This is a genomic window from Pseudomonas sp. CCC3.1 (assembly GCF_034347405.1).
GTDB lineage: Bacteria > Pseudomonadota > Gammaproteobacteria > Pseudomonadales > Pseudomonadaceae > Aquipseudomonas.
Genome location: NZ_CP133778.1, coordinates 517,420 through 575,090, shown reverse-complemented (window position 1 = coordinate 575,090; position 57,671 = coordinate 517,420). Strand labels below are relative to the sequence as shown.

Below are 57,671 nucleotides of genomic sequence, written 5' to 3'. Positions count from 1 at the left end.
GACCACCGGCCAATTCAACCGAGGGCTCGTAGCTGTCATAGCACGGGTCGAACACGATGACTTCGTCACCGGCGTGAATCACCGCCTGGATTGCACAAAAAATAGCTTGAGTGGCACCGGGGGTGATGGTCACCTCGGTATCGGCATCCACGTGCACGCCGTAACTGCGGGCAATTTTGGCCGCCACTTGCGTACGCAAGGCGGGCAAGCCGGTCATCGGCGAGTATTGGTTGTGGCCACTGGCGATATGTTGGCCAACGGCATCACGCAGCGCTTGCGGGCCATCGAAATCAGGAAAACCCTGAGACAAGTTGAGCGCGCCGGTTTCAGCCGCGAGTTGCGACATGCGCGTGAAGATGGTGGTGCCGACATTCGGCAACTTACTGACAATCATAGCCGTTCCCTGTTGAGTTCCCGGCTCTGACTACGGCGCAGGACCTAGCGAGAATAGCCCAAACGCCAGACACGAAAAAGGGCTCCTAAAGGTGTGATGCCAGTCAGTGCAGACACCTGCAATCTGAACTGTAGGAGCGAGCTCGCCTCGCGATCTTTCAACGTTCAAAAGATCGCGAGACAAGCTCGCTCCTACACAAGCAGCATTCCCCCAAAGGAACCCTCTTCAGCGCGTTAGCGCTTGTCTCTACGCTTCTTGTCCGCTTTTTTGTGGTGCGACATCATGCGACGCTTCTTGTTGACCTGACGGTCGGTCAACGAGTTCTTGTTGGCTTCGTACGGGTTCTCGCCACCTTTGAACTCGATGCGGATCGGTGTACCGACCAATTTCAAGACACGACGGTAGGTGTTTTCGAGATAACGGACGTAAGACTTCGGAACCTTCTCAACCTGGTTACCGTGGATCACGATGATCGGCGGGTTAGCACCGCCCAAGTGGGCATAACGCAGCTTGATCCGGCGGCTGTTCACCATCGGCGGCGCGTGCTCGCTGACAGCGTCTTCCAGGATCTGGGTCAGACGGTTGGTTGGCCAGCGGGTAACCGCAGACTTGAAGGAGTTCTGCACCGATTGGTACAAGTTACCGACACCCGTGCCGTGCAAGGCCGAGATGAAGTGAATATCCGCGAAGTCGACGAAGAACAGGCGGCGGGTCAATTCGACCTTCACGAACTCGCGCTCGCTTGGGGTCATGCCGTCCCACTTGTTGATCGCGATAACCAGAGCACGACCGGCCTCCAGCGCAAAGCCCAACAGGTTGAGGTCGTGATCAACCACGCCTTCACGGGCGTCCATCACAAAGATCACCACGTTGGCGTCTTTGATCGCTTGCAGGGTTTTGACCACGGAGAATTTTTCGACTTCTTCGTGAATCTTGCCGCGCTTGCGCACACCGGCGGTGTCGATCAGCGTGTACTTCTCGTCGTTACGCTCGAACGGGATGTAGATACTGTCGCGCGTGGTGCCGGGCTGGTCATACACAATGACGCGGTCTTCACCGAGCATGCGGTTGACCAGCGTCGATTTACCGACGTTAGGGCGACCGATGATGGCGATCTTGATACCATCTTTTTCGCTTGGGCCAGGAATGCGCTTGGCTTCCTCACCCTCAAGAACGATTTCTTCTTCGCCGTCTTCTGGCTCTTCTTCGTCACGCGGGAAGTTGCTCAGGGCAATTTCCAGCAGTTGCGTGATACCGCGACCATGCGCACCAGCGATTGGAATCGCGTCGCCCATGCCCAACGGTGCGAACTCGGCGCGAGCCATGTCCGGGTCGATGTTATCGACCTTGTTAGCCACCACATAAGAACGCTTGTTACGCTTGCGAAGGTGCTCGCCGATCATCTGGTCAGCGGCTGTGAAACCTGCTTTTGCATCTACCAGGAACAGAACGACATCAGCTTCTTCGATGGCCAGCAGTGACTGCTCGGCCATTTTTTCGTCCATACCGTGCTCGTCACCGGAGATACCGCCGGTGTCGACCAGAATGTAGGAACGCCCTTGCCACTTGGCCTCACCGTATTGGCGATCACGGGTCAGACCGGACAAGTCGCCGACGATGGCGTCGCGAGTCCTGGTCAGGCGGTTGAACAAGGTGGACTTGCCGACGTTTGGTCGGCCCACCAGGGCGATTACGGGAACCATGCGGCTCTCCACTTCGTTATTTCAGAAAATACAAAAGCCGCTGCAAGGCAGCGGCCAGAGTTCGGAACAGCACAGATGTGCCGCAAACCTTGCCAGAGCAAGGCTGCCTGAGACTCTAGAGTCTCAAGCATAGACGCCTTAGCGAATGGTCAGGGCTTCCAGTTTGCCGCTGTTACCAAACACGTAAATCATGTCACCGACCACCAGCGGACGTGCCCGAAGACCATCACTGTCAATGCGAGTACGGCCTACGAAACGACCATCGACCTGGCTCAACAGGTGCAGATAGCCTTCCATGTCACCGACTGCCACATAGCTGGAGAAAACTTCTGGAGCCGACAATTGGCGGCGAGCCAGCGCTTCATTGTTCCACAGTACGGTGGTCGAACGTTCGTCAACGCCTTCTACAGTGCCCGACGCCAGGCTGATGTAGACGTTGCCAAAACCTTGGGCGACACCTGCATAGCTGGAAGCATCACGCTGCCAGAGCACGCGACCGCTTTCCAGCTCCAGTGCCGCCATGCGGCCCTGATAGCTGGCGACATACAGGGTGCCACCGGACAGAAGCAGACCGCCGTCGATATCGACGATACGCTCCAGTTCCGAGCGGCCTTGCGGGATAGCAACGCGTTGCTCCCACACGGGCACGCCGTTTTGAGTATCAAGGGCAACTACTTTACCGGTCGAAAGACCTGCAATTGCCAGATGATTGGTCACCAGCGGCGCGCTGGTACCCCGCAAGGTCAAAACACCTGGCGTGCTGTCGTAGATCCAGCGCTGGTCGCCGGTCGAGGCATCCAGGCCCACAAGATGGTCATCCTGGGTCTGAACCACAACGATGTCGCCGTTGGTGGCGGGTGGTGCAAGCACTTCGCTGTTAACGCGAGCGCGCCACTTTTGTTCGCCAGTGCTGGCGTCCAGGGCAATCACGTCACCTTGCAAGGTGCCGAGCATGACCAGACCGTAGCCAACGCCGATTGCACCGGAAACAGGCAGTTCGAGGTCTTTCTTCCACTGAACGTCGCCGTTCATACGGTCCAGAGACATCACGATACCGTTCACGTCAGCGGCGTAAATGGTATTACCTTCAACCGCTGGAGTCAGCATGTTGTAGGTTTTACCCTGACCGTCACCGATCGAACGATCCCACTGCTTTTGCAGAACGACTTCTTCTTTGAAGTCAGTCAGCTCAGCGGGTGGAAGTTCTTTTTTGCTGTTGCTGCTGCAACCCGCGGCCAAAACGACCAGAGCCAGCAATGCCGCATGTTTCCAACGCATCACTTCACGCATCCCCTTTGGCCAAGTCATCAAGCTTGATTTGTAAGCCACCGACCGCTGCTTCATCCGACAGTGCAGCCTTGGCTTTTTCGTAGGCTACACGTGCGTCATCAGCACGACCCTGCTGAACCAGCAGATCGCCTTTCAGTTCTTCACGGCCAGCCAGGAATGCTTTGTCCGAGTCACCTTCGAGCAGCTTCAAGGCGTCATCCACCTTGCCTTGTGCTGCCAGAACCTGGGCCAGACGCTGACGCGCCACTTCACCCAAGGTTGGGTTAGCCGGCTTGTCGACAATTGCCTTGAGCTCGGTGGCCGCATCATCCAGCTTGCCAGTGTCTACGGCCACTTTAGCCACAAACAGACCGCCAAATTGTGCGTAGGCCGAACCGCCGTATTCGCTTTTCAGCTTGTTGGCCAAGTCGGCCACACGGCCCGCATCTGGCTGCCCATTGGGCGTCAGCGCGGTTTCAAGCAATTGTTGGTAGAGAATCGACGCACCCTGCGACTGATTGCTCTGATATTTGTGCCAAGCCTGCCAGCCGAACACCACCACCAGCGCCAGCAAGCCGCCAGTGACCAGGGGTTTGCCGTTGCGCTGCCACCAGTCTTTCAACTCGCCCAGCTGATCATCTTCGTTACTCGACACCCCAACACTCCTTATTCGATAAATCGGCTGTTTTACAGCTTCAACCCTGCACGACGCAGGTGGCCAAGTGCTCGGAAAGAGCATCCCAGGCAATAGTTTGTTGTTCGCCCTGGCCACGCAGCGGTTTGACACCTACCACTTGCTGGGCCATTTCGTCGTCACCCAGAATCAGCGCATACAGCGCGCCGCTCTTGTCAGCCTTTTTGAACTGGCTTTTGAAGCTGCCAGCGCCCGCGTTGATTTGCAGACGCAGGTTCGGCAACTGATCGCGAACACGCTCGCTTAGCGTTAAAGCGGCCAGTTCAGCGGCCTCACCGAACGCACACAGGTAAACATCCACCTGACGCGCGATTTCTTCAGGCACTTGTTCCAGGGTTTCGAGCAGCAGAATCAGACGCTCGATGCCCATTGCAAAGCCAACACCCGCAGTCGGCTTGCCACCCATTTGTTCAACCAGACCGTCGTAGCGACCACCCGCACACACGGTGCCTTGAGCGCCGAGTTTGTCGGTGACCCACTCAAAGACGGTTTTGCTGTAGTAATCGAGCCCGCGAACCAGCTTGGGGTTGATGACGTAAGGAATACCGGCAGCATCGAGACGCGCCTTGAGGCCTTCGAAGTGCACGCGCGATTCTTCGTCGAGGTAATCGACCAGCTTCGGCGCATCAACCAGCACGGCTTGCGTGCCAGCATTTTTGGTGTCGAGAACCCGCAGCGGGTTGGATTTCAAACGACGCTGGCTGTCTTCGTCAAGCTCGCTCAAACGCGAGGACAGGTAGTCGACCAATGCTGCACGGTAGCGGGCACGGGCTTCGCTGGTCCCCAGGCTGTTGAGTTCGAGCTTGACCGCATCACGGATGCCCAACTCGCCCCACAGACGCCAGGTCAGCACGATCAGTTCGGCGTCGATGTCCGGCCCATCAAGGTTGAACACTTCAACCCCAATCTGATGGAACTGGCGATAACGGCCTTTCTGAGGGCGTTCGTGGCGGAACATCGGGCCGATGTACCACAATTTCTGCACCTGGCCTGCGCCGGTGATGCCGTGCTCAAGCACAGCACGCACGCACGCAGCAGTGCCCTCTGGACGCAACGTCAGCGAGTCACCGTTGCGGTCTTCGAAGGTGTACATCTCTTTTTCGACGATGTCGGTGACTTCACCAATCGAGCGTTTAAACAGCTCGGTGAACTCAACGATCGGCATGCGGATTTGCTTGTAACCGTAGTTATCCAGCAAACGCGAGACCTTACCCTCGAAGTAGCGCCACAGCGGCGTCTGCTCAGGCAGGATGTCGTTCATGCCACGAATGGCTTGCAAAGACTTGCTCACAAAAAATCCTTTATTCGTTTGGTTAGCCGCGCGCGATGACTGCTGCGTCAGCTTCGACCTTGTCGGCCGCCTTCTGCCGGATCAGCTTTTCAAGCTGGTCCACCAGGTTTTCATTCGTCAACTTTTGCGACGGCTTGCCGTCGATGTAAATCAGGTTAGGCGTACCACCGGTCAAGCCCACATGGGCCTCTTTGGCTTCGCCGGGTCCGTTGACCACGCAACCAATCACCGCCACATCCAGCGGCACCAGCAAGTCTTCAAGCCGCACTTCCAGCTCGTTCATGGTTTTCACCACGTCGAAGTTCTGCCGGGAGCAGCTTGGGCACGCAATAAAGTTGATGCCTCGCGAACGCAGGTGCAGGGACTTGAGGATGTCGTAACCGACTTTTACTTCCTCTACTGGGTCTGCCGCCAACGAGATGCGAATAGTATCGCCAATCCCTTCGGCAAGCAGCATACCTAGGCCCACGGCAGATTTCACTGTGCCCGAGCGCAAACCACCGGCTTCGGTGATGCCCAAATGCAGTGGCTGGACGATTTCCTTGGCCAGCAAGCGGTAGGCTTCAACGGCCATGAACACGTCAGAGGCCTTCACGCTGACCTTGAAGTCCTTGAAATTCAGGCGTTCCAGGTGCTCTACGTGGCGCAGTGCAGACTCAACCAGCGCGGCAGGTGTCGGCTCGCCATATTTTTTTTGCAGGTCTTTTTCAAGCGAACCGGCGTTCACACCGATCCGGATCGGAATACCGCGATCACGTGCAGCATCAACCACAGCACGAACACGGTCTTCACGACCAATGTTGCCCGGGTTGATCCGCAGGCAGTCGACACCCAACTCTGCAACGCGCAAGGCAATGCGGTAATCGAAGTGGATGTCAGCGACCAGTGGCACTTTAACCAGTTGTTTGATGCGACCAAAGGCTTCTGCCGCGTCCATGTCCGGGACGGAAACGCGAACGATGTCGACGCCAGCGGCTTCCAGACGATTGATTTGAGCCACAGTGGCAGCGACATCATTGGTGTCGCTGTTGGTCATGCTCTGTACTGCAATAGGGGCGTCGCCACCTACCGGCACGGAGCCAACCCAGATTTTGCGCGATTCGCGACGTTTAATTGGTGATTCGCCGTGCATGACTTATTGACCTAACTTCAGGCGAGCAGTCTCGCCACTGGTGAAAGGAGCCACATCCACAGCCTGACCGTTGTAGGTCACCTGTGCGCCACGGGCATAGCCCAGGCGCAGGCTGAGTGGAGCCTTGCCGCTCACATCAAGCGTTTCGCCCTTGCGCTTCAGACCACCAAACAGCACCTTGCCGGCGCCATCGGTGACTTGAGTCCAGCAATCGGCGGTGTAGTTGATATTGACCTTGCCTGCGCCCGCAACCGGTTCCGCGCTGGCAGCAGCCGGAGCAACAGGGGCTGCAACAGGGGCCGTTGACGTTGCGGCAGCCGGGACAACCGAACGGGGCACAACGGCTGGCGCTGGAACCAAGGCCGCAGGCGCAACTGATGGGGTTGCAGGGGCTGCCGGTAATGCCAGCGCGGTGCTGCCCGCTTGCTCCGGCTCAGGTTGCGCAGCCGCTTCGTCTTCTACCTTGGATTGCGCAACCGCCTGATCTTCCGGCTCGTCGAGCGGATGGATCTGAGTCTTGCCGTCAGCGCCTTCAACTTCAACGTGCTCCGGAGCCAAGCCGATCAGGTCCTTGGCGCGCATGGACGTTTGGTCCTGCCACCAGAAAAAACCGCCGCCAATCACGGCCAGCAGCAGCAACAAACTGACAACACGCAAAATGGTGTGCGATACGCGCACGGGCTCTTCAATACGACCAAGACTGTGTACGTTACTGCCGTGAGCATCGGTGCCGGTGATCAGGTCGAATTCGTGTACCAGGCTGGCTTGGTCCATGCCCAGCAATTTGGCATAGGCACGTATATAGCCGCGCGCAAAGGTATGACCTGGCAGTTTGTCGAACGCTCCCGCCTCAAGATTGCTCAAGGAACTGGCCGTGAGATTGAGTTTCAGGGCGACTTCAGCCAGGGTCCATCCATTGCTCTCACGGGCCTGACGCAGGGTCTCACCGGGATTGCCACGAGTCGCTGCTAGAACTTCGGGTTGCGCCGCTTTCATCATTGCTCCGACAGGTATTGCTGATATTCCGGCGTGCCGGGATAGAGTCGTTTTAGTTGCTGGCCATAGTTGGCTGTTGGGGTGCGCTCTTCGAAAACACTCGCCAGTCGCGCACCGAGCAATAGACTACGTGCATTTTGCCCGCTAAGCAGGCTAAAACGATCGTAAAAGTCGCGTGCGAGCACATAATGCCTGTCTTCGTAAGACAACTCAGCCATTTCGAGCAGTGCACGGGGCTGATGGCGATTCAGGCGCAAGGCTTTTTCAAGCTGCTGACGCCCTGCTTCGCGCTGCCCGAGCTTGAGCGAGGTCATGCCCAGGTTCTCGTAAACGCGAGAACGCTCGGGATACAGGTTGTCTGCCGAGGCTTTTTGGAATTGGCCGTAAGCCTCCTGATAGCGTTGTTGCTCAAACAGGAAGCTGCCGTAGTTATTCAGAATTCGCGTGTCAGTCGGTCGCCCGCTCAACGCCGTCTTGAACGCTTGCTCAGCCAGCTCTGGTTCCATTTCGGACTGAAACACCAAGGCCAATGCAGCGTTGGTGTCCGGGTCGATCTTGTTGAACTCCAGTGCCTTGCCAAGCGGAATTTTGGCCTGCTCGGTCATCCCTTGCTGAAGATAACCGAGGCCCAATTGGACATAGGCCTCGCGCGCCTCTTCACGCCCCTTGTCGTTGCTCAACGGGTTTGAACCACCCGATGAGACGCAACCAGCCAGCAGGCCGACCAATGCGACAGAGAGCGCAGCGCGCAAGATCATAGGTTTCCTCTCTCAGGGCTGAGTCGCAGCGTTTTGCGCCAGATCAGTCTCAGCATTGAGTTCACGCGCCGCGATAAGACGCGAGCTACGGCGAGTACGGTCATTGACCTGACCTACCAACTGCCCACACGCCGCGTCGATGTCTTCACCGCGAGTCGTACGGACGGTCACGTTATAACCCGCCTGCTGCAACAACTCCTGGAAACGGCGAATGGCGTTGTTGCTTGGACGCTCATAGCCCGAATGCGGGAACGGGTTAAACGGAATCAGGTTGATCTTGCACGGGGTGTCCTTGAGCAACTCGATCATTTCTACCGCGTGATCGACGTGATCATTGACGTCTTTGAGCAAGGTGTACTCAACGGTCAAGACGCGCTTCTCGCCCAGGGTCGACATGTAGCGACGGCAGGACTCAAGCAGCATTTTGAGCGGGTACTTTTTATTGATCGGCACCAATTGACTGCGCAGCTCGTCATTCGGTGCGTGCAGCGACAACGCCAGGGAGACGTCGATGTGCTTGGCCAGCTCATCAATCATCGGTACCACGCCCGAGGTCGACAAGGTGACCCGGCGCTTGGAGATGCCATAGCCCAGGTCATCCATCATCAGATGCATGGCAGCGATGACGTTGTCAAAGTTCAGCAGCGGCTCACCCATGCCCATCATCACCACGTTGGTGATGGCACGGTCGACGGTCGCCGGGACGCTGCCAAAGGATTTGTTGGCAATCCACACCTGGCCAATGACTTCGGCGGCGGTGAGGTTGCTATTGAAGCCTTGCTTGCCGGTGGAGCAGAAACTGCAATCCAGGGCACAGCCCGCCTGGGACGAAACGCACAAAGTGCCTCGTTTGCCCTGGGGAATATAAACGGTCTCGACGCAGCTGCCGGATTCAACGCGTACCACCCACTTACGGGTGCCATCGCTGGAGATGTCCTCGCTGACGACTTCAGGTCCACGAACCTCAGCAATAGCCTTGAGCTTGTCGCGCAAGGCTTTGCTGACGTTAGTCATGGCGTCGAAATCATCGACGCCAAAGTGGTGAATCCACTTCATGACCTGACCGGCACGGAAACGCTTCTCCCCGATTGAGTCGAAGAATTTCTCCATTTCCGGCTGAGTCAGACCCAACAGGTTAGTTTTGCCAGTCGTTGCAATCATGTCTTCACCCTCACTCACAAGCCAATGCTTAGCGAGTGGTTACTTCAGTAGCTGCGAAAAAGTAAGCGATTTCGCGAGCAGCAGCTGCTTCAGAGTCGGAACCGTGAACAGCGTTAGCGTCGATGGATTCTGCGAAGTCAGCACGGATGGTGCCAGCAGCAGCTTCTTTAGGGTTGGTAGCGCCCATCAGCTCGCGGTTCAGAGCGATAGCGTTTTCGCCTTCCAGAACCTGAACAACAACAGGACCGGAGATCATGAAAGCAACCAGGTCGCCGAAGAAGCCGCGCTCGCTGTGCTCAGCGTAGAAGCCTTCAGCTTCAGCTTTGGACAGTTGCTTCAGTTTGGAAGCTACAACCTTCAGGCCAGCGTCTTCGAAACGAGTAACGATCTTGCCGATAACGTTTTTAGCAACGGCGTCAGGCTTGATGATGGAGAAAGTACGTTGAACAGCCATGGTGTAACTCCAGAAACAGTGATTTAAGCGAAAAATTAAACCCGCGAATTATACGCGGGTTCTTGGGTATTGCATAATTACGTGCGTTGCAGGCTTAGTCAGCCTCTTCGATCCACAAACCCTGAATGGCTTCGAGGACTTTTTCCCCGCCGCGATCCGGTATGTCGTCGAACTCCGGCAAATCCATGACCAGGTTGCGCAGCGTGACGAAGTTCACCGAGAGCGGATTGACATCCGGGTGAGCTTCAGCCAGCTGTATTGCAATTTCTTGTACATCAACCCATTTGAGGCTCATGACAATTCCTTATAGGCGAATTCAGATGACACTTGAAACCTTGTGGTCACGGACGAGGCGTGAAGCTCGTGGAACCTGAGCCCTCGGTGCAATTGACAGGCCCGGGTGCTTGATTTGCGGGCTTAGCCCGATCGCGGCCTTCGTTCCTCGTCAGCGACTACAGCTGTTCAGCGCTATCAGTGCGGCGCTTCGGCAGCATGATTGAGCGAGTATTTCGGGATCTCGACGGTAATGTCTTCAGTCCCGACCTTGGCCTGACAACTCAAGCGCGAGTGAGCTTCAAGACCCCAGGCACGATCCAGGTAGTCTTCTTCCAGTTCATCCGCCTCTTCAAGCGTGTCGAAACCTTCACGAATGATGCAGTGGCAGGTGGTGCAAGCACAGACGCCACCACACGCACTTTCGATTTCGATGTGATTGTCGTGTGCCACTTCGAGAATCGACTTTCCAGTCTCAGCCTCAACAACCATACCGTCCGGGCAATGCTCGGCGTGCGGCAAAAAAATGACCTGCGGCATTGTTATTCCTCAATCTCATTCAGGTTGCGCCCCGCCAGAGCGGCTTTGACGGTCAAATCCATGCGGCGGGCAGCAAAAGCATCGGTCACTTGCGACAGACGCTTGGTCTGTTGCTCGATAGCATAGCCATCGGTGCCTTTTAATAATTCGGACAGCTCCTGCATTTGCAGCTCAATGACCATGCGCTCTTCGGCGTCCAGCAAGCGCTCGCCATCGACTTCAAGCGCAGCTTGCACGGCTTCGATCAGACGCTGGGCATCGACTTGCTGCTCACGCAGAACACGGGCGACCTTGTCGTCACCGGCGTACTGGAATGAGTCCTTGAGCATCTTGGCGATTTCACCGTCGGTCAGACCGTAGGACGGTTTGACCTGGATGTTGGCTTCAACACCTGAACCCAATTCACGCGCTGAAACGCTGAGCAAGCCATCCGCATCAACCTGGAAGGTCACACGGATTTTCGCAGCACCCGCCACCATCGGTGGAATGCCACGCAACTCAAAGCGTGCGAGCGAGCGGCAATCGCTGATCAGCTCGCGCTCGCCCTGCAGTACGTGAATCATCATGGCCGTCTGGCCATCTTTATACGTCGTAAAATCTTGAGCGCGAGCCACCGGGATGGTGGTGTTGCGCGGAATGACTTTTTCCATCAAGCCGCCCATGGTCTCAAGACCGAGCGACAACGGAATCACGTCAAGCAGCAGCAACTCGCCACCATCACGCTTGTTACCGGCCAGGGTATCGGCCTGAATCGCAGCACCAATGGCAACCACTTGATCTGGGTCGATGTCCGTCAGCGGCTGGCGATCGAACATTTCAGCAACGGCTTCGCGCACACGCGGCACACGGGTCGAACCACCAACCATCACCACAGCCTGAACGTCTTCAAGCTCAATGTTGGCGTCGCGCACAGCACGACGACAGGCCTTGAGGCTGCGCGCAACCATTGGCTCGATCAGCGCATCGAAGGCCTCGCGAGTCAGGTCTGCTTGCCAGTCGCCATAGATAACAGGGACAGACGATGCATCCGTCAGCGCTTCTTTGGCAGCACAGGCCGTTTGCAACAGCTGGCGCTGGGCTCCCGGATCAAGGTCAGCGGACAAGCCCGCCTGCTCGACGATCCAGTTGGCAATTGCATGGTCAAAATCGTCGCCGCCGAGGGCGCTATCGCCCCCCGTCGCCAAGACTTCAAACACACCGCCGGTCAGACGCAAGATCGAAATATCGAATGTACCGCCACCCAGGTCATAGATAGCCACAACGCCTTCAGCGTGCTGATCCAGACCGTAAGCAACCGCAGCCGCCGTAGGCTCGTTGAGCAGACGCAAGACGTTCAATCCGGCAAGCCGAGCAGCGTCCTTGGTGGCCTGACGCTGAGCATCATCGAAATAGGCCGGAACGGTAATGACCGCCCCCACCAATTCACCGCCCAAGGTCTTTTCGGCACGCTCACGCAATACTTTCAGGATGTCGGCCGACACTTCAACAGGGCTTTTAGGGCCCTGTACGGTGTCAATGAATGGCATATGCGACTCACCGCCAACAAAGCGGTAAGGCAGTTGCTCACCCAACTGCTTGACGTCGGACAGACCACGACCCATCAAGCGCTTGACCGACAATACGGTATTGAAAGGATCGCTGGAGGCCGCCAGGCGCGCAGACTCACCCACCTCGACGCGGTCTGCGTGGTAACGCACCGCAGAGGGCAGGATGACTCGACCTTCGGCATCAGCCAGCGGCTCGGAAAGACCACTGCGCAATGCAGCGACCAGCGAATTGGTAGTGCCCAAGTCGATTCCCACAGCCAGACGACGCTGGTGCGGTTGAGGACTTTGGCCGGGTTCGGCGATCTGCAGTAGGGCCATCGTTATCAGGACTTATCTGTATATCAGGCGTGCAACCGTGGCGGCACTGGGTTAATCGTCGAGGCGCTCTTCTAACTGGCGCACTTCGTAAGTGAGCTTGTCGAGGAACTGCATACGGCGCATCAGGCGTTCGGCCTGTTCGCGCTGCGCAGCATCATCCCAACAAGCAGCGAAGCTGTCGTTCAATTGCTCTTGAGCGATTTTTAACCGACGCTTGAATGCTGCAATACCGGCTATATCTGCGCTGTCCTGCAGATCTTCAAGTTCTTCGCGCCATTGCATCTGCTGCATCAGAAACTCGGGATCATGCACGGTGACTTCCAGCGGCATCTCACCCCCATTCATCGCGAGCAGATAACGCGCGCGCTTGGATGGGCTTTTGAGCGTCTGGTAAGCCTCGTTAAGGCTGGCGGATTGCTCTAGCGCCAGTCGCTGCTCCCGCTCGGAAGCGTCAGCAAAGCGGTCTGGGTGCACGCCACGCGCCAACTCACGGTAGCGCACAGCCAACTGATCGAGGTCTAGAGTGAAGCTCGGCTGCAGTTCAAACAAAGCAAAATGACAAGGAGTACCCACGACTAGCCTCAGATGTTGAAGCTCTCGCCGCAGCCACATTCGCCGCGCACGTTGGGGTTGTTGAACTTGAAGCCTTCGTTCAGGCCTTCCTTGACGAAATCAAGCTCGGTGCCGTCAAGATAGGTCAGGCTTTTAGGATCAATGATCACTTTTTCGCCATGAGTCTCGAAGACTTGGTCTTCGTCGCCCACTTCGTCGACAAACTCCAGCACATAGGCAAGACCGGAACAGCCTGTAGTGCGAACACCCAGACGAATCCCCTCACCTTTGCCGCGCCCATCAAGGGAGCGGCGAATATGCTTGGCCGCCGCCTCTGTCATGCTGATAGCCATCGTGACTCCTTACCTCTCGCCAGTATCATCACCGGTTCGTGCCGTTGCTGGCACGAACCAATCGGATCAGATCAAACCTTTCTTCTGCTTGTAATCGCGAACGGCCGCCTTGATGGCGTCTTCAGCGAGTACCGAGCAGTGAATTTTCACCGGTGGCAAGGCCAGCTCTTCAGCCAACTGAGTGTTCTTGATGGTCTCTGCTTCATCCAGAGTCTTGCCTTTCATCCACTCGGTTGCCAGGGAGCTGGAAGCAATTGCCGAACCGCAACCATAGGTCTTGAACTTGGCATCTTCAATGATGCCCTGCTCATTCACCTTGATCTGCAGACGCATCACGTCGCCGCACGCCGGCGCACCCACCATGCCGGTACCGACATCTGGATCTTCCGCGTCCATCTTGCCGACGTTGCGCGGGTTTTCGTAGTGGTCAATGACCTTTTCGCTGTAAGCCATGGTACTAATCCTCACTCATCAGAGTCGCTCTTGAGACGCTGTAAAGGCTGCAATTCGCTGCGTTCTACAGCGCCTGCCTCGGCGACTTAAATTATTAGTGCGCCGCCCATTCGATTTTCGAAATGTCGATGCCGTCTTTGTACATGTCCCACAGCGGCGAAAGAGCACGCAGCTTGGTAACAGCCTCGCAAACCTTCTGCGCGGCGTAATCGATTTCTTCTTCAGTGGTGAAACGACCGAAGGTGAAGCGAATCGAGCTGTGTGCCAATTCGTCATTGCGGCCCAGGGCGCGCAATACGTAGGAAGGCTCGAGGGAAGCAGAGGTGCAAGCCGAACCGGACGACACGGCCAGATCCTTGAGTGCCATGATCAGCGACTCGCCTTCAACGTAGTTGAAGCTCAGGTTCAGGTTGTGCGGAACGCGGGCGGTCATGCTGCCGTTGACGTACAGTTCTTCAAGGTGTTCAACCTGCTTGAAGAAACGATCGCTCAAGGCTTTGATTCGGATGTTTTCAGCCGCCATTTCTTCTTTAGCGATCTCGAACGCTTCGCCCATGCCCACGATCTGGTGGGTGGCCAAGGTGCCCGAACGCATGCCGCGTTCGTGACCGCCGCCGTGCATGGCAGCTTCGATACGCACACGAGGCTTACGGCTTACATACAGTGCGCCGATGCCTTTAGGGCCGTAGGTTTTGTGAGCAGAGAAAGACATCAGGTCGACTTTCAGCTTGGCCAGGTCGATCGCGACCTTACCGGTAGACTGCGCAGCATCGACATGAAACAACACACCGCGCGAACGCGTCAGCTCGCCAATGGCTGCGATGTCGTTGATGGTGCCGATTTCGTTGTTCACGTGCATGATCGACACCAGAATGGTGTCTTCACGCATGGCCGCTTCAACCATGGCCGGCGTCACCAGACCATCTTCACCCGGCTCGATGTAAGTCACTTCAAAGCCTTCACGCTCCAGCTGACGCATGGTGTCGAGAACGGCTTTGTGCTCAATTTTGTCGGTGATCAGGTGCTTGCCCTTGGAGGCATAAAAATGTGCAGCACCTTTAATTGCCAGGTTGTTGGCTTCGGTCGCACCGGAGGTCCAGACAATTTCACGCGGATCAGCGTTTACCAGATCAGCGACCTGGCGACGGCCGTTCTCTACCGCTTCTTCGGCTTTCCAGCCAAAGACGTGAGAACGCGAAGCCGGGTTACCGAAGTTCCCGTCAACCAGCAAGCAGTCGCTCATTTTTTGAGCAACACGCGGATCAACCGGGGTGGTGGCTGAGTAATCAAGGTAAATCGGCAATTTCATGAACTATCTCCTAAATCAGGCTGGCTGGCGCACCGTCGTTTCTATGCAATCACTCGACGGCGGACGCTTCGATCTTATCCAGGTGCGGCGCTTTGCTATTACAGCGGCGCTGATCCTGACGCTGGGCTACTTCTTGCACCTCACGGCGAGTGACAAGATCAGCCAAGCTGATACCACTGAGAAAATCGTGGATTTGCAGGCTCAAATCGCACCACAGGTGATGGGTCAGGCACGTGTCGCCGGCATGGCAATCGCCAAGACCCTGGCAACGCGTTGCGTCAACGGATTCGTTCACTGCATCGATAACTTGGGCAACCTGAATACCTTGCATGTCGCGCGACAGTTGATAGCCGCCGCCAGGGCCACGCACACTGGAAACCAGGCTGCTGCGGCGCAACTTGGCGAACAGTTGCTCAAGGTAGGAAAGAGAAATGCCTTGGCGCTCGGAAATATCAGCCAGGGACACCGGCCCGTGCTGTGCGTGCAACGCCAAATCGAGCATTGCAGTAACGGCGTAACGGCCTTTTGTAGTCAGTCTCATGGACAGGTACCACGGAATTCGGAATGAGGGCGAGTATGCTATTCCCGACTGTTTAAGTCAACTATTAGACCTAGTACTTTAGTCGGGATTACCCGCAAAAGAGCGGCGGCATTGTAGCAGGGTCTGCGACGCAATGGCACATGCCGACGAATCACCTACCAAGCTGCGATGAAGTCCGCGAAGACTTCAAAGGAACGGATTGCTCCGCAACCCTTCGCAGCCTTCGGCAGCGACTACAGGCCAATTACAGCGCTTTGCTTTCGTCCTTGCCCTGGACGCAGGCGAAGTCTTCTTCGCGCAGCTCTGGCAATTCTTTGGCGCAATAAGGGCTGCCCAAATCTTTCAAAGCGCCGCACATGCCGTCCAGCTTACCGTCGACAGCCTGCAAATGGTCCAGCAACTGGGCAATGGCGCGCGCCACCGGGTCCGGCATGTCTTCGCTCACGCCATAGGCATCAAAACCGATTTTTTCGGCCATGGCCTTACGCTTGGCTTCAGCCTCATCGTCACTTTTGACAATGATCCGACCCGGGATGCCGACCACGGTTGCGCCCGCAGGCACAGCTTTGGTGACCACTGCATTGGAACCCACCTTGGCGCCCGCACCAACGGTAAAAGGCCCAAGCACCTTGGCACCCGCACCGACCACCACACCATTCTCCAGTGTCGGGTGGCGCTTGCCTTTATTCCAACTGGTACCACCCAGCGTCACGCCCTGATACAGGGTCACGTCATCGCCAATTTCAGCAGTCTCACCGATCACGATCCCCATGCCATGGTCAATAAAGAAACGCCGACCCACCTTGGCACCCGGATGAATCTCGATCCCGGTCAACCACCGCCCAAAGTTCGACACCAAGCGAGCGAGCCACTTCCAACCCGCCCCCCAGAGCAATCCGGACAGGCGGTGAATCCAGATTGCATGCATGCCCGGGTAGCAGGTCAACACTTCGAACGCGTTACGCGCCGCCGGGTCACGATGGAAAACGCTTTGAATATCTTCACGCAGACGCTCGAACATCATTAATCCTTGCGCTTAAGCAACTCGCCACGGGCTGCTTTTTGGGTTTCGGTGAGAATGCCACGCAAAATATTCATTTCTGCGCGACTGACCGAGCTACGCCCGTAGAGCCGACGCAGACGCGCCATCAAGTGACGCGGCTTTTCCGGATCCAGAAACTCGATAGCCACCAATGTCTGCTCCAGGTGCTCATAAAAGCGCTCCAGCTCATCCATGGTCGCCAACTCTCCACTTTTAGTGGAGGCGACTTCCTCTTTTTCAACTTTGCTCGGCTGACCCTGCACAGCAAGCCAGGCCATGCGAATTTCATAACTCAGCACTTGCACGGCAGCCCCGAGGTTCAAGGAACTGAACTCAGGGTCTGACGGGATATGCACATGAAAGTGACAACGCTGCAGCTCTTCATTGGTCAGGCCGGAGTCTTCACGACCAAACACCAGGGCGATTTCAGCCCCCTGCGCCGCCTCTTCGACTACTTTTTGCCCGCATTCACGCGGATCCAGCAGCGGCCAGGGAATACGGCGATCACGCGCACTGGTACCCAGCACCAGATTGCAGCCCACCAACGCATCTTCCAGCGAAGCGACGACTTGCGCATTTTCAAGAATATCCCCCGCTCCTGACGCTCGCGCATCAGCCTCGTGGTGCGGAAACAATCTTGGCTCCACCAGGACCAGCCGCGACAATCCCATGTTTTTCATGGCACGCGCAGCACCGCCGATGTTACCGGGATGACTGGTATTGACCAGAACGACACGAATATTTGACAGCAATGGGAGCGCTCACAGACCGGTAAAAGGGAGCAAATCTTACCTAAGCCCATCACCTTAATCTACGAAAGCTAATGCAAACCTTCATCTGCCAAACTTTTCTGTTAGAATGTCCGGCTTTCTTTAACGACCTAGGTGAAACGTCCATGCAGCCCATGCTGAATATCGCGCTGCGCGCCGCCCGCAGCGCCAGTGAATTGATTTTCCGCTCCATCGAGCGCCTGGATACCATCAAGGTCGACGAAAAAGACGCCAAGGATTACGTCTCTGAAGTCGATCGTGCTGCTGAACAGAAAATCATCGATGCCCTGCGCAAGGCCTACCCAACGCACGGCATTCTCGGTGAAGAAACCGGCATGCATCCAGGCAGTGGTGAAGGTGAAGATTATCTGTGGATCATTGACCCACTGGATGGCACCACCAACTTCCTGCGCGGCGTTCCACACTTCGCCGTCAGCATCGCCTGCAAATACCGCGGCCGCCTTGAGCACGCCGTTGTTCTTGATCCAGTTCGCCAGGAAGAGTTCACCGCCAGCCGTGGCCGTGGCGCCCAACTGAACGGTCGCCGCCTGCGTGTCAGCGGTCGCACCAGCCTCGAAGGCGCCCTGCTGGGCACCGGCTTCCCGTTCCGCGACAACCAAATGGACAACCTGGATAACTACCTGGGCATGTTCCGCAGCCTGGTTGGCCAAACCGCTGGCATCCGCCGCGCAGGCGCAGCCAGCCTGGATCTGGCCTACGTTGCCGCAGGTCGTTTCGATGCATTCTGGGAGTCGGGCCTGTCCGAGTGGGACATGGCTGCAGGCGCACTGCTGATTCAAGAAGCAGGCGGCCTCGTCAGCGACTTCACCGGCAGCCACGATTTCCTTGAAAAGGGCCACATCGTTGCCGGTAACACCAAGTGCTTCAAAGCCGTTCTGACTGCAATTCAGCCACACCTGCCGGCCTCGCTGAAACGCTAAGCGAACCCCGCACATAAAAAAAGCACCTTTTGAGGTGCTTTTTTTGGCCCCGCATTAACTGTTGGGGCGAGCTTCCTCGCGATCTTTTAAACGATCAAAAGATCGCGAGGCAAGCTCGCTCCTACAGGCCGACTGCTTAATTCAGAATCAGCTGACCTTGCTTATCTACGGCAATCTGGCTGCCCGGCTCGTGATCCATCCGCACTTTGCCTTCCTTGCCATCTAGCGAGTAACGCACGTCATAACCGACTACCTTGTCGCTAATGTCATTAACGGTGCTACAGCGTGTCTGCGTCGTGGTGTACGTGTCGCGATCCTGCATGCCTTCCTGAACCTTGTTACCCGCGTAACCACCACCCAGCGCGCCTGCAACCGTGGCAATTTTCTTGCCGCTGCCGCCACCGACCTGATTACCCAACAAACCGCCCGCCACCGCACCGATGACGCTACCGACTATCTGATGCTCATCCTTGACCGGCGCACGACGCGTAACCGCCACGTCTTTACAGACCTCGCGGGGCGTTTTGATCTGCTGCGTGACCGGCTGAACAGCCAGCACCTGAGCAGACTCAGGGCTTTTCACCAAGCTGTAGGTGGCAAAAGCACCCCCGGCAGTCACACCGACAGCACCCAATACCGCACCTACCAGCAAAGACTTGTTCACTTGAACCTCCAGACCATCACAGGTGGGAAGATTCCCACATCAATCCTAGCCTTGGAGCATAAAAAAAGGCGCGAGTTCAATACTCGCGCCTTTTAGGTGACCGCCAGAGATGACTAACCGTTATGGACGGTCGTCGACCTCTTTCTCACTCGCTGCAGGAGGAATCAAATCCTCTGCACTGAGCTTCAGCCAGATCAGCACCACGTTCGCGATGTAGATCGACGAGTAAGTACCCGCCAATACACCCACAAACAGAGCAATCGAGAAGCCCCACAGGTTGTCACCACCAAAGATCAACAGTGCAGCAATCGCCAGCAATGTAGAAATCGATGTCGCCATGGTGCGCAGCAGGGTTTGCGTGGTTGAGATGTTGATGTTCTCAACCAGAGTTGCCTTGCGCAGCACCCGGAAGTTCTCACGAACCCGGTCAAATACCACAATGGTGTCGTTGAGCGAGTAACCAATGATCGCCAGCACTGCCGCCAACACTGTCAGGTCGAAAGTGATCTGGAAGAACGACAACACACCCATGGTCACGACTACGTCGTGAACCAGCGACACGATTGCGCCGACCGCAAACTTCCACTGAAAGCGGAAAGCCAGGTACAGCATGATGCCGCCCAGCGCCATCAGCATGCCCAGGCCGCCCTGATCGCGCAGCTCTTCACCGACTTGCGGACCCACGAACTCAACGCGCTTGATAACCGCAGGGTTGGCAGTATCTGCCTGCCCCAACGCAGCCGCTACCTTGTTGCCCAGCAGCGGGTCATCACCCGGCATGCGCACCAGCAGGTCGGTCGTCGCACCAAAGCTCTGCACCACAGCATCGTGGAAGCCAGCAGAAACCAGCTCTGTACGCACCTTGGTCAGATCAGCCGGCTTCTCGTAGGTCAGCTCAATGAGCGTACCGCCAGTGAAGTCCAGGCCATAGTTCATGCCCTTGTGGAACATGCTGAACAAAGCCAGCACGGTAAGCAGCACAGTGACGCCGAACGCAACGTTGCGGACGCCCATGAAGTTGATTGTACGTAACATGGCAGCCCCTTAAATCCACAACTTCTTGAAGTCCCGACCGCCATAGATCAGGTTGACCATTGCGCGGGTCACCATAATGGCCGTGAACATCGAGGTAAAGATACCGAGGGACATAGTGACCGCAAAGCCTTTAACCGGCCCGGTACCCATGGCAAACAGAATCCCGCCGACCAGCAAGGTAGTCAGGTTGGAGTCGACAATCGCAGTGAATGCACGACTGAAACCTTCATTGATTGCCCGCTGCACCGTCATGCCATTGGCGATCTCTTCACGAATACGCGAGAAGATCAGCACGTTGGCGTCAACCGCCATACCCATCGTCAGAACGATACCGGCAATACCCGGCAGCGTCAGGGTCGCACCCAACACCGACATCAAGGCCAGCAGCAAGACCATGTTGCCTGCCAGTGCCACCGTCGCGATCACACCGAAGAAACGGTAGATGGCGATGATGAAAATCGACACAAACAGCATGCCCCACAGCGAAGCATCAATACCCTTGGTGATGTTGTCTGCACCCAGGCTCGGGCCAATAGTGCGCTCTTCAGCGAAGTACATCGGTGCCGCCAGACCACCGGCACGCAACAGCAGAGCCAGTTCGGAAGCTTCACCCTGACCATTCAGACCGGTGATCCGGAACTGGCTGCCCAGCGGCGACTGAATAGTCGCCAGACTGATGATTTTTTTCTCTTCCTTGAACGTCTGAGTCGGCACGTCCTTCTCAACACCGTCAACCACTTGCTTGGTGTAAGTCGTCACCGGCTTCTGCTCGATGAAGATTACCGCCATGCTGCGGCCCACGTTGCTGCGCGTCGAACGACTCATCAGCTCACCACCATGACCATCGAGCTTGATGTTCACTTGTGGACGGCCGTGCTCGTCAAAGCCCGCCTGAGCGTCAGTGACCTGGTCACCTGTGATGATCAAGCCACGCTCGATCTGCGCGGTAGGACGATTGCCCTCGCGGAACTCGAAAGTCTCGGAAGTGGCTTTCGAAGCGCCCGGCTCGGCTGCCAGACGGAACTCAAGGTTGGCCGTCTTGCCCAGAATACGCTTGGCTTCGGCGGTGTCTTGCACGCCCGGCAGTTCAACCACGATGCGATTAGCACCCTGACGCTGAACCAGAGGCTCGGCAACACCCAACTCGTTGACCCGGTTGCGGACCGTTGTCAGGTTTTGCTTGATGGAATATTCACGGATTTCCGCCAGCTTGGCCGGGGTCATCGCCAGACGCAGAACCGGCTGACCATTGAGGTCTGCTGCCGTTATGTCAAAGTCATTGAAGTTCTTGCGGATCAGGCCACGCGCTTGCTCACGGGTTGCTTCATCAGTAAAGCCCAGCTGAATAGCCCCATTGAGTTGCGGCAGACTGCGATAACGTACTTTCTCTTTACGCAGCAGGCTTTTTACATCGCCTTCGTACACTTTCATGCGTGCATCAACGGCTTTGTCCATGTCCACTTCCAACAGGAAGTGCACGCCACCGGACAAGTCCAGACCCAATTTCATTGGGTGAGCACCCAGACTGCGCAACCATTGAGGCGTGGTCTGCGCGAGGTTAAGTGCTACGACATAGTCGTCACCCAACGCTTTGCGCACGATGTCCTTGGCTGGCAACTGGTCGTCTTTCTTGGCCAGACGCAGCAAGCCGCCTTTACCGTTCTGAGCCAAAGAAGCGCCCTTGACAACGATACCGGCATCAGTCAGTGCCTTGCTCGCGCGATCCAGATCAGCTTCGGTAACCTGCAATGCCGTGCTCGCACCCGACACCTGAATGGCCGGGTCATCCGGGTACAGATTGGGAGCGGAATAAATAAAACCGATCGCCAGCACCGCCAGGATCAGTATGTATTTCCACAAAGGGTATTTGTTCAGCATCAATCACGCCGCCCGCTTAAAACGCGGGGCGCCTTGCGCGCCCCGTCGATTGTTAAAAGTTGAAACTTAGATCGCTTTCAGCGTGCCTTTAGGCAGCGTGGCTGCAACAGAGCCCTTCTGAATTTTCAGCTCGACAGTGTCAGACACTTCGATCACAACAAACGCATCAGATACTTTGGTGATCTTGCCAGCGATGCCGCCAGTGGTAACAATTTCGTCACCTTTTTGCAGGTTACCCAACAGGGCTTTCTGCTCTTTGGCACGCTTGGCTTGTGGACGCCAGATCATCAGATAGAAGATAACCAGGAAGCCGACCAGGAAAATCCATTCAAAACCGCCACCCATAGGGCCAGCAGCGGCAGGTGCAGCAGCGTCCGCGAAAGCGGAAGAGATGAAAAAGCTCATTAAGCACTCCAGTTGCAATGTTGTTTCTTAAAGGTCCGAAACTCAGTCCAAAGGCGGCACAGGCAGCCCGCGCTTGGCATAGAAGGCGTCGACAAAGGTGGCCAATGTACCCTGTTGAATAGCCTCGCGCAAACCAGCCATGAGCACCTGATAGTGCCGCAAATTGTGGATGGTATTGAGCATGCTACCCAGCATTTCGCCGCACTTGTCCAGATGATGCAGATAAGCGCGAGAGAAGTTCTGGCAGGTATAGCAATCGCAGGTCGGATCCAGCGGCGAATCATCATGGCGATGGAACGCATTGCGGATCTTCAAAACACCCGTATCGATGAACAGATGCCCATTGCGGGCATTGCGGGTTGGCATCACGCAATCGAACATGTCCACACCGCGGCGCACACCCTCGACCAGATCTTCCGGCTTGCCAACCCCCATAAGGTAACGAGGTTTGTCAGCGGGCATCATCCCCGGCAGGTAATCCAGCACCTTGATCATTTCGTGCTTGGGCTCGCCAACCGACAGACCGCCGATGGCCAAGCCGTCAAAACCGATCTTGTTCAGACCTTCGAGCGAACGCTCGCGCAGGTTCTGGTGCATGCCGCCCTGAACGATGCCGAACAAAGCTGCCGTGTTGTCGCCATGCGCATTTTTCGAGCGCTGAGCCCAGCGCAACGACAGCTCCATGGAAATACGGGCGACGTCTTCATCTGCCGGGTACGGGGTGCACTCGTCAAAAATCATTACCACGTCAGAGCCCAAGTCACGCTGAACCTGCATCGACTCTTCAGGCCCCATGAACACCTTGGCGCCGTCGACCGGAGAAGCGAATGTCACGCCCTCTTCTTTAATCTTGCGCATAGCGCCCAGGCTGAACACCTGAAAACCGCCGGAGTCGGTCAGGATCGGGCCTTGCCACTTCATGAAGTCGTGCAAGTCGCCGTGCTTCTTGATCACTTCAGTGCCAGGGCGCAACCACAGGTGAAAGGTGTTGCCCAGAATCATCTGCGCGCCGATGGCTTCAATGTCACGCGGCAACATGCCCTTGACCGTGCCATACGTGCCCACTGGCATAAAGGCTGGGGTTTCAACCACACCGCGTGGGAAGGTCAGACGACCGCGACGCGCCTTGCCATCAGTGGCCAGCAGCTCGAAGGACATACGACAGTTGCTCATGCTTGATCCTCTGGGGCCGGGGCTGGAGCCGTCGGCGCAGGATTGCGGGTGATGAACATCGCATCACCGTAACTAAAGAAGCGGTACCCATGCTCAACCGCAGCCTGATAGGCCGCCATGGTTTCGGGATAACCGGCGAACGCCGAAACCAGCATCAACAGCGTGGATTCCGGCAGATGGAAATTGGTCACCAAGGCATCGACCACATGAAACGGACGGCCCGGGAAGATAAAGATATCAGTGTCGCCACTGAACGGCTTCAGCACGCCATCGCGCGCTGCGCTCTCCAGCGAACGCACACTGGTGGTGCCCACCGCAATCACTCGCCCGCCACGCGCACGGCATGCCGCCACGGCGTCGACCACATCCTGGCCGACTTCCAGCCATTCAGTGTGCATGTGGTGATCTTCAAGACGCTCGACCCGCACCGGCTGGAACGTACCCGCGCCCACGTGCAGCGTCACAAACGCCGTTTCGACACCCTTGGCAGCAATGGCCTGCATCAGCGGCTCATCGAAATGCAGCCCGGCCGTCGGCGCAGCCACCGCGCCAAGGCGCTGGGCGTACACCGTCTGATAGCGCTCGCGGTCCGAACCTTCATCCGGGCGATCGATATAAGGCGGCAGCGGCATATGCCCGACGCGATCCAGCAGCGGCAAAACCTCCTCGGCAAAGCCCAGCTCAAATAACGCATCGTGGCGTGCCAGCATCTCGGCTTCGCCGCCGCCATCAATCAGGATTTTCGACCCTGGTTTTGGCGACTTGCTGGAGCGCACATGCGCCAGCACCCGATGACTGTCGAGCACCCGCTCAACCAGAATTTCCAGCTTGCCGCCCGACGCCTTCTGGCCGAACAAGCGAGCTGGAATCACCCGGGTATTGTTAAACACCATCAAATCGCCTGGGCGTAAATGCTCAAGCAAATCAGTAAATTGACGATGTGCCAGTGCCCCGCTCTCCCCATCCAGGGTCAGCAGGCGACTGTTACGGCGCTCCGCCAAAGGATGGCGTGCGATGAGTGAATCAGGGAGCTCGAAGGTAAAGTCAGCAACGCGCATGATAGGTTTCGTCTAGCAGGGCCGGGGAGTTTAACGGACTTAGTAAAAATAGACCAATAAGTTGTTGACCGACCTAAATGTCATCTCTATACTTCGCCGCCATTGAGCCCTGATGGCGGAATTGGTAGACGCGGCGGATTCAAAATCCGTTTTCGCAAGAAGTGGGAGTTCGAGTCTCCCTCGGGGCACCAAATAGCAGTATCTGCAAGTCTCTAACAAGACTCGCAGCACAGGAAAACCGGCCACTGAGCCGGTTTTTTTGTGCCTGAAATTTAGCTTTCTACCGCTCCTGTATCCCTGCTTGTATCCGCCAAAAATACAGAAATCCGGGATACAAGAATGCTCACGTCCACAAAAGCGATCAGCCCCCGGATACTCCCGCTTACTCCGCCTCCAACGCCACCAGCCAACGTGCTTCGGAATGCAGTAAATGCTGGCGCATGGCAGTTTGCGCTGCGATTACGTCTTTGCATTCCAACGCCCTAAGAATCGCTTGATGCTCGATGACTGCCGCGTCCCACGTGCCGTGGTTTTCTGAGTGTTCGCTCAGGTGCGAAGAGATGGGGCTGTGGCGCTCGTCGAACAGTGAGGTGATAATCCGCACCAGCGCTGAGTTACCGGTCATTTTCGCCAGTCGATGGTGAAACTTGCGGTCGTCAGCCAAGGGCGGGCGATTGGCCTGGATGCTGGCGCGCATGGCGTCGATGCACGCTTGCAGGTAGCGATAATCGCTTTTTTTGCCGTGCAGGCAGGCCAGCACGATGGCCTCGCCTTCGATGAGTGCACGCGCTTGCATCAGTTCATTGGGGCTCTCGCCGAGGGTGACGGTGGGTGCGCCCCCCTCTTTGAGTCGTGCAGCGACATACACGCCAGAACCCATCTTGATTTCAATGCTGCCTTCAATTTCCAAGGCGATCAGCGCCTCGCGCAGCGACGGGCGCGATACGCCCAGCAACTGCGTGAGATCACGTTCGGGAGGCAGGCGCGAGCCGACCTTGAAGTCACCCTGCACGATGTATTCACGCAGCCGGTCGGCAATTTTTTGATAGAGCTTGCGCTCTGAAGGAGGAGACGAGGAGACCATCGAGGCTGAGTCCAGGAAATGATGCCAAAGGCTACCACAGGGTTCGAGGTGCGCTGGCGTTACGATTTCAATCGACTCAGCAGCGCGCTTGTCACATCACCGCGCCGATTTGCCAAGGCAGAAACTCGTTATCGCCGAGCCCGTTTTCTTCGCTGCAGGTGTGGCGTCCCGAGGCGGTTGCCAGCATCAGCTGGAACAGCCGAGCGCCCGCTTCAACCACCGACTCTTCACCGTCAACAATTCCACCGGCATTGAAATCCATGTCCAGCGACATGCGCTGGAAGAGCCGGGTATTGGTGGCAATCTTCAGCGACGGCGTCGGCTTGCAGCCATAGGTCGAGCCTCGCCCGGTGGTGAAACAAATCAGGTTCGCGCCCCCGGCCACTTGCCCGGTCGCCGACACAGGGTCGTAACCGGGCGTGTCCATGAACACCAGGCCTTTTTGCTCGACCGTCTCGGCGTACTGATACACCGCCATCAGCCCCGTCGCGCCCGCTTTGGCCACAGCACCCAGGGATTTTTCAAGGATGGTGGTAATGCCACCAGCCTTATTGCCTGGGGATGGGTTGTTGTTCATGTCGCCGTCATGATCGCGCACATAGCCTTCCCACCAATGAATGCGGCTCATCAGTTTCTCGGCAATCTGCGTGGATGCCGCGCGCGCAGTCAGCAGGTGTTCGGCACCATAAATTTCCGGCGTTTCCGAAAGAATCGCGGTCCCACCATGGCGTACCACCCAATCGACAGCCGCGCCCAGCGCCGGGTTAGCGGTAATGCCCGAATAACCGTCCGAGCCACCGCATTGCAGACCGACGCACAGATGCTTGGCCGATACGCTGCTGCGCTGCTGGCTGTTGACCGGCGCGAGCATCGCCTCCACCAGACTGATGCCGCGCTGCACTGTTTCACGGGTGCCGCCAGCTTCCTGAATCACCAGGCTGGCCTTGAGCACGGCAGGACGATCGCCCAATTGCTCCATGAGCGGGGCCAATTGATTGACTTCGCACCCCAGGCCAATCACCAACACACCGGCGAAATTGGCGTGGTCGGCGTAACCGCGCAGGGTGCGTTTCAGAATCTCGATGCCATCGCCCTTGGCGCCCATGCCACAGCCGCTGCCATGGGTAATAGCGACGACACCATCGACATTGGGGTAATCGCGCAAGCGCCCGCTATCGAACGCGGCAGCGATCTGTTTGCAGGCGGTGGCCGAGCAATTGACGCTGGCAATCACTGCAATGTAGTTGCGCGTGCCGACACGGCCGTCCGCTCGCACATACCCTTCAAAACGCGCCTCGTCAGCCTGATAAACCGTGGGTTGATACACGTTGGCCAGCGAGAGCGAAGCACTGCTCGCAGGCATCTCCAGGTTGTGAACATGGACGTAGTCGCCAGGGTGCAGCGCGCCAGTCGCCTGGCCGATGACTTGCCCGTACTTGCGCACCGGTTGTCCGGGGCTGACAGCACGCAGGGCGATTTTATGCCCCGACGGTATGTCAGTCAGGGCCGTCACCCTCAGGCCATCGGCGAACAGTTCCTGACCTTTGGCGATGTCGCCGCGTGCAACCGCGACGTCATCACCTGCCGTCAGTACAAGTAAAGATGAGAGAGCAAGGTTCATGGTGGATCCTCAACAGTTCAGGTGCGCCGCTCAGTGCTGGCTTTGCAGGGCGGCCCGCAACATCGGTTGCTCAAGGCCCGGCGCAATCTGCGCAGCGAGCTCGACCAAGGGCAGCAGGCGGCGCTTTTTCTTGTCTTTATGGTTAGCGGCAATATCGGCCAGGCGGTGCTGCAAAAACGGGTTGGCAAAGCGCTCGCGCACGCTGTCGACGTAGCGCTGGGCAGCGTCAAACTGGCCAAGCGCGGCGAAGACCGGGAGCACTTCGCTGGCCCACAGTGTTTCCAGATCGGCGCGCAATGCCGGGCTGTGCATGGCCTGGTACACGGTTTCGTGTTCGGGCCGCGCATCACTGATCCAGCGCTCGGCCAGGTAGCTGTGCCCCAGATTCAGGGTAAACAGCTTGAGGCGCTCGTAATGGTCGAGGTCATCGGTCAGCACAATGGCTTCGTGGCTACAGGGCAGAATCAACCCTTCCTGGCGCTCGATGGCCCACAACGCATAGGGTTCAGCCACCGCTCCCACCGGGTCCAGCGCTTGTGAAACGATGCGATCGACCAACGAGTTAGCCCAGCGACACGTGTGCGTCAGGTAGGTCTGGAAGGCAGTTTCCAGCTCCCAACTGCGCGCCAGCTCCAGCAGCAGGTCACGCAACACATCGCCGTTGCGCGCGACCAGTTCACAAGGAAACAGCGACAACGGGGCGTGAGGGTTGTGCTGCCAGCGGTCATGCAGCAACACCAGAAGTTTGGCCACAAAACTGATCGGCGCGGGGGCATCCTCGGCAAGCAGCGCAGGCGTGTCTTGCGCGTCGAGTTGATAACCGCGATCCCCCGTATTGGAGACCACCACCTTGACCTGCTCGACAAAGCCCTGACGCAACGCTGGCCACTGCTCGGCGGCATGCAGCGCATGGCTGATCGCCGAGGCCGAGAGGTTTTGCTCGATGACCTGCCCATTGTCGAGGCCCTGAATCAGCACCCGGTACGGCATGCCGCTGGCCAGCGCCGCAGTACGCGCACTGCTGGCCGGGCTGTCAGTGCTCTGGACCACGGCAATAGTGCCCAAAGCAGCGCCGCGTTCAAGTGCTTGCGACACGAACAGGTCGACGTGAGCCTGAAGAAAACGGCTGGTGCCAAACTGCAGGATCGGCGGGAAGGATTTATCGCTCATCCGCTAGCACTCGATGATGGCTTTGACCACGCCTTGCTGCGGATCCAGCAGGGTGGGAAATGCGTTGACGACCTCGCTGAGCGAGATGCGGTGAGTGTTCAATGCCTGGTCCGGGATCAAACCATCGCGCAGGCATTGCTCCACGTAGCGGAAGTCTTCGACGGTCGCGTTGCGGCTGCCCATCAGGGTGGCTTCACGCTTATGGAACTCGGGGTCGGAAAAGGTGATGGAGTCACGCACGACCGAAATCATCACGTAGGTGCCGCCGTGGGCGATAAATTCAAAGCCGCGTTCCATGGCCCGGGCGTTGCCGGTGGCGTCGAAAACAACGTCAAAAAAGTCGCCATCGGTGAGGTCGGCCAATGCGCCTTTATCGCCATCGCCGATTTTCACTGCGGCGTGAATATCCAGGTGCTTGTGGCAAAAATCCAAGCGGTCTTGACGGGTGTCGAGCACCGTGACTTTCGCGCCACGCAGCCCGGCAAAAATGGCCGCGGCCATACCAATGGGGCCGGTTCCAACCACCAGCACGCGCTGCCCGGCCTGAAGGTTGGAGCGGCGCACCGCATGGGCTCCGATGGACAGAAACTCGATCATTGCCGCCTGATCCAGCGACACCCCCACCGCCTTGTGGATGAATTGATGAGCGACGCTCAAGTACTCGGTAAAAGCGCCATCGCAGTGCACGCCGAGTACCTGGATGCGGGTGCAGCAGTTGGTCTTGCCTTTGCTGCACGCGATGCAGGTGCCGCATGAGATATAGGGCATGACGTAGACCACGTCACCGGCGGCCAGGCCACTGCCTTCATCACTGGCTTCTACGATGCCGGAAAACTCGTGGCCCATGACCCGAGGGTACTCAAGGTAGGGCTGGTTGCCGGTGAAAATGTGCAGGTCCGTACCACACACCCCCACGCGCTTGACCCGGATCAGAGTTTCGCCTGGCTGGCGAGTGGGTATCGGGCTTTGAACAGCCGTTAGCAAGCGTGGCTCGTTACAGATCACAGTCAGCATTTTTTATTCTCCGGCAATAGCACATGGGCTACGGGCTTTGGGCAAGACGAGGCTGGGGTGGATAGCGGTGGGATCGGCAGCAAAGGGAGATCAAGACAAGGCATCCGGATCTCCTTTTATTGTGTGCAGGCTTGAGTGCCGCAGGGATGATCACGGCTCGAAAACTACACGCAGCCAAAAATATTGGCAAGACCAATTTATAAAAAACACTAATTGGACTTACCAAATAAAAACCAGACACGCGTCAGCCACAAAAACACGCGATGCGCTTAAAACAGGATCGTTTAGCCGCCGCTGTTGGGAAAACGCCAGGAACGCTACAATCGCCCGCCCCTTAAAGCACCACAAGGAACCCGCAGCATGGAACTCCCGCTGGAGACAGTCGCTCTTTTCTCTCTCAAGCTCGCCTACGAATCAGACGGCCAAAGTCCGATTCTGCGCGACGATCTGGTGATGGGGGATTACCAGCGCGATGTGTTTGCCTTGCTGGTGCGCAAGGGTGATCTCGACACCATCCAGTGCAAAATGGACGAATGCCTCGAATTGGCCATGGACGCTATTGGCGGTGCAGACACGCCCATGGGGCGCGAGCTGCACAGGTTGTCGCTGGGGGTCAAACACGCTCAAAACCTTGAGCAACTGCACGCGCCGCTGTTGAACCTCAAGGATTACTTGAAAGACATTCAGTGATCACTGGCCTTGGCCTTGCTCTTGAAAGGTTTCGATGTAAGCCAGCAGGTTTTCGATTTTCTCCGGGTCGCTGATGCCCCAGAAAATCATTCGCGTGCCACTCACGACTTTTTTCGGAGCTTCGATGTAGGCGGCCAGGTTTTCGCGCGTCCACACCACTCCTGAATTTTTCATGGCATCAGAGAACTGATAGCCAGGAACTGTCCCGGCCAACTGGCCAATCACGCCGTTCAATTGCGGGCCAAACCCGTTACGGGCGTTCTCTCCTATGCTGTGACAGCCGCCACAAGTCTTGGTGAATAACTTGCCGCCCGCTTCTGCATCGCCCGCCGCAGACGCCCAAGCACTGAACAGTGCGGCATTGAGGATCAGCAAGAAAGTCAGTAAGGCTCGGTGCTTCATAGGCGACTCCACATCAGGTCGGGGTGTTCAGGCAGGCGCCAATATAGCTCAGCGGTAAAACCCATCACGAGACCCAGATCATTTGATTCGCTCAGCAGTGATTGCAGTAGCCATCAAATCGCCGCTACACTTGAGAACGATTCGCACTAACATCTGGAAAGCCGACCGGTGCAACCTCCTTCGACTCGCAAACTGGGCTTTTTTTTCAGCGACCACCACCGTTGGTTGCTGCAGCATATTCGTCGCCGTGTACGCAATCATGCGGATGCCGAGGACACGGCAGCCGACACGTTTTGCCAAATGCTGGCCGCACGGGTCGACCCTGACACCATCGAGCAGCCGCGCGCCTATTTGTCGACGATTGCCAGACGTTTGATTTTCGACCGGCACCGGCGCAGCAAGCTGGAGAATGCCTATCTGGAGCGCCTGACCTTGCTCCCCGAAGCCGTGGCGCCCTCCCCTGAAGAACAACTGCAATTGATCGAAGCGCTGGTCGCCATCGACCGGGCCATTGATGGCTTGCCGCTGATCGTCAAGGCCACCTTCTTGTACAGCCAACTGGACGGCCTGAGTTACGTAGCAATTGCGCACAAATTGGGGCTGTCGGAACGCACAGTCAGCCGCTACATGAAACAAGCCTTGCGCCAGTGCTACCTGAGCGAGGCATCACGATGAGCAAGTTGCGCCTGGACCCCATCAGCGAACAGAGCATTGACTGGATGGTGAAGCTGCGCGCGGGCACGCCAGACTCTGCACTGCAAGAGCGATTCAACGCCTGGCTAGCCTCGGATCCGGCCCATGTGCAGGCCTGGGACACCTTGCAACAACGCCTCGGCGGCTCGTTCAATACGGTTCGGGCGCTGGACCGGCGTGTACCTGGGCAGGCGGGCGAAGTGCGCCAAGTGCTGTTGCAACCACACACCACTCGGCGCGACGCATTGCGTGCAATCACCGGCCTGAGCCTGCTCGGCGGTGGTTTGTGGCTGGGGGCCAGCAGCCCGCTGGGTGATTCGCTGCTGGCAGACCTGTCTACCGGCCGCGCTCAGCGCGATGACTTTAACCTGGCCGATGGCAGCCGCCTGAGCTTGAACGCCGACAGCGCGGTAGACCTGCATTTCAATGAGCACCAACGGCTGGTGATTTTGCGCCGTGGCGAGTTGGTGATTCAGGTGGCGCCCGACCCGCGCCGCCCGCTGCGGGTTCGCACCGAGCAAGGTGAAGTGCGCGCCCTTGGCACACGCTTTTTGGTTGCCCAAGAAGCCGACGCCAGTCGTGTGGTGGTGCTTGAGCACTCAGTCGAAACCCGGCTGTTCAACGGCATGACACTGAACCTGCAAGAAGGTCAGTCAGCCCTGTTATACCGCCAGCGGATTGTGCCGCAGACCGGCGACCAGCAGTACCGCGCCGACTGGATGAGCGGCCGGCTTAACGTGCTGGACGACTCCCTGGCGCAGGTGGTCGACGCCTTGCGTCCCTACACCCGAGGATTTGTCCGTGTGGCGCCTGAGGTTCGCGGCTTGCGCGTACAAGGCGTATACCCGCTCAATGACCCCGACCGGGCCTTCAATGCACTGGCGGAAACACTGCCGATCCGCGTGGATCGCTACAGCCCGTGGCTGACCTTGATACGCCCGGCCTAAGCCACCCAGAAAAGTTTTTTTTGATAATTGATCGCATCGGTGTCCGTTTTTTATTTCTCAGCCCACCTAACTCCTGAGACGTCCAAACGATCAGGAGAATGCTGTGCTCAACCCGTGGCCCCACACCCGTTATGTCGCTGTTGCCCTCGCCACCCTGGCCAGTTCAGGCGGGGTGCACGCGCAAGCCCTTAGCTTCAATCTGCCCGCCGGTCCTCTGGCCGGCACCCTCAATGCCATCGCCAGCCAAAGCGGACACATTGTTTCGCTGGAGCCTGCGCTGGTGCAGGGTAAACAGGCACCTGCGGTGCTCGGGCAGATGACTGCGGAGCAAGCCATGGAAGCCGCATTGCGCGGCAGCGGGCTGCAACTGCGCATCACTGGCCAGGGCAACTTCAGCGTCGAGCCAGCGCCGCAAAACGCGGAGGCGCTGCAACTGGGTGTCACTAACATCACCGAGCGCAGCCCTGACGCCACCACCGAGGGTTCGGGTTCTTACACGGCGCGGGCGGTAACCATCGGCAAAGGTTCGCACAGCCTCAAAGAGACCCCGCAATCGGTCACTGTCATCACCCGCAAAATGCTCGACGACCAAAACCTCAACACCATCGAACAGGTGATGGAGAAAACCCCGGGCATCACCGTTTACGACTCGCCCATGGGCGGCAAGTATTTCTACTCCCGTGGCTTTCGCATGACCGGCCAATACCAGTACGACGGCGTGCCCTTGGACATTGGCAGCAGCTACGTGCAGGCCGACAGTTTCAATAGCGACATGGCGATCTACGACCGGGTCGAAGTGTTGCGCGGCGCTGCCGGCATGATGAAAGGCGCAGGCGGCACAGCAGGCGGCGTGAACTTTGTACGAAAGCGCGGCGAATACACCCCGCATACCCAACTGTCGCTGTCTGCGGGAACATGGGACAACTACCGCGGACAGGTCGACACCGGCGGCCCGCTGAATGACTCCGGCACCGTTCGCGGGCGTGCCGTGGTGACCGAACAGACGCGCCAGTACTTCTATGACGTGGCCGCGCGCAAGGACCAAATCTACTACGGCGCACTGGATGTTGACCTCAGCCCCGAAACCACGCTGGGCGTGGGCCTGGCCTATGAAGACGTCGACGCTACGCCATGCTGGGGCGGCCTGCCGCGTTATGCCGATGGCAGCGACCTGAAACTCAAGCGTTCCACCTGCCTGAACCCGACGTGGAATAACCAGCGCAGCAAGCGGACCACCTGGTTCGGCGACCTCACGCATCAACTCAATGACGACTGGGCCCTGAAAGTCGCCGGGGTGTACTCCAAAAATACCCAAGACATGGAATACGCCTTTCCCAGCGGCTCAGTGCCCGTTGGTGCCACCCAGTCCAGCATCCTGGTGCTCGGCAGCACCTACGATTACGACCAGGTCGACTATGGTTTCGATGCTTACCTCGACGGCACGTTTGACGCGTTTGGCCAACAACACGAACTGACGGTGGGCGCCAATGCCAGCCGCTCCAAAAAAGACGACTTTTACGCCGTGGCCGTTCTGCCTGATCGCCAGAATGTACTGGACCCCAACCATCACCTGCCGCAGCCCGATGAGAGCTACTACCTGGCCAATGCCTCGCGCGGCGGGCCGGTGGACATGCGCATCAAACAATACGGAGCCTACTCCATCGCCCGCCTCAAACTGGCCGACCCGCTGACCGTGGTCTTGGGCAGCCGCGTGAGTTGGTATTCATCCCAGACTGACTCCGTGTCGTACTGGCGCGGCGAAGGCACCCCCGTGCATTCCGAAGCCAAGGAAACCGGGCAAGTCACCCCATTTGCCGCCGTGTTGTTCGACCTCAACGACAACCTGACCACCTACGCCAGCTACACCGACATTTTCACCCCGCAGGGTGGCTACAGAACCATCACCGGCGCCACACTCAAGCCGCTGATCGGGCAGAGCTATGAACTGGGCATCAAGGGCGAGTGGTTCAACGGCCGCCTGAACAGCGCCTTCAACCTGTTCCGCACGATTCAGAAAGACGCCGCTCAAGATAACCCGCTGTGCCCCGACAGCAGTTGCTCACAAAACTCAGGCAAGGTGCGCGCGCAAGGTTTCGAGGCCGAAGTCAGCGGCGAAGTCATCGACCGCCTGCAAGTGCTGGCGGGCTACACCTACACCCAGTCCAAAGTCCTGGAAGACGCCGACACGGCTCAAGATGGCGTTGCCTACAACTCCTACGTGCCCCGCCACCTACTTCGGGTGTGGGCCGACTACGCGCTTGGCGGCGCATTCGATCGTGTCACCGTGGGTGCCGGGGTCAATGCCCAAAGCAGCAACTACCGCGTCTCGCCCATCAGCGGCAACGACATCAGCCAATCGGGTTATGCGATTTGGAATGGCCGCGTGGGCTATCGCATCGACGACACCTGGTCGGTGGCGCTGAACGGCAACAACCTGTTCGACAAACGCTACTACGCCACTGTCGGCACTGAAGGTTTCGGCAACTTCTATGGCGAGCCACGCAACGTGGTGATGTCGCTGAAGGCCGACTTCTGAGGCCATAAATGCAGCGAGAAACCTGTGGGAGTCTGGCTTGCCAGCGATGCAAGCGACGCGGTTTTCCTGTCAAACCGCGTCGATACCCTCGCGGGCAAGCCCGCTCCCACAGGGCGTTAACTGACTGGCATTAGGCTTGGGACGTGGCGCATCACTTGCTCAGCCAGCAACACACCCGCAATCACGATCATCGCGGCACCCGACACCCGGCTGACGTTTTTCGCCGCACTGGGTCGGGTCCGCAAGACGGCCTTGGCGCCGAAACCCACCATCAAATACACCACCCCGCAGCTCAATGCATGCAGTGCGCCCAAGGCCACGATTTGCACCGGAATGGGCCAATTCGATGACGGGTTGGTGAACTGCGGCAACAACGCTAAAAACAGCAATAACACCTTGGGATTCATGCCGCTGACACACAAGCCCTTCCATGCCCAGCGCCACCAGGAATCATTGATCTGCACCTTCCCGGATTCAGGGGCCGAAGGGTGGCGAAGCATACTGATGCCCAACCACAACAGGTACAGAGCGCCTGCAATCGTCAGCACGGTGAGGATCATCGGATTGCGCGACACCAGGCCGCCAACGCCTGCCGCCACAACCACCGTGGCCAGCAAGTGGCCCGAGAGCATCCCCGCCACCGCAGGCGTGACACGCCGCCCGCGTATCCCCGCTGAAATCGCGTACGCCCAATCCGCGCCGGGGGTAATGATGAACAAAAAAGACACCGCCCAAAAGGCGGCCAATACGCTGAGAGTCACAGGGATCTACCTTCTACACGGAGCCGGGTGGGGTGCGCTTCACGCTGTTTAAAGCCAAAGCAGCCCGTAGAAGAATAGGGAAATGCTGATAGGATTATCTTTCGTTTATCCCCTACAGCCACTGCCACACTAGAAGGTTCTTTCAAGTGGATCGAATTGACCGCAAGATTCTTGCTGAGCTGCACGCCGATGGACGCTTGTCTCTCACTGAACTCGCCGAACGCGTAGGGCTCAGCCTGTCGCCCTGCCATCGGCGGGTGCGGGCACTTGAGGAGTCAGGCGTCATTCTGGGCTATCGCGCCTTGCTGGCGCCGAAAGAACTCGGCCTGGGCTTTTCGGCGATTGTGTTCGTGACTTTGCGCGAAGTGACCCGTCAGGCCATCGCTGACTTTGAAGCGGCGCTGCCGCAGATCCCGCAGATCGTCGAAGCACAAAGACTGTTCGGCGACCCCGACTACCTGCTGCAAGTGATCGCCAAAGACTTGCCCGCTTTTCAGCGCCTCTACGATGAACACCTCACCTCGCTGCCCAACGTGCAGCGCCTGGTGTCGACATTGGTGATGAAGAGCGTGATCCATGACCGGGTGCTGCCGCTATAAACCCGGTATCAAACCCGCTGCCAGCGCATCCAGCAAGGCCCTGACCTTGGGCAGCGTCTCGCGGCTTTTTGGCCACACCAGGTTGATCGCCAGCCCTTCGCTTGCCAGATGCGGGAGCACTTCAACCAAGGTGCCGTCTGCCAGTTGTTGCTTGATCAGCCACGTGGGCAACTGCGCAATGCCGCATCCTGCCTGCACCGTCATGACGTGGCCTTCCCCATCGCCCACGATGAACTGCGCGCGCATCACCCGCAGCTCGACCTCACCGGGGCGGCTGCCCGCGAACCGCCAAGGGCTGACCGTGCCATCTGCCCGGCCATAAGCGACACACGCGTGGTGTTCCAAGTCGCGATCGGTCAACGGCTCGCCGTGCTGTTTGAGGTAGTCCGGTGAGGCGCAGAACACATGCCGCTCGCTGCCCAAATAGCGATGCCCCCACGCCGCAGGCCACACATCCGGGCCCCCCACACGCACGACGATGTCGACGCCCTCTTCAACCGGGTCGATAAAACGATCCGAAAACGAAATGTGCGGCTGCAATTGCGGGTGTTGCTGAACGAATGCCAAGACCACCGGCAACGCCTGCAAACGCCCGAAGGCGGCGGGCAGATCAATTCGAATCCGACCACGCGGCTCCGAGTTTTCGGCGTGCAGCGATAATTCGGCCTCTTCCAGCTCAGCCAGCACGCCGGTACAGGTTTGGTAAAACGCGACGCCCGCATCGGTGAGTGACAAACGCCGAGTCGTACGATTGAACAAGCGCGTTTGCAATCGACTTTCCAGTCTGGCAATGCCTTTACTGACCGCAGAGGCAGTGAGGTTCATGCGCTCAGCAGCCGCTTTAAAACTGCCGGAGTCGGTCACGCAGACAAAGACGTCGATGCCCTTCAAACGCTCGGAAGAAAACATGGCGGCCTCTTATTCATGAATTCAGTTCACCTGATTCGGTAAAAGGTATCGTAAATACGCTCTATTTTCCCCAGTAAGCTTTGGCGCCACGACGTTGATCATCCACAAGGCGCATTTATGACCTCGCTAAAACCCACTGTATTAATTACCGGCGCCACCGGCCAGATCGGCGGCGACACCCTGCGCCTGCTGCTGGCCGACGACAGCATCACCTTGGTCGCGGCCGTGCGTTCAGACGCCAAGGCCGAGCCGTTCAAGGCGCAAGGCATTCGCACGGTGATCATGGACTTCGATAAAGAAGAGACCCTGGCGCCCGCGCTGCAAGGCATTGATCGCGCCCTGCTCGTCACCGGCTACACGGTAGAAATGCTGCGCCAAAGCAAAGCGTTTCTGGACCAGGCGAAAAAAGCCGGTGTGCAACACATCGTGCACCTCGGTGCGTGCGGGCGTGACGACGCCACCATTGGCCATTGGGCCTGGCATCAGTTAGTTGAACGTTACATTGAGTGGTCAGGCTTCTCGTTCACCCACTTGCGCCCAGAATGTTTTATGCAAAACCTGTTGAGCTACGACGGCACTCAAGCCGTTAAATCCGGGGTGATTGAGCAGTACACGGGTGACACCGCGTTCAATTGGGTCGATGGCGAAGACGTTGCCCGGGTGGCGGCACACACCCTGCTGCAGCCGCACAAACACGCGGGTCAAACGTACCGTTTGGGCTATGACATTCAGTCCTACGGCGACGTCGCAAACATCATGACCCGCCTGCTGGGCCAGCCATTTCGCTACGACGCACAGCCACCGCACGTGTTTCTGGAAAACATGCGCGCGGCAGGTGCCGAGATGGCCTACATGAACTGTGTGCACGACAACTTCAAACGCATGGCCGCAGACACCATCCCCGGTGTGCGGGACACGTGTGACAACTTTACGGCCATCACCGGCCGCCAGCCCGTGCGCTGGGAAGCGTTTGTGCAAAAGCACCGCAGTGCTTTTGTGTATTGATCGCCCCCCTGCGTGGGAGCCTGGCTTGCCAGCGATACAGGCGACGCGGTTTTACTGTAAAACCGCGTCGATTCCATCGCGGGCAAGCCCGGCTCCCACGGGGTCAGGTTTGGGTTTCAGCTCAGTTGTTGACGCATCGCCATTTCAACGCCGCGTATTTCAGCCAACCCCTTGAGACGACCGATCAGGGAATAACCCGGGTTGCTCTTGCGATGCTGGTCATCCAGCAACTGGTGGCCATGATCTGGACGCAATGGCAGGCGCGGGCCGCCATCGCGCTCACGGCGCAGTTCTTCTTCAACCAACGCACCAATCACGCCAACCATGTCCACGTCGCCGCCCAAGTGGTGGGCTTCATGGAAGCTGCGCGGGTCGGCCTCACGACGGGTTGAGCGCAAGTGGGTGAAGTAAATAAACGGCGCAAATTGCTTGGCCATGGCCACCAGATCGTTGTCTTCACGCACGCCATAAGAGCCGGTGCAGAAGGTCAGGCCGTTGGACGGGCTTGGCGCTGCATCCAGCAACCACTGTGCGTCTTGAGCGGTCGACAGAATGCGCGGCAAGCCAAGCAGAGCACGCGGTGGATCGTCCGGGTGGATGGCCATGCGCACACCCACTTCTTCTGCGACGGGGATGATTTCGCGCAAAAAGTGGCCCAAATGTTCACGCAATTTAGCTTCGTCGATGTCGGCGTAGGTGCGCAGCAAGGCGCGGAAGCTGTCCAGCGTGTAGTGTTCTTCGGTGCCCGGAAGCCCGGCGATCAAGGTGTTGACCAAGGCCTCGGTGCGAGCAGGCGTCAACGCTTCAAAGTAGGTGTTGGCCTGTTGAATGTCTTCAGCGCTGTATTCGGCTTCTGCACCCGGACGCTGGAGGATGAATAGGTCAAACGCAGCAAAAGCGGTCTGATCAAAACGCAGCGCCCAACCACCGTCTTCCAGCTCCCAGGCCAGGTCGGTGCGGGTCCAGTCCAGGACCGGCATAAAGTTGTAGCACACGATGTCGATGCCGCAGGTGGCCAGGTTGCGCACGCTTTGCTGGTAGTTGGCGATGTACTCGTCACGCCGTCCACAGCCACGCTTGATGTCTTCGTGCACCGGAATGCTCTCGACCACCGACCAGCTCAGACCGGCGGCTTCGATCATCTTTTTGCGCGCCGCAATCGCGTCCACCGGCCACACTTGGCCATTCGGGATGTCGTGCAACGCGGTGACAATCCCGGTGGCACCGGTCTGTCGCACATCAGCCAGTGAAATAGGGTCTTGGGGGCCAAACCAACGCCACGTCTGTTCCATGTGTGTCTCCCTTCTTGTTAGGTGTGTGCTGCAAGATTTTTTAAGTGTTGGCTCATGCCGGTGCGTTGCAGGGCAACGTAAGCCCCCTGAACGGCATCACGGAAGGCGGCCTGGGTGGACAGTTGAGCGGCAAATACCTGCTCAAGATCAAGAAAAGCGTCCACCAATTGCGCGCCGTCAAAGCGACCTGCCAGGTCGGCGAACGTGGCGCTCAACGGGTCATCGACGACGTGCATCGCACTGCCGGCCAAAGGCTGCGTGCAGGTGTGAATCCAGGCCGCGACACCCAACGCGATGCAATCAATGCTGCGCCCTGCATCGAGCAGTTGCCCGGCACCTTGTAGCCAGCGCTGCGGCAGTTTTTGCGAACCGTCCATGGCGATCTGCCGCAGGCGGTGTTGCAAGCTGTCATTGGCAAAACGCGTGCACAGATCACGGGCATAACCCGCCACATCGATGCCCGCAGGCATGTCTAGCGTGGGCGCGGCCTCTTGGTTCATGTAACGGCGAATAAACGCCAGCAAATCAGGATCGCTGATGGCCTCGTAAACCGACTCATGGCCGGCCAGCAAGCCGATGTAAGCCAGCAACGAATGGCTGCCATTGAGCAGGCGCAATTTCATGGTTTCGAACGGCCGCACGTCAGCCACCATCTGCACGCCTTCCACTTCCCAGTCCGGACGACCTTGTGGAAAGTGGTCCTCGATCACCCATTGGCTGAAGCGTTCACACACCACGGCCGCACGGTCATGGCAGTCGAGTTGCTGTTCGAGCCGGGCGAATGCCTGCGCATCCATGGCGGGCACGATGCGGTCGACCATGCAGCCAGGAAACGCCACCTGCTGCTCAACCCACTGCGCCAGTTCGCTGTCTTGCGCTGCAGCCAGACCACTCACCGCCTGACGGGTGCGCTGGCCGTTGTCCGGCATGTTGTCGCAACACAACACGGTGAACGCGGGGATGCCTGCCATGCGTCGACGGCGCAAGGCTTCCAGCACAATCCCCGGCGCGCTTCGTGGCGTCCCGGGGGTCGCAAGGTCATGGACAATAGCCGGGTCGTCCAGGCGCAACTGCCCGGTGGCCGGGTTCAGGCAATAGCCTTTTTCCGTGACGGTCAGGGTCACAATCCGTGTCTGCGGATTGGCCATGCGCTGCAACAGCTCCTCCAGCTCATGCCCGCCATCCCCTACAAACAGGGCTTCACGCAACACCGTGATGTCGCGCAACGTCACCTGTTCACGGTCTTGATACTCCGCCACGGCGTAGCGGCCCTGCTGTTCACGCAACTGCTCGACCAGCGCGCGATTGGAACGCAGGTTGGCACTGCACAACCCCCAATGGCCTTGGCCATGACGGTTGTGATTGCGCTGCAAATAGACGGCCTGATGCGCGCGGTGAAACGCCCCCAGCCCCAAATGCACAATCCCGACTTCGGCCTCGCCAGCCACCGAAGGAACACGTTGAACAACAGGCATCGCGACTCTCCTTAAGGCTGAGACAGCGCCGGGCGCGGTGTCAGGCTGTCGGCAGGCGGCACTGCGGCGTCAGTCACGGGCAGCGGTTTGACATAACGCGCCACACACACTGCGCCGATGATGGTCAACAGCCCCGCCAACAGGAAGGCGCTGGTGAACGAACCGGTGAACTGCACCAAAAAGCCGGTCAAGGTTGGGCCGATGATGCCCGAGGTGTTGGCCAGAAAGTGCATGAAACCACTGACACCACCGACCCGTGCGGCAGGCACGGTGTCCTGGATGATCGCCCAGTAAATGGCACCCGTGAGGTACAAGAAGAACACCGCCAGCGCCACCAGCGCGACTGCCGGGATCAGGGTTTTGACGAGGCCGGCAAAACCGATGCACACCGCACAGGCCAACAGGCACGTGACCAGCACCACTTTGCGCGAAAACATCATTCGCCCGGTCTTCTTGAACACGAAGTCGGAAATGAAGCCGCCCAGCGCCAGCCCGAGGAAGCCCAGCACCCACGGAATGACCGTGGCGATACTCATCTCTTTAACGTTGAGCCCATGCGCCATGGTCAGGTAGCTAGGGAACCAGGTCAGGAAGAAGAACAGCGTGTAGTTGTACGAGAAGAACGCCAGCGAGGTGAACAGCACAGTGGGTTGCTTGAGGTAGTAACGCAGCGGATGCACCGGCAACGACGCCATGTCGCTCTGGCCTTCGCCTTCGGCAATTTCTTCAGCCACTTTGCCGGTCGGCTTGTCCTTGACGAACTTGTACCAAACCGCTGCCCACACCAGGCCGATCAACATAATGATGATGAACGAGACTTTCCAGCCGTAGCTGATGGCGATAAAGCCCACTACCGGCCCGGAAATCGCGCCACCCAACGGTGTACCGGACATGGAGCTGCCCAGCGCCCGCGCCCGCTGTTTAGGCGTGTACCAGTTGTTGACCATCTTGCTGGTGGTCACGCTCAGCGGGCCTTCGCCCATGCCGAACAGAATGCGGATAAACACCAGCGACATGAAACCGACGGTCAGCACCGTCAGACCACTGAACAACGACCACAGCACCATCGCCAGCAGCAGCGTGGTTTTCGCCCCGTAACGGTCGGCGGCCCAGCCGCCGATAAAGTTGAAGGCTGCGTAGCCGACGAAAAAACTACTGAAGATCATGCCCATTTCACCCGTCGTCAGACCGTAGTCTTTCTGGATGAAGGGGGCTGCCACGGACAATGCCGAGCGATCCAGGTAGTTAATAACGCCTGCCAGGAACAACATGATGATGACTAACGTACGACCTTGACCAAACATTGGAACCTCCCGCTTTCTTATGTTTATTCGGTGAGGGTGCCCATCAGTGGGCACGTGTATCTGAAGCGTTCCTACAGTGAGTGAGTCGCTCTTCAGGCGTGAGCGCTGTTGAGTTGCACCAGCACTTTTCGGGTCTGCTCGGGATGGTTCTCGATCAGCGCGATGGCGTCCGGCATTTCGTCGAACTGGATGCGGTGGCTGATCATTTCCTGAACCTGCAACTTGCCGCTGGCGATCAGTTCGATCACCCGTGGGAACTTGCGATTGTTGAGGCGTGAACCCACCAGGGTGAGTTCCTTTTTGATCATTTCCAGTTGCACCAGATCGCTTGGCGTAGCGTTAAAGCCCAGCAGGCCAATACGCCCCGCCGGGGAGGCCAGACGCACCATTTGCGGCATCAGCGCCGGAATGCAGGCAGCATCGACAATCAACGGCACGCCTTCGCCATTCGTCAGCTCGCGCATGCTCGCTTCAACGTCCACTTCTTTGCCGTTGAGGGTCCGGGTGGCGCCCAGCGCGCGGGCGGTTTGCAGACGCTCGTCAATCACGTCGGTCACGGTGATGTCTGTCAGCCCCAGCGCTTTAGCCATTTGTACCAGCGTCAGGCCAATCACCCCGGCGCCGTAAATCAGCAGGCTGTCGCCCGGATGCGGCTGCATGCGGTCCAGTACATTGAGGGCGATGGAGTAGGGTTCGACCAGCGCGGCATGGCTCAGCGACATCGAATCCGGCAGAGGATGGACGTTGCTCGCTGGCACGCTGACTTGCTCGCTGAAGCCACCGTCGCGGTGCACGCCGATCACTTGCAACTGGGTGCACACGTTGGGCCGATTGATGCGGCACGGGTAGCAGGTGCCGCAGCTGATGACCGGGTCGATGCACACACGGTCGCCGACCTTGATGTGCGCAACCCCCTCACCCACTTCGCGTACCACGCCCGAAAACTCGTGGCCGGTGACACGCGGAAAGCGCACAAAGGCGTTCTGTCCGTGAATGATGTGCAGATCCGAGCCGCAGATACCGGCGTAGGCCACATCGACCTTGACCTCATTGCGGGCCACCTGCGGGACCTCGACCTGGGCCAGGCCGAATTCAAAAGGTGCTCTCACTTGAAACGCTTTCATCGGATAACTCCTGCCAAGGCATGACGCCCAATTTTTTATAGTTATTAAACAGTCGCGCAAAACGCTTTAAACGGTGTGTTACCAGTGCCAGAGCGTGCCGTCTTCCAGGCGATTGACCGGCAGGCTGGCGCGTTTATAGGGGTATTGGGCGGCCAGTTTTTCATCGATATCCACGCCGTGCCCCGGCGTTTCACCCGGGGTGAAATGGCCGTCTTCAAAGCGATAGGCGTGAGGGAACACTTCGTCGGTCAGCGGGTCGTGCGGCATGTGCTCCTGGATACCGAAATTAGGCACCCACGTATCAAAATGCAGCGCCGCGCCCATGGTCACCGGCGACAGGTCAGTGGCCCCGTGAAACCCGGTGCGCACTTGGTAGAGCGCTGCAAAATCGGCAATCCGGCGCACGTGGCTGATGCCACCGGCATGCACCAGCGTGGCGCGGATGTAGTCAATCAACTGTTCCTGGATCAACTCGCGGCAGTCGTGAATCGAGTTGAACACTTCGCCCACCGCCAGCGGGGTGGTGGTGTGCTGGCGAATCAGGCGGAACGCCTCCTGGTTCTCGGCCGGGGTGCAGTCCTCCAGCCAGAACAGGTTGAACGGTTCCACCGCCTTGCCCAAACGCCCGGCTTCAATCGGCGTAAGGCGGTGGTGGACGTCATGCAGAATGTGCAAATCATCCCCAAAGCGCTCGCGCACGGCAGCGAACAATTTAGGCACATGGTTGAGGTACTTGGCGGTGTCCCACACATGCTCGGCAGGCAGATCGCTGTCAGCCGGTTCATAGCGCTCGCCGCTGCGCTTGGCCACGCCATAGGTGGTGGCAATGCCGGGAATCCCGCATTGCACGCGCACGGCTTTGTAACCCAGTTCCACATGACGGGCGACTTCGTCCAGACAGCCTTCAATGTCTTTGCCCGTGGCGTGCCCGTACACCATCACCCGCTCGCGGCTCTTGCCACCGAGCAACTGGTACAGCGGCATGTTGGCGGCCTTGGCTTTGATGTCCCACAAGGCGACGTCGACAGCAGCAATCGCAGTCATGGTCACCGGGCCACGGCGCCAATAGGCCCCGCGATACAGGTATTGCCAAATGTCTTCGATGCGCTGGGCATCACGACCGATCAACGCGGGCAGCACGTGCTCTTCGAGGTAAGCCACCACGGCCATTTCACGGCCATTCAAGGTGGCATCGCCGATGCCATAGAGGCCGGAGTCGGTGACAATTTTCAGGGTGATCAGGTTGCGACCCGGGCAGGTGACAATCACGCGCGCTTCAACGATTTTCATGCGATCAGGCCTCAGCGACAGAAGAAAAAACAGGCAGGCTCAGCGTTGGCATCGCCGCTCTCGGGATCAGTGCGCCGGGGTACTGGACCACTTGTGCAGCCAGCCGATGACCCCAGCGCGCCGCCAGTTGCGGCTCGCCACCTTGCAAGCGACAGGCAAGATAGGCGGCGCTGAACGAGTCACCCGCCGCCGTGGTGTCGACGATGCGCGACACCTGTTCGGCAGGCACTTCAAAATGCCCGGCAGCGCACTGAATCAAACACGAGGCCGCGCCACGCTTGAGCGCCACTTCGCCAACGCCGAATGCTGCATAAGCGCGGAACAGCGCGTGATGGTCGGCATAACCGAACAGCGTGGCGTCGTCTTCCCAGGTGATCAGCGCCAGATCCGTCAGGCGCAGCATGTCGCTGTAGGCCTGACGCGCGGCGTGCACATCGGGCCATAAATGAGGGCGGTAATTGTTGTCAAAGACGATGCGCGTGCCGCCCTTTCGAGCCTTGCTCAAGGCGTGCATCAGGCGTTCGCGGCCACCGGGCGTGAGGATCGCCAGGCTGATACCGCTTAAATAGACATAGTCGTAATCGGCCAGCGCACGCAGCAATTCATCGGCTTGCGGCCCATCGAAAACCCGCCGTGCAGCGGCTTCGCCACGCCAATAGGCAAAGCGGCGCTCGCCCTGGTCATCGGTCTGGATAAAGTACAAACCCGGCAGCGCATCCGGGATCACGCGTACATGCTGATCACCGACGCCTTCGTCGCGCCACAACTGGCGCATGGCAACGCTGAACGCGTCTGCGCCGACCGCTGTGATGTAATCCGCAACAATTGCGCTGCCCGTACTGACACGGGCCAGATAGACCGCTGCATTGAGCGTGTCCCCGCCAAACGTCTGGCTGAAGCCTGCGCCCAGCTCACCGCGCATTTCAATCATGCACTCGCCGATCAGCGCCACCTTGAGGGGGCGGGATCGTTCGGCTTGTGGGCAATGCCCAAGCGTTACCGTCATTACTGCGCGCCTTGTGCCTTGCGTGAGCGCAGACACGAAAATCGTGGCCGTGCGCACCGCTATTATTGTTTTCGAAACGGCGTTTCATTTTGTTTGTTGCCGCCGAGTTTAATGAAAATTCCTATACCGTCAAGGAAAATGGAACAGCGTTTCGATTCGCTTGGGTATATCCTTGGTTTTTTTAATGGCGTTGGAGCCTCCATGGACAACAGCACCACCCAAAACAATGATTTGGTCTCGGCCGTTGGGCGGACCATGGCTGTGCTTGAAGCCCTGGCAGAGCACCCTGAAGAAAGTGGCGTTTCAGAAATCGCGCAAAAGCTCGATATGTCGAAAAGCACGGTTTACCGCTTTTTACAGTCACTCAAAGCCCGTGGTTATGTGGTCCAGGACGCCGAAGACCGCTATCGGCTCAGCGTTCGGCTGTTCGAACTGGGCGCACAAGCCCTGCCCCATCTGGACATCGTGCGCGAAGCCGAACCGGGCATGCGCCGCATCAATGAGCTGACCGGCGAGACCGTGCACTTGGGCATCCTCGACGAAGGCAGCATCGTCTACGTGCACAAGATCGACTCCAAGTACAACCTGCGCATGTATTCGCGCATCGGTCGCCGCGCGCCGCTGTACTGCACCGGCATCGGCAAAGTGCTGATGGCGTGGCTGGACGAAGATGAATTGCTCGCGCATTTGCGCGAAGAAAGTTTCGAGCGCCGAACCGCCAACACCCTCGTCAGCATCGAGGAGTACCTGCAAGAACTGGCCATCGTTCGCGAGCAAGGCTATGGCGAAGACCATGAAGAATTCGAAGACAACATGCGCTGCCTGGCAGCGCCCATCCGAGACCGCTTCGGCCACGTGATCGGCGGCATGAGCGTGTCCTTTCCGTGCTTTCGCTTTCGCGAAGAGCTGAAACAGGACTACGTCAAACAACTGATGGAAGCCTCGCAACAAATCTCCAGCCAATTGGGCTGGCACCCTTAGAGGCTATGCGGGTGTCGCAGGCGACAAAAAACGGCCACTGGTAAAAACCAGACCGGCGACACCCGAAGGCTTACTTGGCAGGAAATACCTGAAAGCTGCGCGACAGGGGCTTTGGCAATGCAGCTGCCAAAAACAAACTATTCATGAAATTTGGGAAGCGTCCTACAGACCTTAATGCTAGTTGCTGCTAGTTTTGCCGAAGTAATTAAATGACGCATCTAAAATAACAAAGGACTTACACATGAATAAGTTCAAGATACTGCTACCTGCCAAGTATGCTTTTGACGTTAGTCATACTCCATTCGAAACTTCTTGAGAGTTGGTCACTACTTTCAGAAGAACCCCTCAGAAAAATCCAAAATTTGCTTGTGTAAAGCCAAACTTTATTAAATGCCTCTGCGTGGGGTGTTAACAGGTCAGAAGTGTTGGAGATAACGCTATGAGACCCTCTTGCGTTCCGCCAGTTGCTGCATCACTTATTGCCATTACCGAAAATATCTTGCATATCGCACCGGTGTCCAACGGCTGGAAAACTGATGCACCCAGCAATGTCGTATTTCTGCCCCCAACATTAAACAAGCAAACGCTGCTTATACAGATCGCACTTCTGCGTCCATCAACCATCGTTGTCGGAGATCAAACCATTGATGCCGAGGTGATTGACCAATGGCGCACTTCCCACCCATTTGGAGACCTTTTTCTGATTCGCAGAGGGGCGAGTCTGGATAAAGTGCGGCTGGATCTGTGCGCCCCCAACCATATTCAGGTGGTCAATACGCCGGGGGTCAACGCGCCACATGTCTCGGCCTATATCGCGCACTGGCTGACTCTCGCCGATGGCTGCATAGCACGTGAGATTTGCGTGCTGGGATACGGCAATGTCGGCAAGGCGTTGGTTAACGTGTTACTTGAGCAAGATCCGGATATTCGGATCACGGTATTAGTGCGCCACGGCCATGCGCCAGCACCTATCAACCGAGTCTCATTTGTCGTTGACTGGCTTGAAGCACTGCAAGGGGCCCATGCAGTCGCGATCTGTTTGTCACTGAATGACGAATCCAGACACTGCATTGATCGCGCCCTCATTCAGAGCCTGCACCCCCAGGCCCGCGTGGTTTGTGTCGCCAAACCGGAGGTCTTCAGCGATGCTGCTTTGCAGACCCTGGCAGAAGCTGAAGGCATCCAATTGATCGTGGACTACGGCCCCACGACCCTGGATGCATTTCGTGTGCGCACCCAAGCACTCGGCTGTAGCACCTCAAGCTGGTGCAAGCCCGCGACGCTAACGACACAGGCGGCAACCACGCAAGCCTGTCATCGCGACCTTGACTATGCCGTCTGCGTGCAACTGAGCCTTGCGGCCTTGCGGGGTCTGGTCAGGCGTAAATGTACGCACTCATTGATGATCCCCTCCAAGCCCGTGCAAGCCGGTGCGCCCAGCGTGTCGATCATTGGCAGAGGTATCAATGGTCTACTCCAGGCGGTGATGTGCCGCTTGGCGAATTATCAGGTCACGGTCTACGGTGGGGCTCAGGAGAACGATGGCGCCAGTCACAAGAACGTCAACATGCGCCACCTCTCTGCAACGGAAACGGTGGCAAAACCGCTGCATAACGACCACCTGCTCCCCGCCAATCAGCACTTGGCCATTGAATGCAATCGCGCAGGCATCGAGCTGTTTGAAAAACTCCTGGCCGATAATCCATCGCTGCGACCTTTCGCCAAGGCGCACATTGTACGGGCCTATAGGGAAGGTGCCGAGGGCGTAGACGCTGCCATTCGCGAGCAATACGCGATTGAAAATACACCTTGGCCGAGTGGCAAGCCGGGAGGCGATTTCCTGGAGATCAGCCCGCAGCAATTCCAGGCAAGGTATGGAATCTCCGGGATAAGTCGGGCTATTGAGGTATCGGGCTACGATCTGGAGTTTGTCGAGGTGATGGCCGAACTGGTGACGCTTTTGCAGCGCGCCGGGGTTCGGTTTCTGCCTCAGCATCTGAGTCGGGGGCAAATTACCGAACTGAGCAGAGAGCACTTCGTCGTCACGGCCATGGGGGTTGAACAACCAGACGTCGTGCCGATTACAGGCTGGTTTTTCAAATTGATCGCTGTCGGCAACGAAGGTGCCAACCTGCGCGGGGTCAAGCTGCACTACGAGCTGCCAATCGGCGTCATGAACTGCCGCCTGGACGCAGACTTCATTCTTGTCTCCGCCGGGCAAGTGCCGCCCGATTCAGCCCCAGCTGATAAACAACACATACTCGCGGCGTGCTTGGCCGCTGTTGCTCGGCACTTTCCAAACTCTTACGCCAAGGCAATCGAAAGTGACAACTTACAGATCATTGAATGCGCCCGGCCCGGCACTCAAGATGGACTGTCGATTGTGCATTGGTGCGCATTCAATCGCGTTGCCGCCGGAGCAACTTATGCCGGTGGCACAACACAGGGATTAGTCTGGGCCTCCTTGGTCCAGGAACTTCTTCTGGCAAGAGCATCTGCTCTTTCAGGGCTGTACGTAAATAAAAAAATTATTAATGACTTGTAGTCTTCGAGTGTTACCACGGCTATCAACCCACGTTCTTAGCTATGGGCTTTTTAACCAACCATCGACTTTATTGCAGCACGCTTAATTAGACAGGAATTTAGTCCGCTAACACCTATGACTGAACGCGAAAACACTCAAGTTTTTGATAACAACAACAATGAAAACAACATGAGGTATTGGAATGAACAAATCGAAACTTGCTTGGTTTGCACTCACCGCCACTTCCATGATGGGTCTTAGCAGCGCGGCCATAGCGGGCGCCACGCTGGACGCCATCCAGAAGAAAGGTTTTATTCAATGCGGTGTCTCCGATGGTTTACCAGGCTTCTCCGTTCCGGATGCCCACGGCAAGATCCTGGGGATAGATGCTGACGTGTGCCGCGCGGTTGCAGCCGCCGTTTTTGGTGACGCCACCAAGGTCAAATTCAGCCAGTTGAATGCCAAGGAGCGTTTCACGGCCCTGCAATCGGGCGAAATCGACATCTTGTCGCGCAACACCACCATGACCAGCTCCCGCGATGCAGGAATGGGCATGAAATTCCCGGGTTTTATCGCCTACTACGACGGTGTTGGCTTCTTGGTTAACAAAAAAACAGGCATAAAAAGTGCCAAGGAACTGGACGGTGCAACCCTCTGCATCCTCGCCGGTACCACCACCGAGCTGAACGTTTCCGACTACTTTCGCGCCAACAATCTGAAGTACAAGCCGATCACCTTCGACACCTCCGATGAAAGCGCCAAGTCGCTGGAATCCGGTCGTTGTGACGCACTGAGTTCCGACAAGTCGCAACTCTACGCACAGCGCAGCAAACTGGCCGACCCTGCGGATTACGTCGTACTGCCAGAAACCATTTCCAAAGAGCCGTTGGGTCCTATTGTGCGAAACGGCGACGACGACTGGCTGGCCATCGTGCGCTGGGTTGGCTACGCCATGCTCAACGCTGAAGAAGCGGGCATTACCTCGAAGAACGTTGAAGACCAAGCCAAGACCAGCAAAAACCCGGACGTAGCCCGCCTACTGGGTGCCGACGGTGAATACGGCAAAGACCTGAACCTGCGCAAGGACTGGGTCGTACAGATCGTCAAGCAAGTCGGTAACTACGGCGAAATCTTTGAGAGAAACCTGGGAATGGGCAGCCCTCTGCAAATCGACCGTGGGCTAAACGCTCTATGGAACAACGGCGGCATTCAATACGCACCGCCTGTGCGCTGATCGTTGAGCGTGTTGTCGCCCGGCGGTTAACCGCCGGGTGATGTTCTGTTGCTTTTTTTCGGGGCATTCCATGCAAAACCTAATCGTCGCGCCCAAGCAGAAGCTGCGCTTCAGCGATCCCAAAGTGCGTGAGTGGCTATTTCAGATCATCACGATTGTGGCGGTCGTTTCACTGGGCTGGTACCTGTTCAATAACACCCAGACCAACCTGCAACACCGAGGGATTACCTCGGGCTTCGAGTTTCTTGAGCGCAGTGCCGGTTTCGGTATCGCTCAACATTTAATCAATTACACCGAATCGGACAGCTATGCCCGGGTCTTCGTCATCGGGTTGCTTAACACCTTGCTGGTCACGGTGATTGGCGTGGTCCTGGCAACCCTCCTCGGCTTCATCATCGGCGTGGCGCGTTTGTCCCCCAATTGGATGATCAACAAATTGGCGACGGTGTATGTGGAGGTGTTCCGCAATATTCCGCCGCTGCTGCAAATCCTGTTCTGGTACTTCGCCGTGTTCCTGAGCATGCCTGGGCCGCGCAATAGCCATAGTTTCAATGACACCTTCTTTGTCAGTAGCCGTGGGCTGAACCTGCCCGCAGCGCTGGCGGCTGACGGCTTTTGGCCCTTTGCAATTAGTGTGGTGCTTGCCCTCGTCGCTACTGGGTTGATGGTGCGTTGGGCCAACCAACGTTTTGAAGCCTCCGGTGTAGCGTTCCATAAATTTTGGGCCGGTGTGGCGCTGCTCATCCTGATTCCTGAGTCGCCCCGGGTTTCGTAGACACCTCTTTGCCTTAAACTGAGGCCAATTAGGAGGTGCCATGAGCAACCCACGTTATCCCGAAGAATTCAAAATCCAAGCGGTCAATCAAGTGACCGAAAAGCGGCTGCCTGTCGCTGATGTAGCGGCCCGTCTCGGCGTGTCGACGCATAGCCTATATGCCTGGATAAAGCGCTACAGCAAACCTCAAGAAGAACGGCAGCAGGATTACGATCAGCACGCTGAGCTGCGTCGTCTGCGGGCGGAACTCAAGCGCGTCACTGAAGAGCGAGACATATTAAAAAAGGCCGCCGCGTACTTTGCCAAGGAGTGCGGTTGAAGTACGCCTTTATCAAGCAGCATGCGGGCGACTATTCGATTCGACGGCTTTGCCTGACGCTGAAAGTCCATCCCAGCGGTTATTACGCCTGGCTGTCTGAGCCGCAATCGGTACGCGCCAAAGACGACCAGCGACTGCTGGGTTTGATCAAGCATTCCTGGCTGGAGAGCGGCGGCGTTTATGGCTATCGCAAAATCCATGACGATCTGCGCGAGGTCGGTGAAGACTGTGGTCGCCATCGTGTGGCGAGGCTGATGCGTCTTGAAGGGCTGCGCTCTCAGACAGGGTATCGACGTCGCCCTGGAAAGTACGGCGGTAAACCAGCTGTCGCCGCACCCAATTTGCTGAGGCGCCAGTTCGATGTCGTAGAACCCAACAAGGTTTGGGTCACCGACATCACCTACATTCGCACGTATGAAGGCTGGCTGTATTTGGCAGTGGTGCTGGATCTGTTTTCTCGTCAGATCGTTGGCTGGTCAATGAAGTCGCAGATGACCAGTGATTTGGCCATTGATGCATTATTGATGGCGGTTTGGAGGCGAAAACCGAAGCAGGAGGTGATGGTTCACAGCGACCAGGGCAGCCAGTACAGCAGTTCAGATTGGCGCAGTTTTTTGAAAGCGAACAATTTGGTTGCCAGCATGAGTCGCCGAGGCAACTGTCATGACAATGCCGTGGCCGAGAGCTTTTTTCAGCTTCTGAAACGGGAACGGATCAAGCGGAAAATCTACACCACACGGGAAGATGCTCGTAGTGATGTGTTCGATTACATCGAGATGTTCTACAACGCAAAACGCCGTCATGGTTTCAACAATCAGCTGTCGCCGGTAGAGTTTGAAAAGCGTTACGCAATGAGCTTGCAGGGTGTCTAGATAATCCGGGGCGATTCATCCAGCGTTGTGCGCTTTGGTCTTCGGCACGCCGCTGCACTGGGAAACGCCCACGCTGCAAGGTTTCAATTTTGTCGGTGGCTGGGTACTGATTCCTGAACTGCTGGCGCTTACCTTGGCCCTGACCGTGTACACCGCAGCGTTTATCGCCGAGATCGTGCGTTCGGGCATCACGTCCGTCAGCCACGGTCAGACTGAAGCTGCACGCTCCCTGGGCCTGAGACCCGGGCCGACGCTGCGCAAGGTCATCATCCCGCAAGCCCTGCGAGTGATCATTCCGCCGCTGACCAGCCAATACCTCAACCTGGCAAAAAACTCGTCATTGGCGGCTGGGATCGGTTATCCGGAAATGGTCTCGTTGTTTGCCGGCACGGTGCTCAACCAGACCGGTCAGGCCATTGAAGTCATTGCTATCACCATGAGCGTCTACCTGGCCATCAGCATCAGCATTTCTCTGCTGATGAACGCTTACAACAAGCGCATCGCGCTGACCGAACGCTAAGGAGACGGCCATGAGTGCTCATTGTTTCAAACCCGACTTGCCGCCCCCAAACAAGGTGTTCGGGCCGATAGCGTGGATGCGCGCCAACCTGTTCTCGGGTGGGTTCAACACGCTGCTGACCCTGCTGGCGTTCTACCTGCTGTACCTGACAGTGCCGCCGCTGGTGCAGTGGGCGATCCTTGACGCCAACTGGGTGGGCAGCACCCGCGCCGACTGTACCCAGTCGGGCGCCTGCTGGGTGTTCATCCAACAGCGCTTCGGACAATTCATGTACGGCTACTACCCGGGTGACCTGCGCTGGCGCGTCGACCTGACCGTGTGGTTGGCCATCATCGGCACTGCGCCGTTGTTTATCTCGCGCTTTACGCACAAGGCCATTTACGGGCTGGGCTTTCTGGTGGTTTACCCGGTTGTGGCCTTCACCCTGCTGCATGGCGGCTACTGGGGCCTGACCAGCGTGGCGACCAGCCAATGGGGCGGGCTGATGCTGACACTGGTGATCGCCACCGTAGGCATTGCAGGCGCTTTGCCCTTAGGCATCGTGCTCGCGTTGGGGCGCCGTTCTAACCTGCCAGCGATTCGGGTGGTCTGCGTGACCTTCATCGAGTTCTGGCGCGGCGTGCCATTGATTACGGTGCTGTTCATGTCATCGGTGATGCTGCCGCTGTTTCTGCCCGAAGGCATGAACTTCGACAAATTGCTGCGGGCCTTGATCGGCGTAATCCTGTTTCAGTCTGCCTACGTGGCCGAAGTGGTGCGCGGTGGTTTACAGGCAATCCCCAAGGGCCAGTACGAAGCAGCGGCGGCAATGGGCCTGGGTTACTGGCGCAGCATGGGCCTGGTGATCTTGCCGCAAGCCTTGAAGCTGGTGATTCCGGGCATCGTTAATACCTTTATTGCGCTGTTCAAGGACACGAGCCTGGTGATCATCATCGGTTTGTTTGACCTGCTCAACAGCGTCAAGCAAGCCGCCGCCGATCCGAAATGGCTGGGCATGGCCACTGAAGGCTATGTGTTCGCCGCCCTGGTGTTCTGGATTTTCTGTTTTGGCATGTCGCGCTATTCCATGCATTTGGAACGCAAGCTCGACACCGGTCATAAGCGTTAGTAGGAGTTCGGCATGAGTGAAGCAATCAAAAAGCCTGCTAGCCCTGAAGGCATTATCCAGATGCAGGACGTCAACAAGTGGTACGCCCAGTTCCACGTATTGAAAGACATCAACCTGAACGTCAAGCAGGGCGAGCGCATCGTGCTGTGCGGCCCGTCGGGTTCCGGCAAATCCACCACCATCCGCTGCCTTAATCGCCTCGAAGAGCACCAACAGGGTCGCATCGTGGTTGATGGCGTGGAGTTGACCAACGACCTCAAGCAGATCGAAGCGATCCGCCGTGAAGTGGGCATGGTGTTTCAGCACTTCAACCTCTTCCCGCACCTGACCATCCTGCAAAACTGCACGTTGGCGCCAATGTGGGTTCGCAAGATGCCCAAGCGCCAGGCCGAAGAAATCGCCATGCATTATCTGGAGCGCGTGCGTATTCCGGAGCAAGCCCACAAGTTCCCCGGACAATTGTCCGGAGGCCAGCAACAGCGTGTGGCCATCGCCCGTGCCTTGTGCATGAAGCCCACCATCATGCTGTTCGATGAGCCGACTTCAGCACTGGACCCGGAAATGGTCAAAGAGGTGCTGGACACCATGATCGGCCTGGCCGAGGACGGCATGACCATGCTCTGCGTGACACACGAAATGGGCTTTGCACGCACAGTGGCCGACCGTGTGATCTTCATGGACAGAGGCGAGATCGTGGAACAGGCAGCACCGAATGACTTCTTCGATAACCCGCAGAATGAACGGACCCAGGTGTTCTTGAGCCAGATACTGCACTAAACAACTGCACACGGCCGACTGTAGGAGCGAGCTTGTCTCGCGATCTTTTGATCTTCTAAAAGCTCGCGAGACAAGCTCGCTCCTACAGGGGGCCGACCTCAGTGACTTTGCAGAGCCTTGATGAGCTGCTGGCTTAACGACTGATAGCACAGTGCTACTTTTCGCAGCATATTCCCTCGGACCTGCCCGATTTTGAGCCACTGCATCGTCGCAAAAACGGCGTTGAGGGCGCTAAAAGCGCGCTAGTTTATACAGGAGCGACAAACGCTTAATACAGTGCGTCAATGTGCCACGCACACCCCATAGAGGGCGCACATCCTGCAAATGGATGACTTGCCTAATACCTATAACTCCAAGGATGACATTGTGATTAAACCCCTCGCACTCGCTATCAGTGTGGCTGGCGCCCTGCTGTCAACGTCAAGCCATGCTTACAACTACGGCGAACATGCTGCTACTACCCTCGATAAGCTGATAAACGACTATCCGGGCCGCTACCGCGGCACGGCCAATTTCGCCGGTGCCGCTGACTTGATGCAAAGCCAGATGGGCGATGCCTACAGCATCAGCCGCCAGGATTTTTCCTGGGGCACGGGTAACAGCCGCAGCTCGCAAAACGTAATCGCCTATGCCGCGGGCACCCAACCGCAATACGTGGTGGTCGGCGCCCACTTCGATACCTACTTTGGCCGCCCGACCCTGCAAGGTCTGGATGACAACGGCTCCGGCGCCAGCGTACTCACCGAAATCGCTCGCAACCTCAACGGCGTGCCGTTGGAGTACGGGCTGCAAATCATCGGCTTTGGCGCTGAAGAGGAAGGCTTGCAAGGCTCCAAAGCCTTCGTCAAAAGCCTGAACGTCAGCCAGCGCGAAAACATGCTGGCCATGATCAACCTCGACAGCCTGATCACCGGCGACATGATGTACGCCCACTCCGGCCAGAACAGCGTCAGCGACCCAGGCCTGAACTCGTTGCGCGAGCATGCGTTCACGCTCGCCAAAGAGCTCAACATCAACCTGTTCACCAACCCTGGGCTCGATCCCGCTTACCCGGCCGGCACCGGCTGCTGCAGTGATGGTGAAGCGTTCGAAGCGCTGAAAATCCCCATCCTCTACGTCGAAGCCACCAACTGGGAACTCGGCGACATGGACGGTTACACCCAGACCGACAACCCGGCCATCCCGGGCGGTGCGACCTGGCATGACCCGAAAAAAGACAACGAAACCGTACTCACCAACGCCTTCGGCCAAGAGCGTATCGACCAGCGCCTGCGCGACTACTCGCGACTGCTCAGCCGCTTGGTACTGGAGCTGACCAACGCCGACTTGATGGCCTCTACCGCCTCTGGCGGCGCTGTTGCGCGGGCCCAGCAAGACAACCTGCAACGCCAGCATCAGGCGCAAGTCAACCTGCTGGATCGCCGCTGGCTGACCCTGCAATCGGCCAGCCGTGACGTGGGCAGCTTCGATGGCGAAATCGGCATCGATGGCGAATACACCGCTGACAGCGGCCCGTTCAACGAAGGACGCCGTCTTGGCCTGCATGCGCTGGGCGACTACCAACTGACCTCAAGCCTGAGCATCGGCGCCAGCCTCAGCTACCTCAACGGTCGCGACAAACTGGAGCGTGGCGGCAAACTGGATAGCGAAAGCTGGCAGGCTGCGATCTACGCCTTGCTCAATGACGGCGGCCCACTCTGGCTGGCAGGCGACCTGAACGCGGGCCACAGCAGCTTCGACAGCAAGCGCAACCTGGTGATTCAAGCCAACGGCGGCCCTGTGTTGCTGAGCCAGAAACTGACCGGCCAAACCGACGCCCTCAGCCTCGGCGCCCGGGTGATCGGCGGTTATGACTTCGACTTCGGCCCACTCAAAAGCGGCCCCTTCGCCGGTCTCGACTACAGCCACTACCGCATCGACACGTTCCACGAGAAACAGGACCTGCGCACCGCCCTCACCTATCAAGAGCAGAGCTTTGACTCACTGCAAGCCAGCCTCGGCTGGCGCGCCCGTGGCGTCTTCGACCTGCCTGCCGACATGAGCCTGCAACCCTATGGCGACATTGCCTGGGTCAAGGAAATGGGCGACGGACGTCTGGACGACATCCTGCTGACCAGCCAGGCCGACGGCCAGGCACGCGGCGCTCGCTTGGGCCGCGTCGACAAGAGCTATGGCCGCGCTCAAGTCGGCAGCCAACTCGCCATCACCCCGCAACTGGGGCTGTACGCCGAGATCAACGGTCGCATGGGCAACGACGAAGGCAGCCAGACCGGCTACTCCCTCGGCGCCCAATGGTTGTTCTGAGCCCTCGCTGTTAGCCGGAGGCGCTCAGGCGCCCCGGCTTTTGTTCCAGGCAGGCTCATGGCAGATCGCTTGAGCAAACGCTAAACAGCAGGCAAACTTTTGCGCCGCGCCACGCCCATTGCGCGACACAAGGAATGGGCAGGTGACACTCACAAGGAATTAGAACAATGGCCAAGGTTAATAAGGTAGAAGCTGCCCCACAGCGCATTTATAAACAGGGCGAGCGCTGGCACGACGGACTGGGCGGTGAGCATTTCACCGAGGCGGACGCTGTCAGGGCCATTGAAAACCATGTCGCCAGCAACGAACGCGAAGGCATAAACACACTCACAAAAGCAGATGGCATTGCCATGTTGGTGTATGTGCTCTTCATCGTGTTTTTAGGCTATGGGGCGGTCTGGAGCTTAAATCATGGCCTGGTATTCAGAGCCCTCGGATTTGCCGCAGGGGCCGTTGCAGCGGTTTATATCTTCTACAAATTCTTTATGGGCACCCTGCCCTCTTTCAGATTCAAAACCTATATAGCGCTGGTGTTCTTAGTCATAGCCAGCCACTTCATTCTGCTGAAGTTTTTTAATATCCAATTGCTTTGACCTTGACCGTCAGCAACCGAATTTCGATACACATACGC

At 57.7% G+C, this 57,671-nt stretch carries 54 protein-coding genes, 1 tRNA gene and 2 pseudogenes (1 of these 57 running past the window's edge); 18 read left to right on the top strand and 39 right to left on the bottom strand.

All coding sequences use genetic code 11. From position 1 onward, the window contains the following. The 20 genes from RHM56_RS02660 to trmJ all read right to left on the bottom strand — a co-directional run. Positions 1-394 carry the 5' end (the start) of a pyridoxal phosphate-dependent aminotransferase gene (locus RHM56_RS02660; protein ID WP_322238270.1) on the bottom strand. The gene continues 755 nt to the left of window position 1, outside the view, so the window shows 394 of its 1,149 coding nt (coding positions 1-394); the start codon lies at positions 392-394; its stop codon lies off the left edge, out of view. A gap of 233 nt (positions 395-627) precedes the next feature. Beyond that, a complete protein-coding gene (gene der / locus RHM56_RS02655) occupies positions 628-2,097 on the bottom strand; it encodes a ribosome biogenesis GTPase Der (protein ID WP_019408676.1) in 1,470 nt (489 codons plus the stop codon). A 138-nt stretch (positions 2,098-2,235) separates the two neighbouring features. Beyond that, entirely contained in the window at positions 2,236-3,387 is a 1,152-nt protein-coding gene (bamB, locus tag RHM56_RS02650) for an outer membrane protein assembly factor BamB (protein ID WP_322241682.1), read from the bottom strand. After that, complete coding sequence (locus tag RHM56_RS02645; protein ID WP_322238267.1) at positions 3,380-4,021, bottom strand: tetratricopeptide repeat protein; 642 nt, start codon at positions 4,019-4,021, stop codon at positions 3,380-3,382. The genes bamB and RHM56_RS02645 overlap by 8 nt, the downstream gene beginning before the upstream one ends. Positions 4,022-4,061: 40 nt before the next feature. Continuing rightward, positions 4,062-5,351: a histidine--tRNA ligase gene (gene hisS, locus RHM56_RS02640; RefSeq protein WP_322238265.1), complete on the bottom strand. Its 1,290-nt coding sequence runs from the start codon at positions 5,349-5,351 to the stop codon at positions 4,062-4,064. A 22-nt stretch (positions 5,352-5,373) separates the two neighbouring features. Continuing rightward, positions 5,374-6,483, bottom strand: a complete 1,110-nt coding sequence (gene ispG, locus RHM56_RS02635) for a flavodoxin-dependent (E)-4-hydroxy-3-methylbut-2-enyl-diphosphate synthase (protein WP_019408672.1) — start codon at positions 6,481-6,483, stop codon at positions 5,374-5,376. A gap of 3 nt (positions 6,484-6,486) precedes the next feature. Then, positions 6,487-7,479, bottom strand: a complete 993-nt coding sequence (locus tag RHM56_RS02630; RefSeq protein WP_322238262.1) for a RodZ family helix-turn-helix domain-containing protein — start codon at positions 7,477-7,479, stop codon at positions 6,487-6,489. Continuing rightward, on the bottom strand, positions 7,479-8,237 hold the full coding sequence (gene pilW, locus RHM56_RS02625) for a type IV pilus biogenesis/stability protein PilW (RefSeq protein WP_322238260.1): 759 nt from the start codon (positions 8,235-8,237) through the stop codon (positions 7,479-7,481). Before pilW ends, RHM56_RS02630 begins: the two co-directional genes overlap by 1 nt. A 12-nt stretch (positions 8,238-8,249) precedes the next feature. Continuing rightward, a complete protein-coding gene (rlmN, locus tag RHM56_RS02620) occupies positions 8,250-9,398 on the bottom strand; it encodes a 23S rRNA (adenine(2503)-C(2))-methyltransferase RlmN (RefSeq protein WP_322238258.1) in 1,149 nt (382 codons plus the stop codon). Between the two features lie 28 nt (positions 9,399-9,426). After that, positions 9,427-9,852, bottom strand: a complete 426-nt coding sequence (ndk, locus tag RHM56_RS02615) for a nucleoside-diphosphate kinase (protein WP_019408668.1) — start codon at positions 9,850-9,852, stop codon at positions 9,427-9,429. 94 nt (positions 9,853-9,946) lie between these two features. Further along, positions 9,947-10,147, bottom strand: coding sequence for a Fe-S cluster assembly protein IscX (iscX, locus tag RHM56_RS02610; RefSeq protein WP_322238256.1), 201 nt, complete (start codon positions 10,145-10,147; stop codon positions 9,947-9,949). A 176-nt stretch (positions 10,148-10,323) separates the two neighbouring features. Next, complete coding sequence (fdx, locus tag RHM56_RS02605; protein WP_153328855.1) at positions 10,324-10,665, bottom strand: ISC system 2Fe-2S type ferredoxin; 342 nt, start codon at positions 10,663-10,665, stop codon at positions 10,324-10,326. A 2-nt stretch (positions 10,666-10,667) separates the two neighbouring features. Next, positions 10,668-12,530, bottom strand: coding sequence for a Fe-S protein assembly chaperone HscA (hscA, locus tag RHM56_RS02600; RefSeq protein WP_322238252.1), 1,863 nt, complete (start codon positions 12,528-12,530; stop codon positions 10,668-10,670). A gap of 51 nt (positions 12,531-12,581) precedes the next feature. Beyond that, positions 12,582-13,103 carry a co-chaperone HscB gene (hscB, locus tag RHM56_RS02595; RefSeq protein WP_322241681.1) on the bottom strand — a complete coding sequence of 174 codons (522 nt, stop codon included), beginning with the start codon at positions 13,101-13,103 and terminating at the stop codon, positions 12,582-12,584. A gap of 8 nt (positions 13,104-13,111) precedes the next feature. Then, complete coding sequence (gene iscA / locus RHM56_RS02590; RefSeq protein ID WP_019408663.1) at positions 13,112-13,435, bottom strand: iron-sulfur cluster assembly protein IscA; 324 nt, start codon at positions 13,433-13,435, stop codon at positions 13,112-13,114. Between the two features lie 66 nt (positions 13,436-13,501). Then, on the bottom strand, positions 13,502-13,888 hold the full coding sequence (gene iscU / locus RHM56_RS02585) for a Fe-S cluster assembly scaffold IscU (RefSeq protein WP_003443374.1): 387 nt from the start codon (positions 13,886-13,888) through the stop codon (positions 13,502-13,504). A 94-nt stretch (positions 13,889-13,982) separates the two neighbouring features. Beyond that, entirely contained in the window at positions 13,983-15,197 is a 1,215-nt protein-coding gene (locus RHM56_RS02580; RefSeq protein ID WP_322238249.1) for an IscS subfamily cysteine desulfurase, read from the bottom strand. A gap of 49 nt (positions 15,198-15,246) precedes the next feature. Next, on the bottom strand, positions 15,247-15,738 hold the full coding sequence (gene iscR, locus RHM56_RS02575; RefSeq protein ID WP_026013997.1) for a Fe-S cluster assembly transcriptional regulator IscR: 492 nt from the start codon (positions 15,736-15,738) through the stop codon (positions 15,247-15,249). A 244-nt stretch (positions 15,739-15,982) separates the two neighbouring features. Further along, on the bottom strand, positions 15,983-16,759 hold the full coding sequence (cysE, locus tag RHM56_RS02570; RefSeq protein WP_322238246.1) for a serine O-acetyltransferase: 777 nt from the start codon (positions 16,757-16,759) through the stop codon (positions 15,983-15,985). Positions 16,760-16,761: 2 nt separating this feature from the next. After that, positions 16,762-17,532, bottom strand: coding sequence for a tRNA (cytosine(32)/uridine(32)-2'-O)-methyltransferase TrmJ (trmJ, locus tag RHM56_RS02565; protein ID WP_322238244.1), 771 nt, complete (start codon positions 17,530-17,532; stop codon positions 16,762-16,764). 143 nt (positions 17,533-17,675) lie between these two features. Between trmJ and suhB the strand changes: the two genes are divergently transcribed. After that, on the top strand, positions 17,676-18,491 hold the full coding sequence (suhB, locus tag RHM56_RS02560) for an inositol-phosphate phosphatase (RefSeq protein ID WP_026013996.1): 816 nt from the start codon (positions 17,676-17,678) through the stop codon (positions 18,489-18,491). 136 nt (positions 18,492-18,627) lie between these two features. Here suhB and RHM56_RS02555 read toward each other — a convergent pair whose 3' ends face one another. The 6 genes from RHM56_RS02555 to queA form a co-directional block, all read right to left on the bottom strand. Then, positions 18,628-19,155 (bottom strand): glycine zipper 2TM domain-containing protein, encoded by a 528-nt coding sequence (locus tag RHM56_RS02555; protein WP_322238242.1) that lies wholly within the window; start codon positions 19,153-19,155, stop codon positions 18,628-18,630. A gap of 120 nt (positions 19,156-19,275) precedes the next feature. Continuing rightward, positions 19,276-20,190, bottom strand: a complete 915-nt coding sequence (gene secF / locus RHM56_RS02550) for a protein translocase subunit SecF (RefSeq protein WP_322238239.1) — start codon at positions 20,188-20,190, stop codon at positions 19,276-19,278. 9 nt (positions 20,191-20,199) lie between these two features. Next, positions 20,200-22,068 carry a protein translocase subunit SecD gene (gene secD / locus RHM56_RS02545; RefSeq protein ID WP_322238236.1) on the bottom strand — a complete coding sequence of 623 codons (1,869 nt, stop codon included), beginning with the start codon at positions 22,066-22,068 and terminating at the stop codon, positions 20,200-20,202. Positions 22,069-22,134: 66 nt separating this feature from the next. Next, a complete protein-coding gene (gene yajC, locus RHM56_RS02540; protein WP_019408654.1) occupies positions 22,135-22,473 on the bottom strand; it encodes a preprotein translocase subunit YajC in 339 nt (112 codons plus the stop codon). Between the two features lie 42 nt (positions 22,474-22,515). Then, the gene (tgt, locus tag RHM56_RS02535; protein ID WP_019408653.1) at positions 22,516-23,631 is read right to left on the bottom strand and encodes a tRNA guanosine(34) transglycosylase Tgt; all 1,116 of its coding nucleotides are present in this window, start codon (positions 23,629-23,631) and stop codon (positions 22,516-22,518) included. A gap of 11 nt (positions 23,632-23,642) precedes the next feature. Continuing rightward, entirely contained in the window at positions 23,643-24,704 is a 1,062-nt protein-coding gene (queA, locus tag RHM56_RS02530; RefSeq protein WP_019408652.1) for a tRNA preQ1(34) S-adenosylmethionine ribosyltransferase-isomerase QueA, read from the bottom strand. Positions 24,705-24,810: 106 nt separating this feature from the next. Between queA and RHM56_RS02525 the strand changes: the two genes are divergently transcribed. Next, positions 24,811-24,895: transfer RNA gene (locus tag RHM56_RS02525), tRNA-Leu, on the top strand. A gap of 191 nt (positions 24,896-25,086) precedes the next feature. On the opposite strand, the gene RHM56_RS02520 is transcribed toward RHM56_RS02525, so the two are convergent. The 4 genes from RHM56_RS02520 to RHM56_RS02505 form a co-directional block, all read right to left on the bottom strand. Further along, entirely contained in the window at positions 25,087-25,788 is a 702-nt protein-coding gene (locus tag RHM56_RS02520; RefSeq protein WP_322238233.1) for a FadR/GntR family transcriptional regulator, read from the bottom strand. Positions 25,789-25,879: 91 nt separating this feature from the next. Beyond that, positions 25,880-27,409: an altronate dehydratase family protein gene (locus RHM56_RS02515; protein WP_322238231.1), complete on the bottom strand. Its 1,530-nt coding sequence runs from the start codon at positions 27,407-27,409 to the stop codon at positions 25,880-25,882. A gap of 30 nt (positions 27,410-27,439) precedes the next feature. After that, a complete protein-coding gene (locus RHM56_RS02510) occupies positions 27,440-28,579 on the bottom strand; it encodes a mannitol dehydrogenase family protein (protein ID WP_322238229.1) in 1,140 nt (379 codons plus the stop codon). Positions 28,580-28,582: 3 nt separating this feature from the next. Beyond that, on the bottom strand, positions 28,583-29,593 hold the full coding sequence (locus RHM56_RS02505) for a zinc-binding alcohol dehydrogenase family protein (protein ID WP_322238227.1): 1,011 nt from the start codon (positions 29,591-29,593) through the stop codon (positions 28,583-28,585). A 360-nt stretch (positions 29,594-29,953) separates the two neighbouring features. On the opposite strand from RHM56_RS02505, the gene RHM56_RS02500 reads away from it, so the two are divergent. Next, the gene (locus RHM56_RS02500; RefSeq protein ID WP_322238225.1) at positions 29,954-30,283 is read left to right on the top strand and encodes a hypothetical protein; all 330 of its coding nucleotides are present in this window, start codon (positions 29,954-29,956) and stop codon (positions 30,281-30,283) included. Here RHM56_RS02500 and RHM56_RS02495 read toward each other — a convergent pair whose 3' ends face one another. Further along, the gene (locus tag RHM56_RS02495; RefSeq protein ID WP_322238222.1) at positions 30,284-30,685 is read right to left on the bottom strand and encodes a cytochrome c family protein; all 402 of its coding nucleotides are present in this window, start codon (positions 30,683-30,685) and stop codon (positions 30,284-30,286) included. A gap of 168 nt (positions 30,686-30,853) precedes the next feature. Between RHM56_RS02495 and RHM56_RS02490 the strand changes: the two genes are divergently transcribed. The 3 genes from RHM56_RS02490 to RHM56_RS02480 all read left to right on the top strand — a co-directional run bounded on the left by RHM56_RS02490 (position 30,854) and on the right by RHM56_RS02480 (position 34,861). After that, entirely contained in the window at positions 30,854-31,360 is a 507-nt protein-coding gene (locus RHM56_RS02490; RefSeq protein ID WP_322238219.1) for a sigma-70 family RNA polymerase sigma factor, read from the top strand. Further along, entirely contained in the window at positions 31,357-32,325 is a 969-nt protein-coding gene (locus RHM56_RS02485; RefSeq protein ID WP_322238216.1) for a FecR domain-containing protein, read from the top strand. Before RHM56_RS02490 ends, RHM56_RS02485 begins: the two co-directional genes overlap by 4 nt. Before the next feature lie 103 nt (positions 32,326-32,428). Continuing rightward, positions 32,429-34,861 carry a TonB-dependent siderophore receptor gene (locus RHM56_RS02480; protein WP_322238214.1) on the top strand — a complete coding sequence of 811 codons (2,433 nt, stop codon included), beginning with the start codon at positions 32,429-32,431 and terminating at the stop codon, positions 34,859-34,861. Positions 34,862-34,977: 116 nt separating this feature from the next. On the opposite strand, the gene RHM56_RS02475 is transcribed toward RHM56_RS02480, so the two are convergent. Beyond that, positions 34,978-35,622, bottom strand: coding sequence for a LysE family translocator (locus RHM56_RS02475; protein ID WP_322238212.1), 645 nt, complete (start codon positions 35,620-35,622; stop codon positions 34,978-34,980). A gap of 146 nt (positions 35,623-35,768) precedes the next feature. Here RHM56_RS02475 and RHM56_RS02470 point away from each other — a divergent pair, with 146 nt between their 5' ends. Then, positions 35,769-36,221, top strand: a complete 453-nt coding sequence (locus tag RHM56_RS02470; protein WP_322238210.1) for an Lrp/AsnC family transcriptional regulator — start codon at positions 35,769-35,771, stop codon at positions 36,219-36,221. On the opposite strand, the gene RHM56_RS02465 is transcribed toward RHM56_RS02470, so the two are convergent. Continuing rightward, complete coding sequence (locus tag RHM56_RS02465) at positions 36,216-37,130, bottom strand: LysR family transcriptional regulator (RefSeq protein WP_322238208.1); 915 nt, start codon at positions 37,128-37,130, stop codon at positions 36,216-36,218. The two genes, RHM56_RS02470 and RHM56_RS02465, sit on opposite strands and share 6 nt — an antisense overlap. Positions 37,131-37,247: 117 nt before the next feature. On the opposite strand from RHM56_RS02465, the gene RHM56_RS02460 reads away from it, so the two are divergent. Continuing rightward, positions 37,248-38,135, top strand: coding sequence for an SDR family oxidoreductase (locus RHM56_RS02460; protein WP_322238206.1), 888 nt, complete (start codon positions 37,248-37,250; stop codon positions 38,133-38,135). A gap of 116 nt (positions 38,136-38,251) precedes the next feature. Here RHM56_RS02460 and uxuA read toward each other — a convergent pair whose 3' ends face one another. The 6 genes from uxuA to RHM56_RS02430 form a co-directional block, all read right to left on the bottom strand. Further along, positions 38,252-39,427 (bottom strand): mannonate dehydratase, encoded by a 1,176-nt coding sequence (uxuA, locus tag RHM56_RS02455; RefSeq protein WP_322238204.1) that lies wholly within the window; start codon positions 39,425-39,427, stop codon positions 38,252-38,254. 17 nt (positions 39,428-39,444) lie between these two features. Then, a complete protein-coding gene (locus RHM56_RS02450; RefSeq protein WP_322238202.1) occupies positions 39,445-40,902 on the bottom strand; it encodes a mannitol dehydrogenase family protein in 1,458 nt (485 codons plus the stop codon). A gap of 11 nt (positions 40,903-40,913) precedes the next feature. Then, positions 40,914-42,206 carry an MFS transporter gene (locus RHM56_RS02445; RefSeq protein ID WP_322238200.1) on the bottom strand — a complete coding sequence of 431 codons (1,293 nt, stop codon included), beginning with the start codon at positions 42,204-42,206 and terminating at the stop codon, positions 40,914-40,916. Positions 42,207-42,298: 92 nt separating this feature from the next. After that, positions 42,299-43,330, bottom strand: coding sequence for a Zn-dependent oxidoreductase (locus tag RHM56_RS02440; protein WP_322238198.1), 1,032 nt, complete (start codon positions 43,328-43,330; stop codon positions 42,299-42,301). A gap of 78 nt (positions 43,331-43,408) precedes the next feature. Next, positions 43,409-44,620: a D-mannonate dehydratase ManD gene (gene manD / locus RHM56_RS02435; protein ID WP_322238196.1), complete on the bottom strand. Its 1,212-nt coding sequence runs from the start codon at positions 44,618-44,620 to the stop codon at positions 43,409-43,411. A gap of 4 nt (positions 44,621-44,624) precedes the next feature. Further along, positions 44,625-45,626 (bottom strand): sugar kinase, encoded by a 1,002-nt coding sequence (locus tag RHM56_RS02430; protein WP_322238194.1) that lies wholly within the window; start codon positions 45,624-45,626, stop codon positions 44,625-44,627. Between the two features lie 201 nt (positions 45,627-45,827). On the opposite strand from RHM56_RS02430, the gene kdgR reads away from it, so the two are divergent. From kdgR to RHM56_RS02380, 10 genes and pseudogenes are all read left to right on the top strand, one after another. After that, on the top strand, positions 45,828-46,607 hold the full coding sequence (gene kdgR / locus RHM56_RS02425) for a DNA-binding transcriptional regulator KdgR (RefSeq protein ID WP_322238192.1): 780 nt from the start codon (positions 45,828-45,830) through the stop codon (positions 46,605-46,607). A gap of 439 nt (positions 46,608-47,046) precedes the next feature. Next, positions 47,047-49,152: an FAD-dependent oxidoreductase gene (locus RHM56_RS02420; protein WP_322238190.1), complete on the top strand. Its 2,106-nt coding sequence runs from the start codon at positions 47,047-47,049 to the stop codon at positions 49,150-49,152. Between the two features lie 175 nt (positions 49,153-49,327). Beyond that, complete coding sequence (locus RHM56_RS02415; RefSeq protein ID WP_322241680.1) at positions 49,328-50,365, top strand: amino acid ABC transporter substrate-binding protein; 1,038 nt, start codon at positions 49,328-49,330, stop codon at positions 50,363-50,365. A gap of 70 nt (positions 50,366-50,435) precedes the next feature. Next, positions 50,436-51,119 (top strand): annotated as a pseudogene (locus RHM56_RS02410) (ABC transporter permease subunit); the annotation flags it as partial. Positions 51,120-51,180: 61 nt separating this feature from the next. Next, a protein-coding gene (locus RHM56_RS02405; RefSeq protein ID WP_322238188.1) for an IS3 family transposase occupies positions 51,181-52,331 on the top strand; the annotation gives its coding sequence in 2 pieces (ribosomal slippage) (positions 51,181-51,424 and positions 51,424-52,331; 1,152 coding nt in all). A 19-nt stretch (positions 52,332-52,350) separates the two neighbouring features. Further along, positions 52,351-52,851: pseudogene (locus tag RHM56_RS02400) on the top strand (ABC transporter permease subunit); the annotation flags it as partial. 10 nt (positions 52,852-52,861) lie between these two features. Beyond that, a complete protein-coding gene (locus tag RHM56_RS02395) occupies positions 52,862-53,959 on the top strand; it encodes an amino acid ABC transporter permease (protein ID WP_322238186.1) in 1,098 nt (365 codons plus the stop codon). 12 nt (positions 53,960-53,971) lie between these two features. After that, positions 53,972-54,736 (top strand): amino acid ABC transporter ATP-binding protein, encoded by a 765-nt coding sequence (locus RHM56_RS02390; protein WP_322238184.1) that lies wholly within the window; start codon positions 53,972-53,974, stop codon positions 54,734-54,736. 366 nt (positions 54,737-55,102) lie between these two features. After that, positions 55,103-57,040, top strand: coding sequence for an autotransporter domain-containing protein (locus RHM56_RS02385; RefSeq protein WP_322238182.1), 1,938 nt, complete (start codon positions 55,103-55,105; stop codon positions 57,038-57,040). A 167-nt stretch (positions 57,041-57,207) separates the two neighbouring features. Continuing rightward, positions 57,208-57,633, top strand: a complete 426-nt coding sequence (locus tag RHM56_RS02380; protein ID WP_322238180.1) for a hypothetical protein — start codon at positions 57,208-57,210, stop codon at positions 57,631-57,633. Positions 57,634-57,671 lie beyond the last annotated feature (38 nt).

What these genes read in the sequence shown, in the direction of transcription:
- der (WP_019408676.1), bottom strand. Translation starts at nt 2,097, where the DNA reads ATGGTTCCCGTAATCGCCCTGGTGGGCCGACCAAACGTCGGCAAGTCC.
- bamB (WP_322241682.1), bottom strand. Translation starts at nt 3,387, where the DNA reads ATGCGTGAAGTGATGCGTTGGAAACATGCGGCATTGCTGGCTCTGGTC.
- ispG (WP_019408672.1), bottom strand. Translation starts at nt 6,483, where the DNA reads ATGCACGGCGAATCACCAATTAAACGTCGCGAATCGCGCAAAATCTGG.
- RHM56_RS02630 (WP_322238262.1), bottom strand. Translation starts at nt 7,479, where the DNA reads ATGAAAGCGGCGCAACCCGAAGTTCTAGCAGCGACTCGTGGCAATCCC.
- pilW (WP_322238260.1), bottom strand. Translation starts at nt 8,237, where the DNA reads ATGATCTTGCGCGCTGCGCTCTCTGTCGCATTGGTCGGCCTGCTGGCT.
- rlmN (WP_322238258.1), bottom strand. Translation starts at nt 9,398, where the DNA reads ATGATTGCAACGACTGGCAAAACTAACCTGTTGGGTCTGACTCAGCCG.
- ndk (WP_019408668.1), bottom strand. Translation starts at nt 9,852, where the DNA reads ATGGCTGTTCAACGTACTTTCTCCATCATCAAGCCTGACGCCGTTGCT.
- iscX (WP_322238256.1), bottom strand. Translation starts at nt 10,147, where the DNA reads ATGAGCCTCAAATGGGTTGATGTACAAGAAATTGCAATACAGCTGGCT.
- fdx (WP_153328855.1), bottom strand. Translation starts at nt 10,665, where the DNA reads ATGCCGCAGGTCATTTTTTTGCCGCACGCCGAGCATTGCCCGGACGGT.
- hscA (WP_322238252.1), bottom strand. Translation starts at nt 12,530, where the DNA reads ATGGCCCTACTGCAGATCGCCGAACCCGGCCAAAGTCCTCAACCGCAC.
- iscA (WP_019408663.1), bottom strand. Translation starts at nt 13,435, where the DNA reads ATGGCTATCAGCATGACAGAGGCGGCGGCCAAGCATATTCGCCGCTCC.
- iscU (WP_003443374.1), bottom strand. Translation starts at nt 13,888, where the DNA reads ATGGCTTACAGCGAAAAGGTCATTGACCACTACGAAAACCCGCGCAAC.
- RHM56_RS02580 (WP_322238249.1), bottom strand. Translation starts at nt 15,197, where the DNA reads ATGAAATTGCCGATTTACCTTGATTACTCAGCCACCACCCCGGTTGAT.
- iscR (WP_026013997.1), bottom strand. Translation starts at nt 15,738, where the DNA reads ATGAGACTGACTACAAAAGGCCGTTACGCCGTTACTGCAATGCTCGAT.
- cysE (WP_322238246.1), bottom strand. Translation starts at nt 16,759, where the DNA reads ATGTTCGAGCGTCTGCGTGAAGATATTCAAAGCGTTTTCCATCGTGAC.
- suhB (WP_026013996.1), top strand. Translation starts at nt 17,676, where the DNA reads ATGCAGCCCATGCTGAATATCGCGCTGCGCGCCGCCCGCAGCGCCAGT.
- secF (WP_322238239.1), bottom strand. Translation starts at nt 20,190, where the DNA reads ATGTTACGTACAATCAACTTCATGGGCGTCCGCAACGTTGCGTTCGGC.
- secD (WP_322238236.1), bottom strand. Translation starts at nt 22,068, where the DNA reads ATGCTGAACAAATACCCTTTGTGGAAATACATACTGATCCTGGCGGTG.
- yajC (WP_019408654.1), bottom strand. Translation starts at nt 22,473, where the DNA reads ATGAGCTTTTTCATCTCTTCCGCTTTCGCGGACGCTGCTGCACCTGCC.
- tgt (WP_019408653.1), bottom strand. Translation starts at nt 23,631, where the DNA reads ATGTCCTTCGAGCTGCTGGCCACTGATGGCAAGGCGCGTCGCGGTCGT.
- queA (WP_019408652.1), bottom strand. Translation starts at nt 24,704, where the DNA reads ATGCGCGTTGCTGACTTTACCTTCGAGCTCCCTGATTCACTCATCGCA.
- RHM56_RS02520 (WP_322238233.1), bottom strand. Translation starts at nt 25,788, where the DNA reads ATGGTCTCCTCGTCTCCTCCTTCAGAGCGCAAGCTCTATCAAAAAATT.
- RHM56_RS02515 (WP_322238231.1), bottom strand. Translation starts at nt 27,409, where the DNA reads ATGAACCTTGCTCTCTCATCTTTACTTGTACTGACGGCAGGTGATGAC.
- RHM56_RS02510 (WP_322238229.1), bottom strand. Translation starts at nt 28,579, where the DNA reads ATGAGCGATAAATCCTTCCCGCCGATCCTGCAGTTTGGCACCAGCCGT.
- RHM56_RS02505 (WP_322238227.1), bottom strand. Translation starts at nt 29,593, where the DNA reads ATGCTGACTGTGATCTGTAACGAGCCACGCTTGCTAACGGCTGTTCAA.
- RHM56_RS02500 (WP_322238225.1), top strand. Translation starts at nt 29,954, where the DNA reads ATGGAACTCCCGCTGGAGACAGTCGCTCTTTTCTCTCTCAAGCTCGCC.
- RHM56_RS02495 (WP_322238222.1), bottom strand. Translation starts at nt 30,685, where the DNA reads ATGAAGCACCGAGCCTTACTGACTTTCTTGCTGATCCTCAATGCCGCA.
- RHM56_RS02485 (WP_322238216.1), top strand. Translation starts at nt 31,357, where the DNA reads ATGAGCAAGTTGCGCCTGGACCCCATCAGCGAACAGAGCATTGACTGG.
- RHM56_RS02465 (WP_322238208.1), bottom strand. Translation starts at nt 37,130, where the DNA reads ATGTTTTCTTCCGAGCGTTTGAAGGGCATCGACGTCTTTGTCTGCGTG.
- RHM56_RS02460 (WP_322238206.1), top strand. Translation starts at nt 37,248, where the DNA reads ATGACCTCGCTAAAACCCACTGTATTAATTACCGGCGCCACCGGCCAG.
- uxuA (WP_322238204.1), bottom strand. Translation starts at nt 39,427, where the DNA reads ATGGAACAGACGTGGCGTTGGTTTGGCCCCCAAGACCCTATTTCACTG.
- RHM56_RS02450 (WP_322238202.1), bottom strand. Translation starts at nt 40,902, where the DNA reads ATGCCTGTTGTTCAACGTGTTCCTTCGGTGGCTGGCGAGGCCGAAGTC.
- RHM56_RS02445 (WP_322238200.1), bottom strand. Translation starts at nt 42,206, where the DNA reads ATGTTTGGTCAAGGTCGTACGTTAGTCATCATCATGTTGTTCCTGGCA.
- RHM56_RS02440 (WP_322238198.1), bottom strand. Translation starts at nt 43,330, where the DNA reads ATGAAAGCGTTTCAAGTGAGAGCACCTTTTGAATTCGGCCTGGCCCAG.
- manD (WP_322238196.1), bottom strand. Translation starts at nt 44,620, where the DNA reads ATGAAAATCGTTGAAGCGCGCGTGATTGTCACCTGCCCGGGTCGCAAC.
- RHM56_RS02430 (WP_322238194.1), bottom strand. Translation starts at nt 45,626, where the DNA reads ATGACGGTAACGCTTGGGCATTGCCCACAAGCCGAACGATCCCGCCCC.
- kdgR (WP_322238192.1), top strand. Translation starts at nt 45,828, where the DNA reads ATGGACAACAGCACCACCCAAAACAATGATTTGGTCTCGGCCGTTGGG.
- RHM56_RS02420 (WP_322238190.1), top strand. Translation starts at nt 47,047, where the DNA reads ATGAGACCCTCTTGCGTTCCGCCAGTTGCTGCATCACTTATTGCCATT.
- RHM56_RS02395 (WP_322238186.1), top strand. Translation starts at nt 52,862, where the DNA reads ATGAGTGCTCATTGTTTCAAACCCGACTTGCCGCCCCCAAACAAGGTG.
- RHM56_RS02390 (WP_322238184.1), top strand. Translation starts at nt 53,972, where the DNA reads ATGAGTGAAGCAATCAAAAAGCCTGCTAGCCCTGAAGGCATTATCCAG.
- RHM56_RS02380 (WP_322238180.1), top strand. Translation starts at nt 57,208, where the DNA reads ATGGCCAAGGTTAATAAGGTAGAAGCTGCCCCACAGCGCATTTATAAA.